Consider the following 56,539-nt stretch of genomic DNA (forward strand, 5'->3'; position numbering starts at 1 on the left):
CGCCGGCTGGGGGTGACGCCGCAGCAGTTCAGGCTGAACTTCACCGCGATGGTCTGAACAACTTGTGGGAACACTGACAATCCACCGTGGGAGCGGGCTTGCTCGCGAAAGCGGTCTCTCAGCCGACATCTCTATCGACGGGTACACCGCATTCGCGAGCAAGCCCGCTCCCACAGGGGCAATGTGTTTCAGTTTTTCAGCGAGTCATACGCCTCAAGCGTGCGCAGCGAGTAGATGTACGCCGCCCCGGCATTCAGCGAAATCGCGGTGGCCAGTGTCGCCGCCACTTCCTCGCGACTGGCGCCAGCCTTGATCGCCGCATCGGTATGCGCCGCAATACAGCCATCACAACGGGTGGTGATCGCCACGGCGATGGAGATCAGTTCGCGGGTCTTGGCGTCCAGCACCTCATTTTCCGCAGCGGCTTCGCCGAGGGCCATGTAGGCCTTGACCATTTTCGGGTTGCTCTTGCCCAGTGCGCCAAAGGCTTTCTGGATGGTAGGCAGCAGTTCGGACCAGTTATTGAACATAGCGGTAACTCCTGAGCGGGTTGGGTGTACTGTTTCGACATGCTCAGTTTTGTCCTTTGGCGCGGTTCGGGTTTGTTCGATCCGCTCAGTTATTTCCTCGATGCGCTCAAATGAATCCGATCGATAAACTCATCACCCTGGCCAACGTTCGCGGCAGTCTGGATTTGCGCTGTCAATTCCAGGGCGACTGGGCGCTGGCCCACGAGCAACAAGCGTTAGGGATGGCGCCGTATCACATCGTGCTGGCGGGCGAGTGCCGCGTGGAATTCCCCGACGGCCAGCGCCTGCCCATGCGCGCCGGCGACATCCTGCTGCTGCCCAGCGGCGCTCCCCACGTGATCCACAGCCCTGGCAAAACCGTCGCGCCCTCTGCACAGAAGATCATCCGTGGCGGCGCGTTGCCGGTGCATCGCATCGGGGGCGCCAGCGCCGATCTGGACATGCTCTGCGGGACGTTTCACTACAACCGCGCCTCGCTGCTGTTTGCCTCACTGCCTGGGTATTTGGTGATCCCCAGCGGTGCGCTGCCGGCGAACGGGCCGTTGCCGGCGTTGGTCGAGGTGTTGCGCGGTGAGGCGGAAGGCAATCAGGCGGGGGCGAAGTTTTTGCTCGACGCATTGTCCCAGGCGTTGTTCACCCTGATGCTGCGGGCGCATCTGGCCACACTCGGACCCGCCAGCGGCACCCTGGCGTTACTCGGCGACAAACGCCTGGGCCGCGCCTGGCAGGCGATGCTGGCCGATCCGGCCCATGACTGGACCATCGACAGCCTGGCCGACACGGCGAGCATGTCCCGGGCCACGTTCACGCGTTCATTCGTGAAAGTGGCCGGGGTGTCGCCGTGGGTGTTGCTGACCCAGGTGCGGATGGAATTGGCGTTCAGTTTGTTGGGGCAGTCGCATTTGGGGTTGAGTGATATTGCGTTGCAGGTGGGGTATCAGTCCCAAGCGGCGTTCAGCAAGAAATTCAAGGAGATTTATGGGGAAGCGCCTGGGCGGGTGCGGCGGGGGATTTAGAGGTGTGGTGTCAGTGAGGGCCTCTTCGCGGGCAAGCCTCGCTCCTACAGATATCACCGTCCGTAGGAGCGAGGCTTGCCCGCGAAGGCGTCAGCCCTGCCACCAAAAACCTACCGCGCCGGCAACAGCTTCAAGGTGCTGCGGGTATTCGCCGTCACTTCTTCATCACTGAAATGCGCCTGCATATAAACCCCTTCCACATAAGCCTCAGCCTGGTCGTCATAGTGACTGTCAAACGGCACGCCGCTCTGGCCCACCGGGTTGATGGTCAGGCTGTGGGCCGGGTCGGCGAAGTCGATCAGGCGTCGGGTGGAGGGGCCGTAGGTTACCGGCCATGGCGCCGGGCCGATCCGGGCCGAGAGGTTGTTCGGCACTTCGTGGGTGCCGGGGGCTTCGAACGGGCCGACGTTGAAAATCCTGTCCAGCGGCTTCTGTGCGCCCAACGGATGACCGTGAGTCAGCGTATGCACCTTGCCCCACTGCCACTGCGCAAAGTCAGTGCCGAGCACGGTCTTGAGGTGCGCGATGCTCGCTTGCCACGCCACCTTCACCGTATCGGCGCGGGTTTCCTTGGCCGGGGTGTTGCGGTTGTCCCACCACGGCGAATCAGCAGTCGCGGCCAGACGCGGTAACGCGGCATCGATCACTCGGGTCGAGAGCAGGGTTTCAAAAAAGTCGTTGCCCAGCTCATCGTGCATCGTCGCGTCGGTGAGGTTGAACAGGAACTGGTTGAACACCGTGGCGCTGATGGAATCCAGCGGATAGTCGCCCGGCCATTTAGCCAGTTGCTCCACCAGTTTCAGTTCGGCCGGGTCGCTCACCACTTCGCGCAATACCGGCAGCAACGGCGCCAGCAAGCGCGGGCCGTAAGCGGTGGTCGTGCCCAGCTGCAGTTTCTGGTTGGCCTCGTTGTCCCACTTCACGCTCTTGTCGCTGAGCTGGCGATTGAGCTGTTGGCCGCGATCCGCCAGGTTGTAGTAACCGGGAATCTCAATGCCGGTGGGCGAGACGGGTTGGAAGTTGGCCGAGACGATATAGCCTCGAGTCGGGTTTTCTTCCTGGGGGTTGGCGCTGAAGGGGTAGAAGCCTTCCTTGTCCGGTTGATTGCTGCTGCCGTCGAGGATGAAGCCGGGCTTCACCCCGGCCGGGCGCTTGGGCAGCAATGCCGAGGCCCACCAGCCGATATCGCCCTTGGCGTTGGCGTAGACGATGTTCAGCCCCGGCGCCTGGACCTTGGCGGCAGCGGCGCGGGCCTTGGCCAGGGTGTCGGCGCGGTTGAGTTGGTAGAAACCTTCAAGAATCGGGTTCGGCGTTTCGAGGAACGCCCACCACATCGCAATCGGGGTTTTGCCGGCGGCGGTGCCGAGGGCGTCATTGATGATCGGGCCGTGGGGCGACTGACGCAGGGTCAACGTCACCGGTGCCTGGCCCTTCACCGCAATCTGCTGCTCGGTGGTGACCATGTCCACCCATTTACCGCGATACCAGACCTGGTTCGGGTTGTCCGGGTTGACCTTCTCGGCGATCAGGTCCAGATCGTCGTTCTGGAACATGGTCAGGCTCCAGCCGAAATCCAGGTTGTGGCCGAGAAAGGCAAACGGCACCAAGGCCTGATGATGCCCGTACAGCTCGAAACCCGGCGCCGACAGTTGCGCCTCGTACCACACCGACGGCACCGAGAAGCGAATATGCGGGTCGCCGGCCAGCAACGGCTTGCCGCTTTTGCTGTGGTTGCCGGAGATAACCCAGGCGTTGCTGCCTTCGAACTGCGGCAGGCCATTGTCTGCCAGGGCTTGTTCGCTCAAGCGGGCGAGGGCATTGAGGTCTTGCCAGTCGCCGGCGGCGAGGGCCGGGCCGGGCTTGGCGTGGGTCTTGGCCAGCACGCCTTTGGGCTGCCAGTCGAGGTCGAAAATGTTCAGGTACTCGGGGCCGAGTTGATCGCGCACGTAGGTCAGCAGCGGTTCGGTGCGAAACGCTGCGGCAAAGCTGTAGGCCATGTAGCCGGCGACGCTGATGCTGTCTTCGGCAGTGAAAGGGCGCTTGTGGATCCCCAGCACGTCAAACTCGGCGGGCGCGGCGTGGGTGTCCTGATATTGGTTGATCCCGTCCAGGTAGGCTTGCAGGGCCTTCCACGCCGGTGACTGACGATCCAGCGCGGCCACATAACTTTCGGCGCGCTCGCGGATGCGCAGGCTGCGGAACAGTTTGTCGGTGTCCACCAGTTTCGGCCCGAGGACTTCTGCCAGTTCACCTCGGGCCAGGCGGCGCATGGCTTCCATCTGGAACAAACGGTCCTGGGCGTGCACGTAGCCGAGGGCGCGGTACAGGTCGGTTTCGTTTTCGGCACGGATATGCGGCACGCCGCGCTCGTCGTAGCGCACGGTCACCGAACCTTGCAGGTGTTGCAGCTCCACCTGGCCCTGGCGCGTTGGCTGCTTGCTGTAGATATAGCCGCCAACCCCGATGACGAGGATGACGATCAGCAAGGCCAGTACGGTCAGGACGCGTTTCATGGTGACTCCTTGTTCTTTCTGGATTGCTGCCCGTGTGGGCTGCAAACATGTAGCACAGACCTCCTGTGCCGGGCACCACCGTCCTCGAATAGTCCGGAATGCCTTACTGCACTTGCACCGCCCACGGACAGTAGCAACCCACCGCCAGCGTATGCGTGGCGCTCACCGCACGGCCTTCGTTCAGCGCTTGCAGGATCGGTTCGATAAAGCTGTTGCTGGAATTGCAGGTCAGGCCTTCGCTGTACGGGCCGAAATAGGCGAGCTTGCCGGCGCGATCCCAGATTGCTACCGCCGGGCTGGCGGGAATCTGTTCGGAACCGGGCAACACGGTGATGGGTTTGAGGCTGCTCAAGGTGCTGGGCAACTGGCCGTGGCTGCCGGTTTTTTGAACCGCGTAAAACTCGACGCCCTGAGGTGAATATTGCTCGACCAGTTCGGTGAGGTGCTGTTGATTGCCGACGTTGCACGGGCAGGCCGGGTCCCAGAAATGCACCAGGCGAATGGCGCCGGGGCCGGCGAGGTCGTCGGGCAGGCGCAACGGATCGCCGGAAAACACTGCGGTGTGTTCGCTGAACGCCCGCAGGTAGCGGCCCTGAAACCAGTCGTAAGCAGCCCACAACACACCGGCGCACACGAGGGCGAGCAGGCTGGCAAGCAGTGTGGTGCGGTAGGCCGAACGCATGGGTTTCAATCCTCGAAGGTCGCCCAGCTTGCCATGCTTGCCGTGACAGATGAATATCGCAGGCCCATAAAGTCTGTTTCGCGTTCTGGAATAACCCATGCCTGCCACTTTCGACCCCGATCATTTACGCGCCAGCCTCGGGCCATTGGCCCAGTGGCAGCCGTTGTCGACCGAGGGCCTGGCCTATCAAGCGTTCTATGGCCTGGATTTGCCGGGGCGTACCTTGCGCCGTGGTCTGGGGCGGTTTCAGGTCGATGGTTATGAAGTGGTCAGTCAGGTCTGGTGGCCGGAGCGGGCGAAGGCGACGTTGTTTCTGTTCCACGGCTTCTACGATCACACCGGTTTGTATCGGCATGTGATTGAGTGGGCGCTGGATCAGGGTTTTGCGGTGATCGCCTGCGACTTGCCGGGGCATGGCCTGTCCAGCGGCGAGCGCGCCAGCATCAAGGATTTCGCCGAGTACCAGGACATCCTGCAAGGCTTGTTTGCCGAGGCCCGGTCTCTGGAGTTGCCGCAGCCGTGGCACCTGTGCGGGCAGAGCACTGGCGGGGCGATCGTGATCGATCATGTGCTCAATCACGGCGCGGACAGTCCGGCCCAGGGCCAGGTGATCCTATTGTCGCCGCTGGTACGGCCACGGGCCTGGGGTTGGTCGCAGTTGAGTTATTACCTGCTCAAACCTTTCGTCAAAGGCATCGCCCGGCGCTTCAGCGAGAACTCCAATGACCCGGCGTTCCTGCCGTTCCTGCAAGCCGATCCATTACAACCGCTGCGTTTGCCCACCGCGTGGGTCGGCGCGCTGGGGCGCTGGATCAAGCGCATCGAAGCGGCGGCGAACAGCCCGCGCCGGCCGCTGATCGTGCAGGGGCAGGCGGACATGACGGTGGATTGGGAACACAACCTTGAGGTGTTGAAGGCCAAGTTTGATCGGCCGCAGGTGTTGATGTTGCCCCAGGCGCGGCATCATTTGGCGAATGAGACAGAGGCGTTGCGGGAGGAGTATTTCGGGTTTTTGAGCAAGCGGATCAAGGGGCGGAATCTTTAGCGGCCTTTAGGGCCTCATCGCGAGCAAGCTCGCTCCCACAGGGTTTTGTACGCCACAGATCCAATGTGGGAGCGAGCTTGCTCGCGATAGCAATCTTCCAGGCGCTAAAGATTACTGACTTGGGTTAGAGGTATTCTGCCCCACCGCCAGCCCCGCCCGAATCGCCGCCAACGCCGCCTGGTAATACGCCTTGCCCTCATCGGACTCGGCAAACGTGGCGAATTCTTCCAGCTCGTTATCCGACAAGTCGCGATAAACATAGAGCAGCGTGTTATTCAGGTCGGCGCCAATCTGATCCATCAAGCGCTGGCGCTGCCCGTTCAACATCCCCGGTGCCTGACCGCCACCGAGCAGGCCGGGGATCATCGAGCTCAAACTGTCCGCCGCAACCCCGGCAATCGCCAAAGTGACTTCGGCACCCGCCTCCCGGGCGGGCAGGGCCTGGGCCAGGTGGCCGATGATCAACATCCGCGTGTCACTGGCTTCAATCTTGGGCAAACCCTTGGCGTTTTTCGCCAGTTGATCGCGCCGGGTCGCCAGCAATTCGGCGGCGACGATTTTCTTGCCCAGCGGGGTTTGGAAGAACGCCAGAGCCGGTTTCGGATCGGCGAGGGTCTTGCGCAGTTGTGTTTCGGCGCGCTGGTCCATGGCTTGGGGGGCGAAGCGCTGGTTGCTGTTGTTCACCAAGGCTTGAAACACGGCGGGGGGCAGGCTGTTCTGGTAGCGCTGCTGGGCGGCGGAGAGGGCGTCGTTAAAATGCGCACGTTGGTCTGGCCAACCGGCGACCTTGTACAACTGGTCGTGGCCGTCTGCCCACGCGGGCAAAACACAGAACATCAACAGTGAAAAAAGCAAACGGCGCATAGGGACTCCTGTCAGCAGGCGACTATTCTCCGTGCGGTACAAGAACTTGTCGAGAATTCGTATCAGCCCGCTGCGCGGCTCTGTCGGATTTGCAGGCACAGGAATACTATGCGCGCCATGCAAATACCCTCTGATCACCCGCTGCTGTTACGTATCGTCGACGACTTGGCCGAACGGGGCTGGTCGCAGCAGAATATTTTCCTGCCTCTGGATCTGACCCGAGAGTTGGCGGCTGAGTGCCGTAAACGTGCGGCCGAGGGTGAGCTGGCCCCGGCGGCGGTGGGGCGCGGGCCGACGTCGGAGATTCGCGAAGGGATCCGTGGCGACCATATCCAGTGGCTCGAGCCCGGCGAAACAGAGGCCTGCGACCGCTACCTGGGCTTGATGGACAGCCTGCGCGAGGCGATGAATCGCGGCTTGTTCCTGGGCCTGGAAGACTTCGAAAGCCACTTCGCCCTGTACCCGCCCGGCGCGTTCTACCTCAAGCACGTGGACCGCTTCCGCGATGACGACCGGCGCATGGTCTCTGCGGTGATCTACCTCAACGACGCCTGGCTGCCCGAACACGGCGGCGAACTGCGCATGTATCTGGAGGGCGGCGTCGAACACAATGTGGTGCCCACCGGCGGTTGCCTGGTGGTGTTCCTGTCGGGCGAAGTGCCCCACGAAGTCCTGCCCGCGACCCGGGATCGCCTGTCGTTGACCGGTTGGTTCCGCCGTCGCGGTAACGAGCCGTTCTGATCATGCACAAGATTCTGGTAAGCCGTTGCCTGCTGGGCCACCGCGTACGTTACGACGGCGGGGCGAGCGGGCCGTTTGATCTGTTGGACCAATGGATCGCCGAGGGACGGGTCGTGCCGTTGTGCCCGGAAGTGGCGGGCGGGTTGCCGACACCGAGGGCTGCGGCAGAAATCCCGGGCGGGCAGGGCGGTGAGGTGCTGGATGGCCAGGCATCCGTGATCACCACCGACGGCGAGGACGTCAGTGCGGAGTTTCTGTCCGGGGCTTATCAGGCGTTGGAGTTGGTGCAACAGCACGGGATTCGGATTGCGGTGCTCAAGGCCAACAGTCCTTCGTGCGGGAATCTGCTGACGTATGACGGGACTTTCAGTGGGGTGAAGGTCAGTGGCGAAGGGGTGACGGCGGCGTTGCTCAAGCGCCATGGGGTTCAAGTCTTCAGTGAGCTCGAATTGCCCGAAGCGGCGGCAGCGTTGGCAACCCTGAACTAACGCCTGACCCAAAACCCCTGTGAGAGCGGGCTTGCTCGCGAATGCGGTGTATCAGCCAACATCATCATTGGATGACACACCGCATTCGCGAGCAAGCCCGCTCCCACATTGGATCTCCGGTATCTCAGGGCTTGGGCTCTACGCTCGTTTCCGTCCCAAACCACTTCTGCGTCAACGCTTCCAACCGGCCATCGGCCTTGATCCGCTGCAACGCGTTATCCAGGCTGGCGTGGAACGCCGGGTTTCCTTTCTGGAACGGAATTGCCAGGCTCACCGGCTCGCTGGCTTTCGGTGCCTCTTCCTTCAACGTCTGCACCAGTAGCATCGACTGTGGCTGCGGATCTTTGTGCGCGATCACTTGCGCATCGGTGTGGCTGTAAGGTTCGCTGAAGTCGAAACGATCCTTCAAATCCGGGGTCACTGCTATGTGGTTGATGGCGACGTCGTACTTGCCGGACTCAACGCCTGGCAGCAGGTCGCCGTCTTCGATGACGACGAAGTCGGCCCGCACATCCAGTTCATTGGCCAGCAGCTGACCCAACTCGACTTCGAACCCGGTGAGTTTGCCGTCGTCCTTGAAATTGAAGGGCGGTGTATTAGCCTCAAGAGCAATACGCAATTCGCCACGGTCGAAGACATCGTCTATCAATTCGGCATGAGCCAAAGGGCTCAAAAGGGGTAGCAGGCAGATCAGGCCAGGCAAAAAACGCATGGTCACTCCTTTGAATTCATTATCGCGACGCTCTGGTTCAGGCTCGCTTTGCTATGGTTGTCGAGGTCCTTCGACAACGAATGGCCGTGAAGTTAGATACGGCCGCGCGGATTTTATGCAAAAACTGGAGAAGAGAATGAAAACGTTTATGTCACGAGCAGCATTGGCTGGCCTGTTGATGGGTGTGTCGGTGCTGGCCAGCGCCGCTACGCCGGCCCCTAAAGGGGCGGAAGTGTCCATCGTTTCTCCTGAGGATGGTGGGACTGTCCCGCAAACTTTCAAGGTTAAATTCGCTGTCGAGAATGTTGCGCTGGCGCCTGCGGGCGATACCACCAAGAACACCGGCCACCACCACTTGCTGATCGATGCCAAGGATGTTGTGGCTGCAGGGGCAGTCATCCCGGCAGATGCCAATCACGTTCATTTTGGTAAGGCGCAAACCGAAACCGAGCTGACGCTGACACCTGGCAAGCACACCTTGCAGTTGGAGTTGGGCGACATGAGCCATATGGCCTTCGATCCACCGATCGTGTCGAAGAAGATCACCGTCAATGTGAAATAAAAAAAGGGAGCCCCTTTTGGGGGCTCCCTTTTTTTATAGCTGCAAGCTGCAAGCCTCAAGCAAAAGCGAACTCGACTTGCCGCTTGAAGCTTGTCGCTTGCCGCTGTCTTAGAACAAGACCCGGCAACGAATGGTGCCGTTGATGTGCTGAAGTTTCTCCTGGGCGATTTCCGAGTAATCGGCGTCTACGTCGATAACCACGTAGCCGACTTTCTCGTTGGTCTGCAGGAACTGACCGGAGATGTTGATGCCGTTTTCGGCGAAGACCTTGTTGATCTCGCTCATCACACCCGGAATGTTTTCGTGGATGTGCAGCAAACGGTGCTTGCCAGGGTGAGCCGGCAGGGCCACTTCCGGGAAGTTCACCGACGATACGGACGTACCGTTGTCGCTGTACTTGACCAGTTTTTCCGCGACTTCCAGACCGATGTTGGCTTGCGCTTCAGCGGTGGAACCACCGATGTGCGGGGTCAGGATCACGTTGTCCAGGCCGCGCAGCGGGCTTTCGAACTCTTCGTCGTTGGAGCGTGGCTCCACCGGGAACACGTCGATGGCCGCGCCGATCAGGTGCTTGTCCTTGATCGCGTCTGCCAAAGCTTGCAGTTCAACCACGGTGCCGCGAGCAGCGTTGATCAGGATGCCGCCCTTCTTGATGGCGCGGATTTCCTTCTCGCCGATCATCCACTGGGTGGCGGCGGTTTCCGGAACGTGCAGGGTGACGATGTCGGACATGGCCAGCAGGTCAGTCAACTTGCCAACCTGAGTGGCGTTGCCCAATGGCAGCTTGGTCACGGTGTCGTAGAAGAACACCTGCATGCCCAGGCCTTCAGCCAGGACCGACAGTTGCGTACCGATCGAGCCATAACCGACGATGCCGAGCTTCTTGCCACGGATTTCGAAGGAGTTGGCCGCGCTCTTGATCCAGCCGCCACGGTGGCAGGAAGCGTTTTTCTCAGGGATGCCGCGCAGCAACAGGATCGCTTCGGCCAGCACCAGCTCCGCCACGGAGCGGGTGTTGGAGTACGGCGCGTTGAACACCGCGATACCGCGTTCGCGGGCAGCGTTCAGGTCAACCTGGTTGGTGCCGATGCAGAAACAGCCGACAGCGACCAGCTTCTTCGCGTGATCGAAGATCTCTTCGGTCAGTTGCGTGCGAGAGCGAATGCCGATGAAGTGTGCATCAGCGATCTTTTCCTTCAGCTGGGCTTCCGGCAGAGAACCGGTGAGGTACTCGATGCTGGTGTAGCCCGCCGACTTGAGAACGTCGACAGCCGATTGGTGGACGCCTTCGAGAAGAAGGAACTTGATCTTGCTCTTATCGAGAGAAGTCTTGCTCATCTGCGTAAACCTGTATCCCGGAGAAAAATGGCAGGAAATGGTCAACAGATGCTGACCCGAACGGCAACAATGCCGTTACCGCAGAATAGCCGTTGGGCACTACCCTGCGGGGTCGGTATGCTAGCATACGCACCCCGCTAAACACTCATTCCTGCGACGTGAAGCGTTCTCAGGATGACCATGAATTGTTCGAGAGTTCTGTCGATGACCAATCCTGCCCTGATTGAAGAGCTGAAGACCCTGGTTGAGCCTGGCAAGGTCCTGACCGATGCCGACTCCCTCAATGCTTACGGTAAGGATTGGACCAAGCATTTCGCCCCGGCCCCCACGGCCATCGTGTTTCCCAAGACCACCGAACAGGTCCAGGCCATCGTGCGTTGGGCCAATGAGCGCAAGGTGGCGCTGGTGCCGTCCGGCGGTCGTACCGGGTTGTCCGCTGCAGCCGTGGCCGCGAATGGCGAAGTGGTTGTGTCGTTCGACTACATGAACCAGATCCTCGAAGTGAACCTCACCGACCGCACCGCCGTTTGTCAGCCAGGCGTGGTCACCGAGCATCTGCAGAACGTCGCCGAAGAAAAAGGCCTGTACTACCCGGTGGACTTCGCTTCGGCGGGGTCGAGCCAGATTGGCGGCAATATCGGCACCAATGCCGGCGGGATCAAGGTGATTCGCTACGGCATGACCCGCAACTGGGTGGCTGGCATGAAAGTCGTCACTGGCAAGGGTGATCTGCTGGAGCTGAACCGCGACCTGATCAAGAACGCCACCGGTTACGACCTGCGTCAATTGTTCATCGGCGCAGAAGGCACCCTCGGTTTCGTGGTCGAAGCCACCATGCGTCTGGACCGGGCGCCGAAAAACCTCACCGCGATGGTGCTCGGCACCGCCGATTTCGATTCGATCATGCCGGTATTGCACGCGTTCCAGAGCAAACTCGACCTGACCGCGTTCGAATTCTTCTCCGACAAAGCCTTGGCAAAAGTCATGGGTCGCGGCGATGTCCCGGCGCCGTTCGAATCCGATTGCCCGTTCTACGCACTGCTGGAATTCGAAGCGACCACCGAAGAAGTGGCTAACCACGCCCTGGAAACCTTCGAGCACTGCGTCGAGCAGGGCTGGGTGCTGGACGGCGTGATGAGCCAGAGCGAAACCCAGCTGCAAAACCTGTGGAAGCTGCGCGAATACATTTCCGAGACCATTTCCCACTGGACGCCGTACAAGAACGACATCTCGGTCACCGTGTCGAAAGTGCCGGCATTCCTGAAGGAAATCGACGCGATTGTCGGCGAACACTACCCAGACTTCGAAATCGTCTGGTTCGGCCACATCGGCGACGGCAACCTGCACTTGAACATCCTCAAGCCGGAAAACCTGAGCAAGGACGAGTTCTTTGCCAAATGCGCGACCGTCAACAAGTGGGTATTTGAAACCGTCGAGAAGTACAACGGTTCGATTTCCGCCGAACACGGCGTGGGCATGACCAAACGTGACTACTTGACCTACAGCCGCTCGCCGGTTGAGATCGAGTACATGAAAGCCGTGAAAGCGGTGTTCGACCCGAACGGCATCATGAACCCGGGCAAAATTTTCGCTGTTTGAATCAATGAAACAGGAGTCGGTAATGAGCTATCAGCACCAGTATGTCGACGGTACGCGTATTCATTTTCCGCTGGGGAAAGTGGTGTGCATCGGCCGTAACTATGCCGAACACGCCAAGGAACTGGACAACCCGGTCCCGACCGAGCCACTGCTGTTCATCAAACCGGGCAGTTGCGTGGTGCCGCTGGAAGGCGGTTTTGCCATTCCGACCGAGCGTGGCTCGGTGCACTACGAAGCGGAAATCGCCGTGTTGATCGGCAAGCCATTGTCGACCAAGCCGAGCCGTGAAGAAGTGCTCGACGCCATCTCCGGCTTCGCCCCGGCCCTGGACCTGACCCTGCGCGACAAACAGGCCGAGCTGAAATCCAAGGGCCTGCCGTGGGAAATCGCCAAGTCGTTCGATGGCGCGGCGGTGCTTGCGCCATTCGTGTCCGCCGGCACCTTCGCTGACCTGACCGACATCGGCATCCGCCTGACCATCAACGGCGACGTGCGCCAGGATGGCAACAGCAAGGACATGCTCAACCCGATCGTGCCGATGATCCAATACATGGCCGGCTGCTTCTCGCTGCAGGCCGGTGACGTGATCCTGACCGGCACGCCGGTAGGTGTTGGTCCGTTGAATGTCGGTGACGACATCGTGCTGGAATTGGTCGGCGCCAGCAGCTTCACCAGCAGCGTTCGCTGATTCACGCATAACCCTGTGGGAGCGGGCTTGCTCGCGAAAGCGGTGTGTCATTCAACGACGATGTTGACTGATCCACCGCTTTCGCGAGCAAGCCCGCTCCCACATTGGTTTTGTGATCCTGCCGACAAACTGCGTCAGTCTGCGATGGCTTTCCCGCCATTTCCCGTTTTTTTCACATCCTGTCTGGATAATTCCGCGGTGCCTGGCGTCTGAGTCGGCCCGTTTGTGCTATTACCCTTAGCCTGAATTTCTGGAACGCATCCCCTGATGGCAACGCAACCGCTCCCGACCTTGCAAACCTCCCGTCGTCCACGATTCCTCATGCGCTGGTATTACTGGCTGTTGCTGGTTGTGGCGGTGATCTATGGCGTGGCTTTCGCACTGCATTGGGATGACCGCGCTGTGCATTGGATCAAGGAGAGTTTCGAAACCTCGGCCGAGCGCCAGCAAAGTGTCTGGCTGCCCGATTACCATGCGGTGATCGATGCCAAATTGTTGCCGGGCATGGAAAAGGACGAGGCCTCGGACCTGTCCTACGACCCGCAGACCAAAACCCTGTTCTCGGTCATGGGCAAGAACCCGTTCCTGGTCGAGCTGACCCTACAGGGCGATGTGTTGCGCAAAATGCCGATGGTGGGCTGGATCAATCCCGAAGGCGTGACGGTCATGGGCAATGGTCTGTTGGCTATCACCGATGAGCGTGAGCACATGCTGTCGATCATCAAGGTCGATGCCAATACCCGCGAACTGCACCGCGAAGACTTCCCGAAATACGACCTGGGCCCGTCGAAAGACCAGAACAAGGCTTTCGAAGCCATTGCCTGGGACCCGCGCAATCAGCAACTTTTGCTGGGTGAAGAGCGTCCGCCGGCGCTGTTCAGCTGGAAAAGCGATGGCAGCCAGGCCCTCAAGGGCGACAAGCAGAAACTCGCCAGTAACGAACTGGACATCCGCAACCTCTCGGCCCTGGCCATCGACCCGCGCACCGGTCACACCCTGGTGCTGTCCGCTGACTCGCACCTGCTGCTGGAGCTGGACGAAAAGGGCGAACAGGTCAGCTTCATGACCCTGCTGGGCGGCTTCAACGGCCTGAAGAAAACCATCCCCCGGGCCGAAGGCGTGACCATGGACGAGGCGGGCACGTTGTACATGGTCAGCGAGCCGAATCTGTTTTATCGCTTCGAAAAACAGAAATAGCCTACAGAACAAGGCTGGTGTGCGGCCCCCGGTTGAGGTAAACCTGCGGGACCGCGGCCACTGGCCATTAAGTTTGGATTCAGTCAGCCGTGGTATTTCATCCGCCCGCCCTGATTTCGAGCTTGCCTGAATGCGTCGACTTGCCCGCCCCAAACCCCTGATTTTGATCCTGTCGGTGATTGCGCTGATCGTGCTCGTCGCCGTCGGCCAGTACCTGCGCCTGTTCGAGCGCGCCTGGTTCAATCTGCACACCCTATGGCAGCCGACCCGGGAGCATTCCATCGGCCTGGATCAGTATCGGGTGGTGATCGAGGCGCAAGTGATCGATGGGCTGGACGATGATGTTTCGGCGCTGACTTACGATCCGGTGCGCAAAAGCCTGTTCACCGTGACCAACAAAAACGCCGAACTGGTCGAGATGTCCCTCGACGGCAAGATCCTGCGGCGGGTTTCGCTGATCGGTTTCGGCGATCCGGAGGCGGTGGAGTTCATCAGCGCTGATACCTATGTGGTCACCGATGAGCGCCAGCAGCGTTTGATCAAGATCCATCTGGAAAAGGACACCACGTTCCTCGACGCCGACGATGCCGAGCAGATGACCCTGGGCGTGCACATGAGCGGCAACAAGGGCTTTGAAGGGTTGGCGTATGACTCGGTGGGCAAGCGCCTGTTTGTCGCCAAGGAACGCGACCCGATGCTGATCTACGAAGTGCAGGGTTTCCCCCACTACAACCCGGAAAAATCCTACGCCGTGCACGTGGTCAACAATCCCAAGCGCGATGCCGGGATGTTTGTGCGCGACCTGTCGAGCCTGCAATACGACGAACGCAGCGGCCACTTGATGGCGCTGTCCGATGAGTCGCGATTGATAATCGAGCTGGATGTGGATGGACGACCGCTGAGCACGATGTCATTGAACGGTGGGCGTCAGGGCCTGAAAAAGACCGTGCCGCAAGCAGAGGGAATCGCAATGGACGACGACGGTACGTTGTACCTCGTCAGTGAGCCGAACCTGTTCTACACCTTCAAAAAACCTGCACAAAACTAACCAGCACCCCAAAAACAACTGTGGGAGCGGGCTTGCTCGCGAATGCGGTGTGTCAATCAACGAGGATGTTGGCTGATCCACCGCATTCGCGAGCAAGCCCGCTCCCACAGGTTTATCTGCGTTGCGGATTACTCTGCGCGCAGGGTTTTCACGCCTTCGCTGGTGCCCAGCAACAACAAATCCGCCGGACGCGCCGCGAACAAGCCGTTGGTGACCACGCCGACGATCGCGTTGATTTGCGTCTCCAGCTCCACCGGGTTGGTGATCTGCATGTTGAACACGTCGAGGATGATGTTGCCGTTGTCGGTCAGCACGCCTTCACGGTAAACCGGGTCGCCGCCGAGTTTCACCAGTTCGCGGGCCACGTGGCTGCGGGCCATCGGGATCACTTCCACCGGCAGCGGGAACGCACCGAGCACCGGCACCAGTTTGCTGCCGTCGGCGATGCAGATGAAGGTCTTGGCCACAGCCGCGACGATCTTCTCGCGGGTCAGGGCCGCGCCGCCGCCCTTGATCAGGTTCAGGTGCTCGTCGCTTTCGTCGGCGCCGTCGACGTAGAACTCCAGGTCGCTGACCGTGTTCAGCTCATACACCGGAATCCCGTGGCCCTTGAGGCGGGCGGCGGTGGCTTCGGAACTGGCGACCGCGCCATCGAATGCGCCCTTGTGCTTGGCCAGTGCATCGATGAAGCAGTTGGCGGTGGAGCCGGTGCCGACGCCGACGACGCTCTTGTCGTCGAGTTTCGGAAGGATGAAGTCGACGGCGGCCTGGGCCACTGCCTGTTTGAGTTGATCCTGGGTCATGCGGGCTCCGAAGCGGGCGAGGGGAGAACGGAAAGGCCGGCATTATAGGCTTCGGGGCGGGGAAGGTCATTGGCCGATTGGCAGGCAGTGACCGTTACCTGGAACCCATAACCCTAACCGCGACCCTTACCTGTAGGAGCGAGGCTTGCCCGCGAAGGGGCCGTTACAGGCAGCATAAATGTTGGCAGTAAGATCGCATTCGCGGGCAAGCCTCGCTCCTACAAGTCCTAAAACCACCTGTTTAGTGTGGTCGCTCAGGCAAAAGCCGGGTTAGACTCCTTGACCCTGCCCAACCCGCTCAGTGATGCTTTCCGATGCTCGAACAGTACGTCAAGAAGATCCTCACCTCGCGCGTTTATGACGTTGCCGTAGAAACCCCATTGCAGACTGCTCGCCAGCTCTCCGAGCGGCTGGGCAACAGTATTTGGCTCAAGCGCGAAGACTTGCAGCCCGTGTTCTCGTTCAAGATTCGTGGCGCTTACAACAAGCTGACTCAGTTGAGCGACGAAGAACGCGCACGCGGCGTGGTCACGGCATCGGCGGGCAACCATGCCCAAGGCCTGGCCCTGGCGGCCAAGGTGTTGGGGGTTAAAGCGACCATCGTCATGCCCAAGACCACCCCGGAAATCAAAGTCGAAGGCGTGCGTTCCCGTGGCGGCAAAGTGGTGCTGCACGGCGATTCGTTCCCGGAAGCCCTGGCCTACTCGCTGAAACTGGTCGACGAAAAAGGCTACGTCTACATCCACCCCTACGACGATCCCCACACCATTGCCGGGCAGGGCACGGTGGCGATGGAGATTCTGCGCCAGCACCCGGGCCGTCTCGACGCGATTTTCGTCCCGGTGGGCGGCGGCGGCCTGATCGCCGGCATCGCCGCTTACGTGAAATACCTGCGCCCGGAAATCAAGATCATCGGCGTCGAACCGGACGACTCCAACTGCCTGCAAGCCGCCATGGCCGCCGGCGAACGGGTGATTCTGCCGACCGTGGGCATCTTTGCCGACGGCGTGGCCGTGGCGCAGATCGGCCAGCACACCTTCGATATCTGCAAAGACTACGTCGATGAAGTGATCACCGTCAGCACCGATGAAATCTGCGCGGCGATCAAGGACATCTACGACGATACCCGCTCGATCACCGAACCTGCCGGCGCCCTGGGCGTGGCCGGGATCAAGAAGTACGTCGAGCAGCGTGGCGTCACCGGGCACACCTTCGTGGCCATCGACTCCGGCGCCAACGTCAACTTCGACCGCCTGCGCCACGTCGCCGAGCGCGCCGAACTGGGCGAGGGCCGCGAAGCCATCATCGCTGTGACCATCCCCGAGAAGCCGGGCAGCTTCAAGGCGTTCTGCGAAGCCGTCGGCAAACGCCAGATCACCGAATTCAACTACCGCTACAACACCGGCAGCGAAGCGCACATCTTCGTCGGCGTGCAGACGCACCCGGACAACGACCCGCGCAGTGCGCTGATCGCCAGCCTCAGCGAGCAGGGTTTCCCGGTGCTGGACCTGACCGACAACGAATTGGCCAAGCTGCACATCCGCCATATGGTCGGTGGCCGCGCAGCTCAGGTCGTCGATGAAGTGATCCTGCGCTTCGAATTCCCGGAGCGTCCGGGAGCGCTGTTCAACTTCCTCAACAAACTCGGCGGGCGCTGGAACATCTCGATGTTCCACTACCGCAACCATGGCGCGGCGGATGGTCGGGTAGTCGCCGGCCTGCAAGTGCCCCACGACGAACGTCATCTGGTGCCCGCAGCGCTGGAAGAAATCGGCTACCCGTACTGGGATGAAAGCGACAACCCGGCCTATAAGCTGTTTCTTGGCTGAGGGGCTACGCTGATGGGCAATTCATAAGGAAATCGAACCATGGAGACATTAGCTGCCCTGAAAATGGCGCACACCGCGGCGACGGCAATATTGTTGGGCTGTGCGCTGGGCCTTGGGATATGGGTCTGGCAAACGCGGCGCAGTGGCGACGCAACTGCTGCGGCCCGCACGCTGCAGCGGCCACGGGTGTTCGTCTGGCTGCTGATGGGCCTGGCGTTGCTGAGCATGCCGTTCACCGGTTGGTGGATGGTGCATCTGGTGGGCTGGCCGCTGGGGCAGACCTGGATTCTGGCGTCGAGCGTGCTCTACACCGTGGCGGCGCTGGCGTGGTTCTGGCTGCTGGTGCGCCTCAACAAGCTGCGCACGGCGCCGGGTGGCGCGGGTAGATTTACCTTTGCCTTGGCGTTGTTCAGTTTTGTCTGCTTGATCGCGATTGCGGGGTTGATGGGCGCCAAGCCGGTTTGACCCGAAAAGATCGCAGCCTTCGGCAGCTCCTACAGGGTTATGCGTACACCCGTAGGAGCTGCCGAAGGCTGCGATCTTTTGATCTTCAGTCGCGCAACGACATCACCGGCCAACCACGCTTCTCAGCCTCGGCCCGCAAATTAGGATCTGGATCAACCGCCACCGGATGCGTCACCTGCTCCAGCAACGGCAAATCATTCATCGAATCGCTGTAGAAATAGCTGTCTTCCAGCGAGTGACCCGTCTCCTCCAGCCAACGATTCAACCGCGTGACCTTGCCTTCACGGAAGCATGGGATGTCGGTGCTGCGCCCGCTGTAGCGCCCATCGATCACCTCGCATTCGGTGGCGATCAGCGTCTCGACGCCCAGGCGTTGGGCAATCGGCCCAGTGACGAAACGGTTGGTGGCGGTGATTATCACCAGTTTGTCGCCAGCGTCGCGGTGTTTGGCCAGCAGTTCCAGGGCCTTGGGCAGCACGATCGGTTCGATGCAGTCGCGCATGTAGTCCAGATGCCATTGATCCAGGGTGGCCATCTCGGTGCGGCCGAGGATTTCCAGGCAGAAATTCAGGTATTCGGCGTTATCGAGCTTGCCGGCCAGGTAGTCCTGATAGAACTCATCGTTGCGTGCCTTGTACGTCACGGCGTCGAGAAAGCCGCGTTCGCACAGGTAATCGCCCCAGGCGTGGTCGCTGTCGCCGCCCAAAAGCGTGTTGTCCAAGTCGAATAAAGCCAGCCGCATTGCAGTTACTCGCTGAAAAGTCTGTAGAAAGGCGTCCAGAATACGTACTTTTCACAAGAGTGCACATAAGGTAGGCCGGCTCGTTGCTGCGCTCACAACCTTTGTGGAACAATGCGGCGACATGCGTTTGCGAGGTTGTTGCCGTGATCGACCCCGATGGTTTCCGCCCCAATGTCGGGATCATTCTCACGAATGATGCCGGCCAGGTGCTATGGGCTCGCCGTATCAATCAAGATGCCTGGCAGTTTCCACAGGGAGGGATCAACCCCCAGGAGACGCCGGAAGACGCCTTGTACCGCGAGTTGAACGAAGAAGTCGGCCTGGAGCGCGAAGATGTTGAAATTCTCGCCTGCACCCGGGGCTGGTTGCGCTATCGTTTGCCGCAACGTCTGGTCCGTACCCACAGCCAACCGCTGTGCATCGGCCAGAAACAGAAATGGTTTCTCCTGCGCCTGATCTCCAACGAGCAGCGGGTGCGGATGGATTTGACCGGTAAACCGGAATTCGATGGCTGGCGCTGGGTCAGTTATTGGTATCCGTTGGGCCAGGTGGTGACATTCAAGCGCGAGGTGTATCGACGCGCTCTCAAAGAGCTTGCCCCGCGCCTTTTAGCGCGCGACTGACGACGGAGTTCGACCCCGAGCCATGCTCAATACGCTGCGCAAGATCGTCCAGGAAGTTAACTCCGCCAAGGATCTCAAGGCGGCGTTGGGGATTATTGTGTTGCGCGTCAAAGAGGCCATGGGCAGCCAGGTCTGCTCGGTCTACCTGCTTGACCCGGAAACCAACCGCTTCGTGCTGATGGCCACCGAGGGCTTGAACAAGCGCTCGATCGGCAAAGTCAGCATGGCGCCCAACGAAGGTCTGGTTGGCCTGGTCGGCACGCGTGAAGAACCCCTGAACCTCGAAAACGCCGCGGATCACCCGCGCTACCGCTACTTCGCCGAGACCGGTGAAGAGCGCTACGCCTCGTTCCTCGGGGCGCCGATCATTCACCACCGTCGCGTCGTCGGCGTGTTGGTCATTCAGCAAAAAGAACGCCGCCAGTTCGATGAAGGTGAAGAAGCCTTCCTCGTGACCATGAGCGCGCAACTGGCGGGCGTTATCGCCCACGCCGAGGCCACCGGTTCGATCCGTGGTCTGGGCCGCCAGGGCAAAGGCATCCAGGAGGCCAAGTTCGTCGGCGTGCCGGGTTCGCCGGGCGCGGCGGTCGGTACGGCGGTGGTCATGCTGCCGCCGGCTGATCTGGATGTGGTGCCGGACAAGACCATCACCGACATCGACGCCGAGCTCGGGCTGTTCAAGACCGCCATCGAAGGCGTGCGCGCCGACATGCGCGCCTTGTCCGCCAAACTCGCGACCCAGTTGCGCCCGGAAGAACGTGCGCTGTTCGACGTCTATTTGATGATGCTCGACGATGCTGCGCTGGGCAACGAAGTCACTACCGTGATCAAGACCGGCCAGTGGGCCCAGGGCGCGCTGCGCCAGGTGGTCACCGATCACGTCAACCGTTTCGAATTGATGGACGATGCTTACCTGCGTGAGCGGGCGTCGGACGTCAAGGACCTGGGTCGGCGCCTGCTCGCTTACTTGCAGGAAGAGCGTCAGCAGAATCTGGTCTATCCGGAAAAAACCATTCTGGTCAGCGAAGAGCTGACGCCGGCCATGCTCGGCGAGGTGCCGGAAGGCACGCTGGTCGGTCTGGTCTCGGTCCTCGGGTCAGGCAACTCCCACGTCGCGATCCTCGCCCGGGCGATGGGCATTCCGACGGTAATGGGCCTGGTCGACCTGCCCTATGCCAAGGTCGATGGCATCGACCTGATCGTCGATGGCACCAAGGGCGAGGTCTACACCAACCCTAGCGAAGTATTGCGCAAGCAGTTCGCCGAGGTGGTGGAGGAAGAGAAGCAACTGGCCCTGGGTCTCGACACGCTGCGCGACCTGCCGTGCGTGACCCTCGATGGCCATCGCATGCCGCTGTGGGTCAACACCGGCCTGCTGGCGGACGTGGCGCGGGCGCAGAAGCGCGGCGCTGAAGGGGTCGGTCTGTACCGCACCGAAGTGCCGTTCATGATCAACCAGCGCTTCCCGAGCGAAAAAGAACAACTGGCGATCTACCGCGAGCAGCTCGCCGCGTTCCACCCGCAACCGGTGACCATGCGCAGCCTGGACATCGGCGGTGACAAGTCGCTGTCGTACTTCCCGATCAAGGAAGACAACCCGTTCCTCGGCTGGCGCGGCATTCGCGTCACCCTCGACCACCCGGAAATCTTCCTGGTGCAGACCCGGGCCATGCTCAAGGCCAGCGAAGGCCTGAACAACCTGCGGATCCTGCTGCCGATGATCTCCGGCATCCATGAACTCGAAGAAGCCCTGCACCTGATTCACCGGGCCTGGGGCGAAGTCCGCGACGAAGGCACCGACGTGCCGATGCCGCCGATTGGGGTGATGATCGAGATTCCGGCGGCGGTGTACCAGACCAAGGAACTGGCGCGGATGGTGGACTTCCTGTCGGTGGGCTCCAACGACCTGACCCAGTACCTGCTGGCCGTGGACCGCAACAACCCTCGGGTGGCCGACCTCTACGACTACCTGCACCCGGCGGTGCTGCAAGCCCTGCAAAACGTGGTGCGTGACGCCCATGCCGAAGGCAAGCCAGTGAGTATCTGCGGCGAAATGGCCGGTGACCCGGCAGCGGCGGTGCTGTTGATGGCGATGGGCTTCGACAGCCTGTCGATGAACGCCACCAACTTGCCGAAGGTGAAGTGGATGCTGCGTCAGATCAACCTGAGCAAGGCCAAGGAATTGCTGGCGGAACTGATGACCATCGACAACCCGCAGGTTATCCACAGCTCGCTGCAATTGGCGCTGAAGAACCTTGGGTTGGCGCGGATGATTAATCCGGCTTCGGTCAAGACGCTTTAAAAAGCTGATGGCCCCTTCGCGGGCAAGCCTCGCTCCTACATTTGAAATGCATTCCAATGTGGGAGCGGGCTTGCTCGCGAAGGCGTCAGACCCGACAACACAAAACTAAACCCTGATCTCCACTTCCCCCAGATGCCCGCCATACGGCCCGAAACTCCTTTCGACCATATGCCGCGTCCCATCTGCCGAAACGATCAGCGCCGTGCTCGCCCGCGTCCCGTAAGTCGGGCTGGCAATAAACACACTCGACAACAACGTTTCGGTGGCCAGCCCGACCCCGGTATCCGGCAGCTCCGTCAACGGCGCCGTCGCTGAATCCTTCAAAATCGCCAACAACGCCTCAGGCCGGGGATCGTCCAGCAATTCGCTCAACGCAGCCTTGGCCTTCAGCACTTTCGGCCACGGCGTATCCAGCCCCGCGTTCGACAACCCGTAAACCCCGGGCGCCAGCATCACCGCCTCGGTATCCCGGGCATTGAAGTGCCACAGCTCGTGGGTATTGCCGACCAACAGGTTAAACCCGGCATATTCCGCCGAACGTGCAACAACGTCGCTCAAATAGTCATCAATCGACATCTCGCCGCTGAGAAATCCCGCGACCAGTTCACCCCGTGACTTGCGCGACGCCGGCTGGCCGGGATCGCGGATATTGGTCAGTGCGGCAAAGCGTCCGTTGGCGCCCACGCCGAGCCAGGTGCCGCCGGCCTCCAGATCCCGACCGGCATGGACATGGGGTGCATGCGCCCATTGCCCCAGGGGTTGGGTAGGCCGGGCATAGAATTCGTCGCGGTTGGCCGCCACGATCAGCGGCTGGGCATGGCCCGGTCGCCAGGCGAAAACAATCAGGCACATAAGGTGGTCCTTGTGTGTTTTTGCTCACTCTACGCAGACATTGCCCGCGCATCCATCGCCATCCAGTGGAGCTTATGGCCATGCATCCGTTACCATGCCGCTCTTATTTTCGCGACGCATGGGACTACGGCCATGGAATTTCTGCTCTATCTGGCGCTGGGCGCCTGTGCGGGCGTGCTGGCCGGGCTGTTCGGGGTCGGCGGCGGGATCATTATCGTCCCGGTGCTGGTGTTCAGTTTCACCCTGCAGGGCTTCGACGCCTCGATCCTGACGCACCTGGCGGTCGGTACGTCCCTGGCGACGATCATTTTTACCTCGGTAAACGCGGTCCGTGAGCATCACCGTCGCGGCGCGGTGCGTTGGCCAATTTTCGCCTGGATGACCCTCGGCATTCTGATCGGCGCCGGTTTCGGCGCACTGACCGCCGAAGCGATTTCCGGTCCACATTTGCAGAAGATCATTGGCGTATTCGCGCTGATCGTCGCCGTTCAGCTCGCCTTGGACTTCAAACCCAAGGCCAGCCGAACGGTGCCGGGCAAAGTCGGTCTGACCGTGGCCGGGAGCGTGATTGGCTGGGCCTCGGCGATTTTCGGGATTGGCGGCGGCTCGCTGACCGTGCCGTTCCTGACCTGGCGCAGCGTGCCGATGCAGCAAGCGGTGGCCACGTCGTCGGCCTGTGGCCTGCCGATTGCGGTGGCAAGTGCATTAAGTTTCATGATTCTGGGCTGGCACGATCCGTTGCTGCCGGCCCATAGTCTCGGTTTTATTTATTTGCCGGCGCTGCTGGGGATCGCCCTGACCAGCATGTTCTTCGCCCGTTTCGGCGCGCGACTGGCGCACAATTTGTCGCCGCGCTTGCTCAAAAGACTGTTCGCCGCTTTGCTGTTCTGCGTCGGCCTGAATTTCCTGCTCTGACAATCCCGGCTTAATCCTGAGGTGGCAACGTCCCCCGGGAATTTTGAAGGTTTCAACTCTAACGAGGAGTCGCAATGCTGCCTTACCCGCAGATCGACCCGGTGGCCCTGGCCATCGGTCCGCTGAAAATCCACTGGTACGGCCTGATGTACCTGATCGGCATCGGCGGCGCCTGGCTGCTGGCGTCCCGGCGGCTGAACCGCTTCGACCCGACCTGGAGCAAGGAGAAACTCTCCGACCTAATCTTCTGGTTGTCGATGGGGGTCATTGTCGGCGGGCGGTTGGGCTACGTGCTGTTCTACGATCTGAGCGCCTACCTGGCCAACCCGACGCTGATTTTCGAAGTGTGGAAGGGCGGCATGTCGTTCCACGGCGGGTTTATCGGCGTGATGCTGGCGGCGTTGTGGTTCGGCAAGAAGAACAACAAGTCGTTCTTCCAGTTGATGGACTTCGTTGCTCCGATGGTGCCGATTGGCCTGGGTGCCGGGCGCATCGGTAACTTCATCAACGCCGAGTTGTGGGGCAAGCCGACCGACGTGCCATGGGCGATGATCTTCCCGCCGTTCAGCGACCCGGCGCAGTTGCCGCGTCACCCGTCGCAGCTGTACCAGTTCGCGCTGGAAGGCGTGGCATTGTTCGTGATTCTCTGGTTTTTCTCGCGCAAGCCGCGACCGACCATGGCGGTGTCCGGCATGTTCACGCTGTTCTACGGCATCTTCCGTTTCATCGTCGAATTCGTCCGCGTACCGGACGCGCAACTGGGCTATCTGGCCTGGGGCTGGCTGACCATGGGTCAGGTCTTGTGCGTACCGATGGTGCTCGCCGGTCTGTTCCTGATCTGGCTGGCGTATCACCGCGCCCCGGCGGCGCCAGCGGCGGCCGTATAAATTCGAATCCCGGGGGCGACGGCTCCCGGGTTCAAGGACACAGGTAACCCATGAAGCAATATCTCGATCTGGTGGCCCACGTCATCAAGAACGGCACCAAACAAGCCAACCGCACCGGCGTGAACACCATCAGCTTTCCTGGCGCGATGCTGCGTTATGACCTGAAGGAAGGCTTTCCAGCGATCACCACCCGCAAGATGGCCTTCAAATCCGCCATCGGCGAGATGTGCGGTTTCCTGCGCGGGGTGAATAACGCCGCCGAATTCCGCGCCTTGGGCTGCAAGGTCTGGGACCAGAACGCCAACGAAAACGCGCAATGGCTGGCCAACCCGTTCCGCCAGGGCGAAGACGACCTCGGCGAAATCTACGGCGTGCAATGGCGTAAATGGCCGGCGTACAAGCAGATCCCTGTCAGCAATAGAGCCGCGATCGAGCAGACGTTGAGCCAAGGCTATCGCCAGATTGCCGAAGGCGAAGAGGACGGCCAGGCCTACGTGGTGCTGTACAAGGCAATCGACCAGATTCGCCAATGCGTCGACACCATCATCAAGGACCCGGGCAGCCGCCGGATTCTGTTCCATGGCTGGAACGTCGCCCAGCTCGATGAAATGGCCCTGCCGCCGTGCCACCTGCTTTACCAGTTCCACCCGAATGTCGAGACCAAAGAGATTTCTCTGACCCTCTACATCCGCTCCAACGACCTGGGCCTGGGCACGCCGTTCAACCTCACCGAAGGCGCCGCGCTGCTGAGCCTGATCGGGCGCCTGACCGGCTACACGCCGCGCTGGTTCACCTATTTCATCGGCGATGCCCACGTCTACGAAAACCACCTGGACATGCTGAATGAACAACTCACCCGTGAGCCGTTCCCGATGCCGAAACTGGTGATCAGTGATCGTGTGCCGGCATTTGCCGAGACGGGCGTGTACCAGCCGGAGTGGCTGGAGTTGATCGAACCGAGCGATTTCTCGCTTGAGGGTTATCAGCACCACGCGCCGATGACCGCGCCGATGGCGGTCTAAAGAACGACCGCAGTTCTAATGTGGGAGCGAGCAAGCCCGCTCCCACATTTGGTTTTGCGGTGGTCTTAGTGGCCGTGGCTACGGCCCACATGGGAATGCTCAACATCCGTCGCCACAACCCCGCCACTCACTTCCAACCGCTGCAAAATCCCACAATGATCGACATTCGGCCCTTCGCCACAGCGTTGGCGCAGGTCGAGCAATTGTGTCTGCAACGCCAACAAGCCATCGATCCGTGCCTTGACGTGGTGTATGTGTTCGTCGATCAGCGCATTCACGTTTTCACACTGATCCTGCGGGCTATCACGCAGGGCCAGGAGGCTGCGGATTTCTTCGAGGGTCATGTCGAGGGTGCGGCAATTGCGGATAAACGTCAGGCGTTCGGCGTGGGCCTGGGTGTAGACGCGGTAGTTGCCGTCGCTGCGGGCGGGCTCTGGCAGCAGGCTTTCGCGCTCGTAGTAGCGGATGGTTTCCACGGCGCAGTCGGTCAGTTTGGCCAGTTCTCCGATCTTCATCACGACAATCTCCAAAAGGTTGCTTGACCCTATAGTGGCTACAGGGTCTTTACTTGGCAACAGGCACCTTCATGGACGCGACCCGATGAGCGATTCACTTCACACCCACAAACCCGAAGATGATCACGATCATGATCACAGCCACAAGCTGCAGCCTGTACAAAAGCACGATCACGGCGGCCACGGGGATTCCTGCTGTTCCTCCAAAGTGACAGCACCGTCGTTGATCAAGTTGAGCGACAAGCCGACCGACGGCGCGCGGCTGAGCAGCTTCCGCATCGACGCGATGGACTGCCCGACCGAACAGACACTGATCCAGAACAAACTGGGCAAGCTGTCGGGTGTGCAGCAGCTGGAATTCAACCTGATCAACCGGGTATTGGGCGTGACCCACGACCTGCCAAGCACGGCGCCGATCATCGAGGCGATCAAGTCGCTGGGCATGGTGGCCGAGCCGTTGGAAAAAGGTGTTGAAGCCCCCGCGCCAGCCGCCGAGAAGAAGCACTGGTGGCCCCTGGCGCTGTCCGGCGTGGGTGCCCTGGCGGCTGAAGTCATCCACTTCACCAACGCCGCACCGAATTGGGTGGTGGCGATCATCGCGCTGGTGTCGATCCTCAGCGGCGGCCTGACCACCTACAAAAAAGGCTGGATCGCCCTCAAGAACCTCAACCTGAACATCAACGCGCTGATGAGCATCGCCGTAACCGGCGCAATCCTGATTGGTCAGTGGCCAGAAGCGGCGATGGTGATGTTCCTCTTCACCGTGGCGGAGTTGATCGAAGCCAAATCCCTGGACCGCGCGCGCAATGCCATCGGCGGTTTGATGCAGATGACCCCGGAACAGGCCACGGTGCAGCAGGCTGACGGCAATTGGGTCGAACAGGATGTGAAAAGCATCGAACTGGGCGCCCGGGTACGGGTACGTCCCGGTGAGCGCATCGGCCTCGACGGTGAAGTCGTCTCCGGCACGTCCACCATCGATCAGGCGCCGATCACCGGTGAAAGCCTGCCGATCGAGAAGACTGTGGGCGATAAAGTCTTCGCCGGCACCATCAATCAGGCAGGCTCGCTGGAGTATACGGTGACCGCTGCGGCCAACAACTCGACCCTGGCGCGCATCATCCACGCCGTGGAACAGGCCCAAGGCGCACGGGCGCCGACCCAGCGTTTCGTTGACCAGTTCTCGAAAATCTACACCCCGGCGGTGTTTGTCCTCGCCTTGGCCGTGGCGGTGATTCCGCCGCTGTTCATGGGCGCGGTGTGGTTCGACTGGATCTACCGGGCACTGGTGTTGCTGGTGGTCGCTTGCCCCTGTGCGCTGGTGATTTCGACGCCGGTAACCATCGTCAGCGGCCTCGCGGCAGCGGCGCGCAAAGGGATTCTGGTCAAGGGCGGCGTGTATCTGGAGGGTGGTTACAAGCTCGATTACCTGGCCCTGGACAAGACCGGCACCATCACCCACGGCAAACCGGTGCAGACTGATTACCTGTCCCTCGACCCGACGGCTGATGAAACAGCCCCGGCCATCGCGGCTGCGCTGGCCGGTCGATCCGATCACCCGGTGTCCCTGGCCATCGCCAACGCGGCGGTGGATAAAAAATTCGCGCCGCTGGTTGTGGATAACTTCGAAGCACTGGCCGGTCGCGGGGTGCGCGGTGAGGTCAACGGTCAGGTCTATCACTTGGGCAACCATCGTCTGGTGGAAGAGCTGAACCTCTGCTCGCCAGAACTGGAAGAGAAGCTGTTCGCCCTGGAGAAACAAGGCAAATCCGTGGTGCTGCTGCTCGACAAATCCGGCCCGTTGGCGCTGTTCGCCGTGGCGGATACGGTGAAAGAGTCCAGCCGCGAAGCGATCCAGCAACTGCACGACCTGGGCATCAAAACCCTGATGCTCACCGGCGACAACGTCCACACCGCCCAGGCGATTGCCGCTCAGGTCGGTATCGACGAAGCCAAGGGCGACCTGCTGCCGACCGACAAGCTGCAAGCCATTGAAGCGCTTTATGCGAAAGGGCATAACGTCGGCATGGTCGGCGACGGCATCAACGACGCTCCGGCATTGGCACGGGCCGAGATCGGTTTTGCCATGGCTGCGGCGGGCACCGATACCGCCATCGAAACCGCCGATGTCGCCCTGATGGACGATGATCTGCGCAAGATCCCGACATTCATTCGCCTGTCGCGGCAGACCTCCAGCATCCTGAAACAGAACATCGCCCTCGCGTTAGTCATCAAGGTGATCTTTCTTGGGGTAACCTTCGCCGGGATCGCCACCATGTGGATGGCGGTGTTCGCTGACATGGGCGTGAGCCTGTTGGTGGTGTTCAACGGTTTGCGCCTGCTGCGCAAATAAACGATGAGGGAAGGGTGTGCTGAGTGCCGAGCTGAAGGCGTTTTATATGGTGGCCCGTCTGGGCAGCATTACCCTGGCGGCGAAGAAGCTCGGCCTGAGCCAGCCCACCGTGACCACGCAGATTCGCAACCTGGAAAGCCAGTACTCGGTTGAACTGTTCTACCGTGGCGGCCGCCGCCTCAGCGTCAGCGATGAGGGTGCGCGGTTGCTGCCGATGGTCAAAACCCTGTTGCAGCAGGAGGCCGACATCGAGTTTTTCCTGCGTAACAGCGGCCAGGTCCAGGGCACGTTGCGCATCGCCGCCACGGCGCCGTATTACATCCTCGACCTGGTAAAGACCTTCCGTGAACGCTTGCCGCAGGTGGAAGTGTCGGTGGAAATCGGCAACTCCCAGCAAGTGCTCGAAGCGCTGGAGGATTACCGGGTCGACGTTGCTGCATCCTCGCAGTTGCTCGACGATGCGCGGCTGATCCGCCGGGTGCTCGGCAGCGATCCGCTGGTGCTGGCGGTGCACCGCAATCATCCGCTGGCGGTGCACGATCATGTGCCGCTCAGTGCATTGGCCGGGCATACCTTATTGATGCGCGAATCGGGCTCGACCACGCGGCGGCTGACCGAAGAGTTGCTGGCCAGCGCCGGGGTGAGTTTCGGGCCGTTGCTGGAGATTGGCAGCCGCGAGTCGATTCGCGAAGCGGTGCTGCGCAATATCGGCATCAGCATCATCGCCCGCCAGGAAGTGCCCCATGATCCGCAGCTGCGGGTGCTGACCATCGAGAATGCGCCGCAGATTCCCGAGTACTTGTATTGCCTCAAGGAACGCAAAGGCGCGCGGTTGCCGGCTGCGTTTTTGGGGTTGGCGCAGGAAATGGCCCCGGCCTAATGATCATTCCCACGCTCTACGTGAGAATGCCTCAACGGACGCTCCGCGTTCGGCTCTTGGAGCCCAGAGCGTCCCGGGCGCATGCCCCGAGCAGAGCGTGGGAGCGATCGGCGAGCACACGCTTTAACCTTGGATTTTATGAATGATGTTTTTAATGTATCGGGCGTACGGTTACAGCAGGACTAAGGAAGTCTATGTGATACCCGGAAGAGCCATCGCCGATAGCCACATGTACTCCGCTTATACCTTCATTCATTTGTGAGTTTATTTGGTAATCAATATTTGGTGCGATAGAGTCGTTTACCCCGATCGCAAACTCTGTAAGTTTTAGCCCTCGAGCGCCAGTCGCAAGATCCAGAAGTTTTATATGTTCCTCGCTGTTTGTTTTTAGGGAGGTGATGATGTTGTCGGTGACAGATAAAATTGCATTGTCTTGGGATATGCGATCACTTAACCAGTTAAGTGAGATTTTAAGGCCCTCTGGTAGTCCCGGATGATGCTTTCTCAGTACCGTTAGTATTCCTTCTATCTTCAGCGTGCCGCTAAATGAAAAGGGGCAAGGCTCTTGTGAGTTCATGTGCGCATAATGAACTTCAAAAAACTCCGCTACCGACTGAATAAAGTTGCCTGATACATCCTCTGTAAGTAGGGCGTACGGTTGCGCATGCGGTAAAAGCGTGACCTGTGCGTTGGCTTCGTTTCCTGAAAGAACAAATGATTCATTTGAGTTGAGCATATTTAACACCGAACGCTGCGTGCTCAAAGCGTGTTCGAAATTGCTGCTAAGCAAAAGCTTCAAGCTATAGAGCGCGTTCGCTACAGAGGGTTCGAACACTTGAGTCGCGCAGAAAATGCTTTTCTTGTTTTCTGTCTTTTTGGCTAGCTCAAACGTTATTTTTGCAGCGTCATTGCTAAAAGAAAAAATAATACTGTTTTTGGGTAGGTTTTTTAATTCTGAAATGTGGGCTGTATAGAAGCCTAAGTGCTCGCATTCTCCGAGGAATTCCTTAGAGTCCGCAATGATCGAAAATTTTTCATTGCCGAAGAGCGTCGATATCATATTAGCGGATGACATAAATATCTCCAGATTCCCAATGCGCGGCAAGATGTTTACCGCGCATGGGTGTTATTTACTCATCAGTATGAGCCCATGCCAGCGGCGCCCACCCAAAGTTTTCCGGCCCGGAAGTGATCCGATTAAGATTGTATTTGACGAGCTTTTTAGTTTTCATTTGAGCTTCCTTTTTCATTTTTTGATTTTTGTTGCTCCCGGAAGTACTTGGGAGTGGAGTTATTAATACAGATTTTTTGGACGTGTTAAATGGTTTGTTAGGCGGTTTTTAGAATGAATTCTACTGTCGCGATTTTTGGTAAGTTCAGCGGGTTATTTATGTAAGTTATGCCTGTAGTCTTGTTCTGAAATTTTGCTGTTTTGATTTTTATGATTGCGCTCGATGATCTTCCGTCGTTAGGTTTATTTATGGGCTTGGCTTTTTTTTGGCTCAATATCCAACTACAGATTGAGGGTTGCAGAGTGCACGCATCAAAGAAATATTTGGATGATACGTCTGTCCACCAAGCCCTTTTATTGGTCGATCTAACCGAACCGGGCGCGCCTGAGCACGCCGTCCGTTTGATGCTCAATGAAATCCTTGAAGGACTCGCTGAAAAAGGCTGGCCCCAAGCGAAAATACAAACGGGGCCGCGGATTGTGTCCGCCGAGGAAAATTACGGGTTGCTGGGTTATGACCCGTCGGAAGTCACACTTGGTAGTGAGCACACTCGATGGGTCGACGAGTATTCTTTGTTGCGGACACAAACCACCAGCCAGATTCCGGTGGCGCTTCAGCGTGCAGCCGAGTTGCGGCGACCGGGTGAGATGATCTTGCTGGCCGCGCCAGGTATCACTTTCCGTCGCGATAGTCGGGACAGGTGGCATTGCGCGGAACCGCACCAAATGGATATCTGGGTGCTGGGTGATCCGCAACTATCCACGCATGAGCATCTGTTGCGTTTGGTCAGCGACATATTGAAATCCGCCGTTCCTGATAAACCGTGGGTCTACAGCGACAGTCCGCATCACTACACGGAGGGCGGAATCGAGGTGAATTTGTTGAATGACGGCGCGCCGGTCGAGGTGCTGGAGTGCGGTCGCATTGCGAAATCTTTGTTAGAACGCTTGAAGATAGATCCGTTGCTACATGGGGGACTGGCGCTCGGGATGGGGCTGGATCGTTTGACCATGCTGCGCAAAGGCATTCCCGATATCCGCTTGTTGCGCGATCAAAATGTGCGAGTACAGGCGCAAATGCATGATTTGAACCCATGGACTCCGGTATCACGTTTGCCGTCGATTGCTCGTGACATCTCGTTAGCGGTAACGCCGGGGTTGAGTGAGGAAGTCTTAACCGAAAGGATGTTGCAGGCAGCCGGTGATTGCTCTGACTGGATTGAAGAAATGCAGGTCAAAGGGCGTTGGGGGTTCTCCGATTTACCCGGGCAGGCAATTGAACGTCTCGGTCTGTTGCCGGGCCAGGAGAATGTCCTGCTGCGCGTAGTGCTGCGAGACTGCTCGCGATCAATCACGACGGCTGAGGCGAACGCTTTGTATGCAGACATTCAAGCGGCGATGCACGAAGGTGCGCCCGGGGCCGGCTATAAAATGGACCTTCCCAAACCTTGAATCCCTCTTCGCGGGCATGCCTCGCTCCTACAGGGGAATGCGATCAACCTGTAGGAGCGAGGCTTGCCCGCGAAGGCGCCAGACCAGACAACAAATATCCCAACCCAAATCCCCCAATACCACTATCAACCGTTTTTGCCTCACTGCCACATGACGGACGCATTACAAACCTAGGAAGGGCCTCATCTGCTTGATGAGGTCTGTCCATGAACCACTCGATCGCAACTGCCCTGACCAACCCCGGCGCGCCCATGAAGGTGCGTGGCGTGCAGAAGCGCTTCGGCGCGTTCACTGCGCTGGATAACGTTTCCCTCGACGTGGCGGCCGGTGAGTTGGTGTGTCTGCTGGGCCCGTCGGGTTGTGGCAAAACCACCTTGCTGCGCTGCATCGCCGGTCTGGAGAAACAGGACAGCGGCGAGTTGTACCTCGGTGATCGCGACGTTTCCCACCTGGCGCCGCAAGCCCGGGACTATGGAATCCTGTTTCAGTCCTACGCGCTGTTCCCCAATCTGACCGTCGAAGCGAACATTGCCTACGGCCTCGCCGGCAGTGGTCGCGATGAAGTGCGCAAGCGTGTCGGCCAGATGCTGGAACTGGTCGGCCTGCTCGGCAGTGAGAAAAAGTACCCCGGCCAATTGTCCGGTGGCCAACAACAACGCGTGGCCCTGGCCCGTGCCCTGGCGCCGGCGCCTTCGTTGTTGTTGCTCGACGAACCGATGTCGGCCCTCGACGCCCGGGTCCGCGAGCATCTGTGCACCGAGCTGCGCCAATTGCAGCGCAACCTCGGCGTCACCACCCTGATGGTCACCCACAATCAGGACGAGGCCATGCTGATGGCCGATCGCATCGCCGTGATGAACAACGGCAAGGTCGAGCAGTACGCCACGCCGCAGGAAATCTACGATCGCCCAGCCACACCGTTCGTGGCGGAGTTTGTCGGTCAGGGCAACTGGTTGCCGTTTCGTCGCAGCAGCGACAGCCACGCCCAGGTCGGTGGCATGAACATGCGCCTGGCCGACGGCAGCGCGAAAACTGCATCGGGCCGTTTGTTCTGCCGTCCGGAGGCGATCAACGTCAACCCGGTGGTGCATGAGGAAAACCTGTTCCCGGCCAAGATTCGCGAAATCACCTTCCTCGGTAACCGCTGCCGCATGAGCTTCGAGCTCGATCAGTTGCCGGGCCACGCCTTGCTGGCGGAACTCGCCCCGGAAGCCATGCCGCGCCTCGGCGCCCAGCACATCATGGTCGCGTTGCCTCCCCGCAGCCTGCAGGTGTTTGCCTGATGAGCGCGAACCTCGCGCTGCCGATACCGCACAAGCAGGTTCGGCAGACCTCCCGGGCCGAGATCGGTGATCGGGTGTTCGTGGTCGGCGGCAAATTGCTTTTGCTGGTGCTGCTCGGTGTCGCGGTGTTGATGCCGTTGTTGGCGATCTTCTGGCGCGGTTTCAGTTCTGAAGCCGGACAGGGCGGCGGTCTGGTGGCTGCCCGTGAGTTGGTGACCAGCGAGAATTTCCACTGGTTGCTCGGCAATAGCCTGAAGGTTTCCCTCAGCGTCGCGGCGATTGTCGTACCGCTGGCCTACCTGTTTGCCTACGCCCTGCAGCGCACCTTGATTCCGGGCAAAGGGATCTGGCGCGGCATGTCGTTGTTGCCGCTGATGGCGCCGTCGATGCTGCCGGGGATCGCGCTGGTTTATCTGTTCGGCAACCAGGGCATGTTGCGCGGTTTGCTTTCGGACAATATCTACGGCTTCTGGGGCATTGTTCTGGGTGAGGTGATTTACACCTTCCCACACGCCTTGATGATTCTTCTGTCGGCGCTTTCGTTGGCGGATGCGCGATTGTTCGACGCGGCTTCAAGCATGGGCGCCAGTCCGGCCAAAGCCTTCCGCAGCATCACCTGGCCGGCGACGCGTCAGGCCGTGTTCGCTGCGTTCTGTTTAGTCTTCACGTTGACCATTACCGACTTCGGCGTGCCCGTGGTGGTCGGTGGCGACTATCAGGTGCTGGCGCTGGAAGCCTACAAAGCCGTGGTCGGCCAGCAACAGTTCGGTCGCGGCGCGTTGATCGGCATGGTGTTGCTGCTGCCGGCGCTGTTTAGCTTCGGAGTGGATGCCTGGCTGCGTCGGCGTCACGGCGACTCCATGAGTGGCCGGGCGCAAGTGTTCAAACCGGCGCCGTCGAAACTGCGGGACGGCTGCTACCTGGCCATCGTGCTGCTGATCTGCGCGGTGTTGCTGCTGGTGTTCGGCATGGCGGTGTTCTCGTCGCTGGTGAAATTCTGGCCGTACAACCTGTCGATGTCGCTCAACCATTACCAGTTCAACGACACGGCGGGCGGCGGCTGGCTGGCCTATGGCAACAGCGTGAAGATGGCGTTATGTACGGCGTTGATCGGCAGCGTGCTGATCTTCACCGGCGCTTACCTGATGGAGAAAACCAAGGGCCAGCGCGGACTTAATCTGACTTTGCGCATGCTCAGTTTCGTACCGATGGCGGTGCCGGGGCTGGTGCTGGGTTTGGGTTACGTCTTCTTCTTCAACCTCAGCGGCAATCCGCTGCACGTGCTCTACGGGACCATGACGTTGCTGGTGGTCTGCACCATTGCTCACTATTTGACCACCGCGCAAATGACCGCCACCACCGCGCTGCGTCAACTCGACGCCGAGTTCGAAGCCGCCGCGCTGTCGCTCAAGGCGCCGCTGTATCGGCATTACCTGCGGGTCACCGTGCCGATCTGCCTGCCGGCGCTGCTGGACATCGTGCGTTACCTGTTCGTCTCGGCCATGACCACCGTCTCGGCGGCGATCTTCCTCTACAGCCCCGACACCATCCTCGCGGCGGTGGCGGTGTTGAACATGGACGACGCCGGCAACGTTGGCGGCGCGGCGGCGATGTCCACTTTGATTCTGTTCACCTCGGCGGGCGTGTCCCTGCTGCTGGCCTGGGCTTCGCGCGGTTTGCTGCGCCGCTCCCAGGCCTGGCGGCAGACCGCGCCTGGCAACTGATTCAATAAATAAATCTGTCCCCATAAAAGGAACCGCATCATGTTCAAGCCTTTGGCCCTGGCCGCTGCTGTCCTCACGGCTTTCAGCCTGAACGCCTTCGCGGCGAAAACCGAGTTGACGGTGTACACCGCCCTCGAAGCCGAACAACTGAAGACCTACAAGGACGCCTTCGAAAAGGCCAACCCGGACGTCGAGATCAAATGGGTGCGTGATTCCACCGGGATCATCACCGCCAAGTTGCTGGCCGAGAAAGAGCGCCCGCAAGCCGATGCGGTCTGGGGCCTGGCGGCGTCGAGCCTGGCGATCCTCGATCAGCAAGGCATGCTGCAAAGCTACGCGCCGAAGGATCTGGCCAAGATCGGCGGCAACTACCGCGACGCCGCCAACCCGCCGGCCTGGGTCGGCATGGACGTGTGGGCCGCGACCATTTGCTTCAACACTGTCGAGGCCGAAAAGCAGGGCCTGACCAAACCCGTGAGCTGGCAAGACCTGACCAAGCCTGAGTACAAAGGCAAGATCGTCATGCCTAACCCGGCCTCGTCCGGCACCGGTTTCCTCGATGTCAGCGCCTGGCTGCAAACCTTCGGCGAGAAGCAGGGCTGGGCCTACATGGATGGCCTGCACCAGAACATCGGCCAGTACGTTCACTCCGGTTCCAAGCCTTGCAAACTCGCGGCTTCCGGGGAATTCCCGATTGGTATTTCCTTTGAGTACCCGGCGGTTCAGCTGAAGCGCCAGGGCGCGCCGCTGGACATCATCCTGCCGAAAGAAGGCCTGGGCTGGGAGATCGAAGCCACCGCGGTGATCAAGGGCACCGCCCATGAAGACGCGGCGAAGAAACTGGCGGACTTCTCGGCCAGCCCGGCGGCGATGGAACTTTATAAAGAGAACTTCGCGGTTCTCGCTTCGCCAGGCATTGCCAAGCCGCAGACCGAATTGCCGGCGGATTACGAGCAGCGTTTGATCAAGAACGACTTTGCCTGGGCGTCGAAGAATCGTGACGAAATCCTGACTGAATGGCGCAAGCGCTATGACGGCAAGTCCGAGAAAGTGGTTGCCAAGTAAGCTCTTCATCGGCTGACAGGGCCTCTTCGCGAGCAAGCCCGCTCCCACATTCGATCGGCAAGTTGCTGAAGATTTGTGAATCACCACAAATCCCCTGTGGGAGCGGGCTTGCTCGCGAAAGCGGTCTGTCATTCAGGACAAAACCCCATGACACAACACCAAGACATGCTGATCGTAGGCGCCGGCATCCTCGGCCTGTCCCACGCCTACGCCGCCGCCAAACGCGGTCTCAAGGTCACCGTTTTCGAACGCAGCGAAACACCTTTGGGCGCCTCGGTCCGCAACTTCGGCCAGGCTCTGGTCACCGGCCAGCCACCCGGCCCAATGCTCGAATTGGCCAAGGCCAGTCGCGACATCTGGGGTCATTGGGCCAACGTCGCCGGCCTGCAACTCAAGCGCAACGGCTCGTACCTGTTCGCCCGCACCGAAGCCGAAGAGCACCTGCTGCAAGCCTTTTGCAACGGCCGCGCCGTGGAACACAACTACAACGTCGAACTGCTGCGCGGTGCCGCATTGCGCGACTTGTACGGCGGCCAGTTCAGCCATCACCGCGTCGCGTTGCATGGCCTGGACGATCAGCAACTGTATTCCCGCGAAGCGATTCCGGCGCTGATCGATTACCTGCGTCGCGAACTCGGCGTCGAGTTTCACTTTTCCACCCTGGTGCGCGACATCGAACCCGGTCGCTTGCACAGCACCGCCGGCAGCTTCAGCGCCGGGCAGATCATCGTCTGTTCCGGCCACGATTATCAGACCTTGCTCGCCGAGCCGATTGCCGCGCTCAACCCGCAAATCTGCCGCCTGCAAATGCTCCGGGCCCGGCCGCGAATCGATTTGAATCTGCAACATGCGTTGCTCACCGGATTGAGTTGCGTGCACTACGGCGCATTCGCCGACCTGCCGGAGGCCGCCGCGGTGCAGGCGCAAATCCTGCGCGACGTGCCGCACCTGCATGACAACGGCATTCACCTGCTGATCAGCCCGACGCCATATGGTGAGTTGATCATCGGTGATTCCCACCATTACGGCAGCGATCCGTCACCGTTCAACGCCGAGCAGGTGGACGACTGGATGATTGAACTGGCCGAACAGACCTTGGGCTGCAAGATCCAGGTGATCGAGCGCTGGCAGGGTGTCTATGGTTCCAAGGGGCCGGGACCGTTTTCGTTCCTGCGCCCGCAACCGGGGGTGAGCGTGGCGCTGATGCACACCGGCGTGGGCATGAGTGTCGGGCCGGCGATGGCCGAACGTAACGTGGCGCAGTTGTTGGGGGCGCCATGATGAAAGGCAATGAACAAGTGGTCGCCGAGGTGTTTGCGCTCTATGAGCGTTTTGGCGACAGCGACTACATCGGCGAACCGGTGTCGCAGATCGAGCACATGTCCCAGGCCGCTGAGCTGGCGATGGCCGAAGGCTTCGACGACGAAGTGGTGTTGGCGGCGTTCTTTCACGATATCGGGCACATCTGCAGCGAGAGTGCCGAGAACATGGGCGGTTATGGCGTGGTCAGCCACGAACGCCTCGGTGCGGATTACCTGCGCCGCGCCGGTTTCAGCGAGCGCATGGCGCGGTTGGTGGAGTACCACGTGCAGGCCAAGCGATATCTGACGCTGAAAGAGCCTGGGTACTACGAGCGCTTGAGCGAAGCCAGTCGCCGGACCCTGGAATATCAGGGCGGTGTGATGACGCCGGCCGAAGCCGAGGCCTTCGAGCGTGATCCGTTGTGTGCGGTGAGTTTGCGCATGCGGCAGTGGGATGAACTGGCCAAGGAGATGTGGGTGCCGGTGCTGGATCTCGACATTCTGAAGCGCAAGGCGCTTGGGCTTTTGTCCGGCGTGGCGTGCTGAACCGTCTCACACGGATTTGGGAAACGTTGGATGGATCATCCTGTTTCGCAAGAGCATGCTGATTTTTTCTTAAGGGGACGCATGGATGCGTTACTTGAAAGTGATTGCTCAGGATCGAGGTGGGCGGGGGGAGGCGGATACTCTGCGATACCTGTTTTATGAAGATGACCGGTTGCTGCATGAGGCGATGGCGGCTGATCTTCGGCAACTCAAGGTCTTTGGCAAAACCTATCTGAAATGCGCGTGGTTCAACGCCGGTCAAGGTGAAGAGCGCCACCTGCGGATTTTCTCGTTGAATCCTTCCGCCGATGGCACGCCGGAATCGGTGCGGCTGCATTTTCATGAGGGCGAGGTGATTGCCTACAAGGCTGCGGCTCATGATCTGGATAACGATGGTGGGCTGGAGGTGATCCTGAGTTCGGATGTGGACAATGACGGGCGTTCGAATCGCACGGATCGCAGTCGGGTGACCGCGTTGGTGAAGCAGTTTTTGAAGGTTGATTGGTAGGCGTTTAACCCCTGAAACCGAGTCGCGGCCTTCGCGAGCAAGCCCGCTCCCACAGGGAAATGCATTCCAATGTGGGAGCGGGCTTGCTCGCGAAGAGGCCGGTCCGGACGACGCAGACCTAAAGCTGCTGCGCCAACCCTTCAACCTGCTCCTGCCGCTCAGCCTGGCTCAACTTCGCCTGCGGATTGAGCGACGACCACTGCGGATGCGCCCGGGCCTTGTTCAGCGCTTCGGGCAACTTGCCTTCGCGCCAGGTCTTGTCCTGGGGCGTGGCCACCTGGATGCTGTCCATCGCCGCATGGCCGCGCTGGTTCAAGGCTTGCACCAGTTGCCGCTGACGCAGGGCCAACAGCCGCAACACGCTGTCATCGACGGTCAACTCTCGCTGGCCCTTGATCTTGCCCAGCAATCGACTGCCGTAGCTGCGGGCGGTTTGCAGCGCGCCGCCAGCGATGGCCCCGGCCAGTGCGGCGGCGCCGAGGGTCAGGCCACCCACCAGCAGGTCCACGCCAGCCCCCGCCGCTGCCCCCGCTGCGATCCCGCCGCCGACCCGTACGCCCAATTGCTTGAGGGTTTCCGGGTTGAACAAGTCATCGCCCCAACGGCCATCCAGCAACGGCAAGTCACTGGCGGCGGCGTCCTGCGGGCGGAAGGCGTAGAGCTTGAGCAAGGCTTCGACGCAGCGCTGTTCCCGTTGGCGAACGGCTTTGCGCAGTTCGCTGATGGCTTGTTGTTCCTGCTCGGCCTCGCTGACCACACTGCGTCGGCACGCGGCGCAATCGATCAACAATTCGGCAATCAGCCGCGCCGCACTTTGCTGGCGGGCGAGGCGCTGGGCCTGTTGATCGGTGATCAGCCGCTCCAGTTGCGGACGCGCGTTTTCCAGCAGCAGCGCGAGGCTTTCATAGAGCCGGCGTTCGCCATCCTCGGGCGGGGCGACGCTGTCAAAACGCACCAGCGCATGCAAGCCCAGACGCGCCAGCGCTTCACGCCAATCCGGTTCGCGATGGTTGGCGCTGCTGACGAAATTCAGCACCGGCAGCAGCGGTTTGCCGCAACTGGCCAGCACTTCCAGTTCGTCGCGGTACTTGGCCAGCACCGGTTCCCGGGCGTCGATCACATAGAGACCGGCGTCGGAGGCCAATAATTGGCGCAGCACCTTGGCTTCCTGTTCGAACCGCTGCCGGGCTTCGCTGCCCTCAAGAAACCGTGTCAGCCGCGCCGGGCCGTCGAGGCGTTCGCCGGGGCGTTCCAGACGTTCGAGGTAGTCGAGCAGAGCAATGGCATCTTCCAGTCCCGGTGTGTCGTAGAGATCGAGCAGCGGATCGCCGTCCACCGACAACCGTGCACCTTCGACATGCCGGGTGGTGCTGGGCCGATGGGACACTTCACCGAAACCGACATCCCGGGTCAGGGTGCGTAGCAACGAGGTTTTACCGACGTTGGTGTGGCCGACGACGGCAAGCTTCAAAGGCTTAATCATGGCCCGTCTCCAGCCAGTTCATGGGCGCACAATCGGCGAACGGTAGCTCAAGCTGTTGCAGCGCCGTGTGCCAGTCGCCGAGGCGCTCGGCATCCAGCGCTTCGCCGGTTGGCGCTTGCAGCAGCCAGACCCGGGTGGCGCTGGCATTGCGCGCCAGTTCGGCGATCAACGCCAGGCTGCCGCGATCTGGTGAGCGCCGTGGATCGCAGGCAATCGCCAGGCGTGCCGGGGGGAAACGGCTCAGTTGTTCCAAGAGTTTGTTACGGGACTCGCGGCTGTCGAGGATGCCGGCGTCGCTCACGGATTTGGGCAGTGCCGGTGGCCAGGGGCGTTGGTCGTCCAGTTCGATGGCTACCAGCAACGCGCCGTCGCTGTGCAATTCGCTGACAGCGCTTTCGACCCGGTGAAGCTGATCCGGCGCGGCATCGCTGATCCCGAGGCGCTCACTGGTGGGCATCAGCCGTTCACGCAATTGCGCATAACCGGGCAGGTTCAGGTCCAGGCGCAATCCGGCCTGACCGGATTTCCAGCGCCACAGGCAAAACAGCGCCAGCAGCAGGCGCGGCAGCACGCCGTACACCACCAACACGCCGACCAGCCATGTCGCCCAGGCCTGACGGGCGCTTTCGATGTTGAGCGCGGTGTCGCCGCTGGCGCGGATCATCTCCACGGTCGGCACGTTGAAGCCGAGCAGCGAAGGCAATGCGCCGAGGGCTTGGGTCATCGCAACGAAAGTGTCGGCGCTGAGCAGGGTGGTTTCCCAGACGAAGCCGTAGCGCCGGGTCGCCATCAGCGTCAGCAGGATTGCCAAGGCACTGAGCATTGCCAGCAACCACAGGCTGTTGACCAATACGCCGACGGCCCAACGATTGAGTTTGTGCCGTTGCAGCAACAACAGCAGCGCCGGGGCCAGTTGCGCAGCTTTTGCGTCGCGAGCGAGTTTTTCGCTAAGCCACAGCCACAAGCGCCCCAGCGTGGCGCCGTGTTCACCGGCGAACACCAGGCCCAACGCCCAGCTCAGCAACAAAATCAGGTTCAGCCCGAGCAGGCTGCCCAAGGCCCAGAACACGTTCACCGAGACTTGCCCGTCGCCCAGCGCGGCAAAGGCCAGGCCGGCGCCGCTGACCACGGCCAATATCGCGAGTATCAACAGCGCCAGTCGCGTCCCTTGCAGCCAGTGCTTGAGGGCGCTGGTCAAGCCATCGCGTTCGGCCAGCCACAAGGCGCGGCGTTGAATGCGGCTTGGCAGGTCGCCGCCGGCGGTGCGGGCCAGTCGGTTGGCTTCCAGATCGTCCAGAGGGCCGGCGTGTTCTTCGCGCAGGCGAATGGTTTCCGTCAGCCAGAGGTTATTCAGTTCAGTCACGCGGCATCCCGTCGCTTCAATGAACGGTGAGCATAACCGCTGTGGCGCTTATCGGGAAAAGGGAGGCTCTGGTATCCTCGCCGGCATGACTAAATCACTCCCCCTCAGCCTGATCGCAGCCCTCGGTGAAAACCGCGTGATCGGCGTCGACAACAGCATGCCCTGGCACTTGCCGGGGGACTTCAAATACTTCAAGGCCACCACCCTGGGCAAGCCGATCATCATGGGTCGCAAGACCTGGGATTCCCTCGGTCGACCATTGCCGGGGCGCTTGAACATCGTGGTCAGCCGTCAGGCGGATCTGGTGCTGGAAGGCGCGGAGGTTTATCCGTCGCTGGAGGCCGCCGTGGTTCGCGCCGAAGCCTGGGCGAAAGAGCAGGGCGTTGATGAGTTGATGCTGATTGGCGGGGCACAGTTGTATGCCCAAGGTTTGGCGCAGGCGGACCGGTTGTATCTGACGCGCGTGGCGTTGAGCCCGGTGGGGGATGCGTGGTTTCCGGAGTTTGATTTGAACGAGTGGACGTTGGTTTCCAACATCGAGAATCCGGCGGTGGAAGATAAGCCGGCTTACAGCTTTGAGGTTTGGGAGAAGGCCTGAAAAGCTTCGCGGGCAAGCCTCGCTCCTACAGGATTGGCGCCATTTCATAAACGGCGCATAACCTGTAGGAGCGAGGCTTGCCCGCGAAGGGGCCCGCTCAGGCGATGAAAAACTTAAGCCTGCGCCAACTCCGCATGCTCATCCGCATCCAGCAGCTCTTTATCGGTCTGCTGCATCATCTGGCTGGTAATCGCCCCGGCCGTAATCGACCCACTGACGTTCAACGCCGTACGGCCCATGTCGATCAGCGGCTCAACCGAAATCAGCAACGCCACCAGTGACACCGGCAAACCCATGGCCGGCAGCACGATCAACGCGGCAAACGTCGCGCCGCCACCTACGCCGGCCACACCGGCCGAACTCAGGGTCACAATCGCCACCAGCGTCGCGATCCACAACGGATCGAGCGGATTGATGCCCACGGTTGGCGCGACCATCACTGCCAACATTGCCGGGTACAAACCCGCACAGCCGTTCTGGCCAATGGTCGCGCCGAACGAAGCGGCGAAACTGGCGATGGATTGTGGAATGCCCAAACGGCTGGTCTGCGCTTCGATGCTCAGAGGAATCGTCGCCGCGCTCGAACGGCTGGTGAAGGCAAAGGTCAGCACCGGCCAGATTTTGCGGAAGAAACGCAGCGGGTTGATCCCGGCCGCCGACACCAGCAGGCCATGGACCACGAACATCAGACCCAGGCCGATGTACGAAACCACCACGAAACTGCCGAGTTTGATGATGTCTTGCAGGTTGGAACCGGCGACCACTTTGGTCATCAGCGCCAATACGCCATACGGGGTCAGCTTCATCACCAGACGCACCAGACGCATCACCCAGGCTTGCAGGGTGTCGATGGCGTTGATCACTTTCTGACCTTTTTCGACGTCATCCTTCAGCAGTTGCAGCGCGGCGACTCCGAGGAATGCGGCGAAGATCACCACGCTGATGATCGAGGTCGGCTTGGCCCGGGCCAGGTCGGCGAACGGGTTCTGCGGGATAAAAGACAGCAGCAACTGCGGCACATTCAGGTCGGCGACCTTGCCCGCATAGTCGGTCTGAATGGTTTGCAGACGCGCCATTTCCTGGGTGCCGGCGACCAGGCCTTCGGCGGTCAGGCCGAACAGGTTGGTCAGGCCGATACCGATCAGCGCCGCGATGGCGGTGGTGAACAGCAGCGTGCCGATGGTCAGGAAACTGATCTTGCCCAACGACGAAGCGTTGTGCAGACGGGCCACGGCGCTGAGGATCGAGGCGAACACCAGCGGGATCACGATCATTTGCAGCAACTGCACGTAACCGTTGCCCACCAGATCGAACCAGCCGATCGAGGCTTTCAGCACCGGGTTGCCAGCACCGTAAACAGCATGCAACGCCACACCGAACGCCACGCCCAACACCAATGCGAGCAGGACTTTCTTGGCTAAGCTCCAAGAGGTGTGACGGGTTTGCGCCAGGCCAAAGAGCAGGGCGAGGAACACCAGCAGATTGAGAATCAGCGGCAGATTCATAAAGACTCCATAGACTTGTGCCAGCCACCTTCGTGTGTGACTGCGAACCGGCAAGCCTAACAGCTTGATATCCAATGAATTAATACCAAAAACAGAGGTGGACTGTCGTTTTTGGAATAAGCGGGTGCCGTTGTGGGGAATGCGCCTGACGGAATCAGGACGCAAGCGGTCGTGGGCAGGCGGGAACTGTCACAGTTTTTTGTTAGCGTCGATGTCTTTGAATCTGGGTCTCTCTACAAGGAAGCATGCAGATGAAATTCGCACCGAAAATGCTGGTTGCTGCGCTCTGCCTCGGTCTCGCCGGCCAGGTATTTGCCACGGATTTGAAGCACTGGCCAGCGGATCAGGCCAAGGCACTGGACGCGATGATCGCGGCCAACGCCAATAAGGGTAACTTCGCGGTGTTCGACATGGACAACACCAGTTACCGCTACGACCTCGAAGAGTCGTTGCTGCCGTTCATGGAAAACAAGGGCCTGATCACCCGCGAAACCCTCGATCCTTCCCTGAAACTGATTCCGTTCAAGGACACCGCCGACCACAAGGAAAGCCTGTTCAGCTACTACTACCGCCTCTGCGAAATCGACGACATGGTTTGCTACCCATGGGTCGCGCAAGTGTTCTCCGGCTTCACCCTGCAAGAGCTCAAGGCGAATGTCGATGAGCTGATGGCGTCCGGCAAACCGGTGCCGAGCACTTATTACGACGGCGATGTGGTCAAGACCATCGACGTCCAGCCGCCGAAAGTCTTCACCGGCCAGGCTGAGCTTTACAACAAACTGATGGAGAACGGCATCGAGGTCTACGTGATGACCGCCGCCTCCGAAGAACTGGTGCGCATGGTCGCGGCCGATCCGAAGTACGGCTACAACGTCAAACCGCAGAACGTGATCGGCGTGACCACACTGCTCAAGGACCGCAAGACTGGCGAGTTGACCACCGCGCGCAAACAGATCACCGCCGGCAAGTATGACGAGAAGGCCAACCTCGGTCTGGAACTGACGCCTTACCTGTGGACCCCGGCGACTTGGATGGCCGGCAAGCAAGCGGCGATCCTGACCTACATCGACGAGTGGAAAAAACCGGTGCTGGTGGGCGGCGACACCCCGAGCAGCGACGGCTACATGCTGTTCCACAGCGTCGATGTGGCCAAGGGCGGCATCCACTTGTGGGTCAACCGCAAAGACAAATACATGACCCAACTCAACGGCATGATGGCCAAGCATGCAGCGGCCCAGGCCAAGGAAGGGTTGCCGGTGACGGCGGACAAGAACTGGGTGATCGTTAAGCCGGAAGAGATCCAGTAAACACAACGCATGACCCCTGTGGGAGCGAGCCTGCTCGCGAAGGCGGTGTGTCAGTCCACATCAATGTTGAATGTGATGGCCTCTTCGCGAGCAAGCCCGCTCCCACAGGTTTTGTGTAAGGCCACACTGTTGTGATCGACACAAATCCCCTGTGGGAGCGGGCTTGCTCGCGAAGGCGTCTGGTCAGTCGACAATAATGTTGAATGTGATGGCCCCTTCGCGAGCAAGCCCGCTCCCACAGTGAGCGCGCAAAAAAAGCCCCGCACTTGGCGGGGCTTTTTTATGGCGGTGATTAAGGCTTACAGCCCGTCAAGCATCGCCTTGTTACGCACGGCACCCTTGTCTGCACTGGTGGCCAGCAGGGCGTAGGCTTTCAGTGCGGTGGTTACCTTGCGTGGACGTTTTTCCACGGGTTTCCAGCCTTTCTGATCCTGCTCGACCCGGCGTGCCGCGAGTTCTTCGTCGCTGACCAACAGGTTGATCGAGCGGTTCGGAATGTCGATCAACACCTTGTCGCCGTCCTGCACCAGGCCAATCGCGCCGCCAGCAGCGGCTTCCGGGGAAGCGTGGCCGATGGACAGACCCGAAGTGCCGCCGGAAAAGCGACCGTCGGTGAGCAGGGCACAGGCTTTGCCCAGGCCTTTGGATTTCAGGTACGACGTCGGGTAAAGCATTTCCTGCATGCCCGGGCCGCCTTTCGGGCCTTCGTAACGGATGATCACGATGTCGCCGGCCTTCACTTCGTCAGCGAGGATGCCGCGCACGGCGCTGTCCTGGCTTTCAAAGATCTTCGCGTTGCCTTCGAACACGTGGATCGACTCGTCGACGCCAGCGGTTTTCACCACGCAACCGTCGAGGGCGATGTTGCCGTACAGAACGGCCAGGCCACCTTCTTGCGAATAAGCGTGCTCGACACTGCGGATGCAGCCGTTTTCACGGTCGTCGTCCAGGGTTTCCCAGCGGGTCGACTGGCTGAACGCGGTTTGCGTCGGGATGCCCGCAGGACCGGCCTTGAAGAAGTGATGCACGGCCTCGTCGGTGGTCTGGGTGATGTCCCACTTGGCGATGCCTTCGGCCATGCTCTTGCTGTGCACGGTCGGCAGTTCGGTGTGCAACAGGCCACCACGGGCCAGGGAACCGAGGATGCTGAAGATCCCGCCGGCACGGTGCACATCTTCCATGTGGTACTTCTGGATGTTCGGCGCGACTTTGCACAGTTGCGGTACGTGGCGGGAGAGGCGGTCGATGTCCTTCAGGTCGAAGTCGATCTCGGCTTCCTGGGCGGCGGCCAGCAAGTGCAGGATGGTGTTGGTGGAACCGCCCATGGCGATGTCCAGGGTCATGGCGTTTTCGAACGCCTTGAAGTTGGCGATGTTGCGCGGCAACACCGACTCATCGTTGTCGCCGTAGTAACGCTTGCACAGGTCGACGATGGTGCGGCCGGCCTGCAGGAACAGCTGTTCGCGGTCGCTGTGGGTCGCGAGGGTCGAACCGTTGCCCGGCAAGGCCAGGCCCAGGGCTTCGACCAGGCAGTTCATCGAGTTGGCGGTGAACATGCCGGAGCACGAACCGCAGGTCGGGCAGGCGCTGCGCTCGTACTCAGCGACTTTCTCGTCAGAAGCGCTGGAGTCGGCGGCGATCACCATGGCATCGACCAGATCGAGGCCGTGGCTGGCCAGTTTGGTCTTGCCGGCTTCCATCGGGCCGCCGGAAACGAAGATCACCGGGATGTTCAGGCGCAAAGCAGCCATCAGCATGCCGGGGGTGATCTTGTCGCAGTTGGAGATGCAGACGATGGCGTCGGCGCAGTGGGCGTTGACCATGTACTCGACGGAGTCGGCGATGATCTCGCGGCTCGGCAGCGAATACAGCATGCCGTCGTGGCCCATGGCGATGCCGTCATCCACGGCGATGGTGTTGAATTCTTTCGCGACACCACCGGCCCGTTCGATTTCACGGGCGACCAGTTGGCCCAGGTCCTTGAGGTGGACGTGGCCCGGTACGAACTGGGTGAAGGAGTTGGCAATGGCGATGATCGGCTTCTTGAAGTCGTCATCTTTCATCCCCGTGGCGCGCCACAGTGCGCGGGCACCGGCCATGTTGCGGCCGTGGGTGGATGTTTTCGAGCGGTAATCAGGCATGGAGCACTCCGGGCGGCTAATCAGGTATCAAAGGGGAGTGAGCTTCTATTGACGTCTGGAACACTCAGAAATGGCCGTGTGTCCGGAAGTTGCCGATGACTTTGCGGGATCGCCGCTTGCCTCAGCCTGAGCTCATAAACCCGCCGGGGGATGAATGGCGATGAATCTCGCGATTCTACACCGCTGGCGTCAGGAGGGAATGGCGGAAAGTGCTGATCCAGTGCTGACGCTACGTGTGGGATGACCGCCGGTAGCCATTACTCGCAATTCGGGCTGGGGTTGATGTTGCTCGCACGGTTGTTGATGCGACTGTTAATCAGCAATGCCAGGCTGCCAAGCATGATGAAGCTGTAGCCCAGCGTGGCTTGCAAATTGGCCGGGCTCAAGCTGATCAATGCACTGATCAAGCCGCCGCAAATAAAGATCAGCGTGCTGCCAGCCGAAGCGGAAGTCCCGGCATTGTCCGCAAACAGGCTCATGGCTCTGGACGTGGCGGCCGGCCTCGCGATCGTGGTGCCGGCGGTACAGATGAGCATGGGTGTAAGAACGGTGACTGCAGACAACGCAAAGTGCAGTGAAAGGTAAAGCATGCTTAGCCCGGAGAAGAGAATCAGGCTCAGCCCGATAATGATCTGGTGGCTGGTACTGATTCGATGGGTCAGCCAGGTCGCCACGATGCCCCCGACCAGGTAAGCCACGCCGTAGACCAGTAAGGTGAGCGAGAAGTCATAGGGGGCGAGCTGAAGTTGCTCCATGAAGATCAAGGGTGAAATGACGATGAACGAAAAATGGCAAGCGAAGGCAAATGCCGATATCAGCCAATAACCCAGAAACTCGAAGTTGCTGAACACCCGTCGATAGGATTGGATTATTTTCGGTCGGCCGCCCGTCGCTCCCGGGTGGTTGCGTTCAAGAAGAAAACAGGTTTTGACGAATACCAGCGCAGCCAGCGCGATGAACAGCATAAAGCTGCCCTGCCAATCCATGGTGGCTTGAAGGAAGGTTCCGGCCAGTGGCGAGACTGAAATGAAAACCCCGGTTGCGGTCACCATGAGAATCCGCAGGCGATCACGTTCTTCGCCTCTGAACAGATCCTGCACCAACGCCTGCGACAGGACGAAACAGCCGCAACCGACCGCCTGGACGACACGAAAGAACAGAAAGAATGAGTAGTCTGTGGACAGCACGCACCCGGTCGCTCCCATCATCGATACCGCCATCCCTGCCAGTAGCAATCGCTTGCGGCCGATCACATCCGAGAGTGGCCCGATCAACAATTGGGACAGGGCGATGCCGACGGCGAACAGGCTGATCGACAACGCGATGTTGGCGGGAGTGGTCCGGAAATGGTCGGCCAGCGCCGGAAATGAAGGCAGCAGGACATCCAGCGGGAAGACCCCGAGCAGCACCATGGTCATCAACAGGATCACCGCGGCGCGGCGTTTTTTCAGGCTGACCGCGGATTCTGCGTCATTCATCGACAAGCCCGGCCTGTGCGAAAAGTTGCTGGTTGCTGCGCAAGTCGAAGAACCCGGCGCTGCGCAGCGCCTGAAGGGTCGCAGCGGCGCCCGAGCGTGCTCGCAGGACAACGGCCGGCGCGCCGGTCAACCCCCCGAGAATGTCCGCGACACTGGCATTGTTAAGGCCTGCGCTGTACAGGCTGTCCTTCAGCCATCGCTCATCGACTTCAAAGAACAGCAGGATGATCTCCACCAGGTATTTGGCGGCGAACGTGCGCTGGCTGCTGGTCAGGGTCAGCCACAGGTAATGGAACACTTCTGAGAAATAGCGACTGTGACGAGCCTCATCCGAGAGGTGGTCCCTGAGCATGTCCTGGACGCTGGACACCAACGTGTCGCGGCAAACGTCGAGCAGCTCACTGGCGATGATGGTTTCCGAGACGAAGCCCACCAAAAACCAGGCCAGCGCCTTGTGTCGGTCCGGGGTTTGGCCGAGCAGGGCGTGCAACCGGGTTATCCGCTGCGGCGTCACGGGCCGTTGGGTGATGCCGTAATGCGCGGCAATCTGCTCGGCGAGGCTGTTGGAGAACAGCGCGTGAAAACCTTCGTCGGTGTAAAGCTGCAACGCGGCGGTTTTCATCCGCTGCGGGATGCTGACGTCCAGTTCGCCGTGGACGATGGTTTCCACCGAACGGTTGACGATGCGGTGTTCGAGCAGGGTGGTGTAGTCGAGGAAATACACCAGGTGGTTGGCCGACAGGCGATGGAGGACTGATTGGCCGGCAGCCTTGATGCTCGGGTGATTGAGGTAGGGCAGGAAGGCCGGCGGGAACCAGTGCCGGGTTTGCAGTTGCTGTTCCAGATCCGATGGCAATAGATAGGTGTGCTCGCTGGCGCGCACCGAGGCGCGGGCATTCCAGTCGCCGAGGGTAAAACGCCTGGCCCAGAAGTCCGGGACGATAGAGGCACTGGTCATTGGTGCGGCCCCTGATTGTTCAGCAGCGCTTTCAACTCCTTGCACATCACTTGCCCGTCGCTCTGACCGCAGCCGACAAAAAACAACGGCTGCTCCGCGCTGTCTTCTAGCCCTAGCAGCATTTCAACCTGATCGTCCGTCAGTGCCCCCGTCAGCCAGGTGCCCAAGCCTAGCGCGGTCGCCACCAGTTGGAAGGTCTGGGAAATATGGCCTGCCTCGACATAAGCCATGCGGTAGGCCCGGGAGTGCTGGTATTTCCACCACAGCTTGTCGAAGCGCGCACTGATGAACAGGCCCACGGGCAGGTTGTTGATGAAATGTTGGCCGCACAGCAACAGGCCCAGCGGCGCGTCGGGCAGCGGATTGACGAAACTCAAGGCGTGCTCGGCCGGATGGTAGGCGTAAAGTCCCGGCTCCAGGCCGCTGACGTTCTGCACATGCAGAAAACCTTCGCAGGCATTCAATCCTCCGCCCGAGGGGCTGCTGCGGCGGGCAGCCAGGCCTTTGGCGACCGTTTCGTCGATATCGCTTTCGCGCTCCTTGAGGTAGCCAAGGGACAGATAAAGCAAGGTGCTGACATCGCCCAGGGACACGCCTTCACCGGTGAAAGAGCGGCAGGTTTTACGCAGCATCAGCGCATCGGCCAGGCTATCGGCCGGCAACCTGCAGGGTGCGGGCAACTGAATCAGCGCGCTGGCGCAGCGGTATGCGTGATCGGAGACCGGTACGCTGGAGGTCAATACTTCATTGCAATGGTCCAGATAGTGTCTCGACCATTCATGGATATTCTGTGGGGTATATTCGCAAGGTATGTTCTTGGTGCCGATATGAAATATCTTTGATAGTTCATCCCAGCCCCAGTCGACTGTATCTTGTGTTGAAGTTTTCAGTATTCCGGTGTTCAGGAATTGAGTGTCTATTATATTGCGCTCATCGAACGCTTTTGGGTTGTCGATAAGTTGTGCAAGTCGGGTCGAGTATTCCAGGTTCAGTTCGAATTGCTTGTGCTCCCGGTAATCCCAGACTATTTGTCCGGGCGTGCGCGGTAGTATGAAGAGATACGGGTTTATCTGCATGAGGGGCGGTTCGCTCTGGGCTGTGCCATGGAAAACGCTGGGTAAGCCGGCACTCCCCAGCGTTTCACTTACTTGACGTTAACGGGCTTTAGGTGCGACCAGAAAAGCCAGGTTAGCGATTTTGTTGGTTTCCAGAGTAACTGCTTTCATGTTGTGAACTCCTTGTAAGTGATAGTGGTTGCCACTCCTTGGTGACAACTCAATCATAGTTTGTAATGAGTTCTTATCAAGTGTTAATTCAGTAGGAAAGTTCCAGTAATTTTGTGGGAGTGATCTCAGGGCTTGAAAGAACTTGTAAGCCAATTCTTTCGAATAATAAATACAGGGAAACTTCCTGCACGTCTGTAGGACGTCAAGTGTAAGAAATGGAAAATTCGGAAGGGGTAGAACGCAAACGGGGAGCCTGCTGGCTCCCCGTCAAACCCGAGTCATCAGCTGTTTGGCAGCAGGCGGCAGGTGATGCTCTTGATGTAGCGGGTCTCGGCGATGGCCGGGTGCACCGGGTGATCCGGGCCTTGACCGCCACGTTCCAGCATCTGGATGTTGCGGTCCAGGTGACGGGCGCTGGTCAGCAGGATGTTCTGCAGGTCGTCTTCCGGCAGGTGCATCGAGCACGAAGCGCTGATCAGGATGCCGTCCTTGCTGAGCAGGCGCATGGCTTGCTCGTTCAGGCGACGGTAGGCGCCTTCGCCGTTCTTCATGTCTTTCTTGCGTTTGATGAAGGCCGGCGGGTCGGCGACGATCACGTCGAAACGTTCTTCGCTGGCTTTCAGCTCTTTCAGGGCTTCGAAGACGTCGCCTTCAATGCAGGTCATTTTTTCGGCGAAGCCGTTCAGCGCGGCGTTGCGCTCGACGCCGTCGAGGGCGAAGGCCGAAGCGTCGACGCAGAACACTTCACTGGCACCGAACGCGGCCGCTTGCACGCCCCAGCCGCCGATGTAGCTGTACAGGTCCAGAACGCGTTTGCCTTTGGCATACGGGGCCAGGCGTGCGCGGTTCATGCGGTGGTCGTAGAACCAGCCGGTTTTCTGGCCCTGGATGACCGGGGCTTCGAATTTCACGCCGTTCTCTTCCAGTGCGACCCACTCCGGCACCAGGCCGAACACGGTTTCGACGTAGCGGTCGAGGCCTTCGGCGTCACGGGCGGCAGAGTCGTTCTTGAACAGAATGCCGCTCGGCTTGAGCACTTGGGTCAGTGCGGCGATCACATCTTCTTTATGGGCTTCCATGGTCGCCGAAGCGATCTGCACCACCAGAATGTCGCCGAAACGGTCGACCACCAGGCCTGGCAACAGGTCGGAATCACCGTAGACCAGGCGATAGAACGGCTTGTCGAACAGGCGATCGCGCAGGGACAGGGCGACGTTCAGGCGATGCACCAGCAGCGACTTGTCCAGGGGCAACTTGATGTCACGCGACAGCAGGCGGGCGCAGATCAGGTTGTTCGGGCTCATGGCCACGATGCCCAGCGGCTTGCCGCCGGCGGCTTCGAGGATGGCCTGGTCACCGGCCTTGAAGCCGTGCAACGGGGTGGCGGCCACGTCGATTTCGTTGCTGTAGACCCACAAGTGGCCGTTTCGCAGGCGACGGTCGGCGTTGGGCTTGAGGCGCAGGCTAGGCAGGGACATGACGTCGCTCCGGAAAAAAGAGCGGGAGTATAGCGTGTTGAGGCTTTGGGCGGGCCGGGTGGGCGATGAAACGCTGATGACGCCTTCGCGGGCAAGCCGCGCTCCCACAGGTTTTGTGTCGTACGCAATTTCCGCGACCAACACAAAACCCGTAGGAGCGAGGCTTGCCCGCGAAAGCGATGTTGAATGCAACGCCGACATGAAACTTTGTCCAAAAGGCCAGCCAAGGTGTCGGATCCAACTTTATAAGGGTTAGAATCGGCGCCTGTCCCAGAGTGTGTACTTATGTCCCAAGAGCTGAGTTCCGAACAGATTCAACAGTCCCTGCAAGGCATCAGCGTGCCGCCCCAGCCGCAGATCATGGTGGATCTGCAGATGGAGCAGTACATGCCCGATCCGGACCTGGAAGTGATCGCGAAGCTGATCGCCCAGGACCCGGGCCTCTCCGGGGCGTTGCTGAAGATCGTCAACTCGCCGTATTACGGCTTGACCAACAAGATCGCCTCGATCCAGCGTGCGGTGAACCTGTTGGGCAGCCGCTCGATCATCAACCTGATCAACGCGCAGTCGATCAAGGGCGAGATGAACGACGACACCATCGTCACCCTGAACCGGTTCTGGGACACGGCTCAGGATGTGGCGATGACCTGCCTGACCCTGGCCAAGCGCATTGGCTCCCAGGCCGGCGACGAGGCGTATGCGCTGGGCCTGTTCCACGACTGCGGCGTGCCGCTGATGCTCAAGCGCTTCCCCGACTACATGAAAACCCTGGAAGAGGCTTACGCTAACGCCAGTCCCGAAAACCGTGTCGTCGATACCGAAAACCGCGTGTTCAACACCAACCATGCCGTGGTCGGGTACTACACCGCCAAGTCCTGGCGCCTGCCGGAACACATCACGGCCGCCATCGCCAATCATCACAATGCCCTGGCGATCTTCACCGATGAGTCCTCGCGCAATACGCAGCTGAAAAACCTGCTGTCGATCCTGAAAATGGCCGAACACATCTGCGCGTCGTACCGGGTGCTGGGCAACCAGAACGAAGACCACGAATGGAACAGCGTCGGGCCGTTGGTGCTCGATTACGTCGGCCTCTCGGACTATGACTTCGAAACCCTCAAGCAAACGATTCGCGACCTCGGCGCTCATCACTGAGACCTTGATCAGCGTTTGGATTCGAGAGCACCATGCCTGAACTGCCAGAAGTCGAAACCACCCGCCGGGGTATCGCCCCGCACCTTGAGGGCCAGCGGGTCAGCCGGGTCATCGTGCGTGAGCGGCGCCTGCGCTGGCCGATTCCCGAAGACCTGGACGTACGCCTGTCCGGCCAGCGCATCGTGCTGGTGGAGCGGCGGGCCAAGTACCTTTTGATCAATGCCGAAGTCGGCACGCTGATCAGCCATTTGGGGATGTCGGGCAACCTGCGGCTGGTGGAGGTCGGTTCGCCGGCGGCCAAGCATGAGCATGTGGATATCGAACTGGAATCCGGCCTGGCCCTGCGCTACACCGACCCACGGCGATTTGGCGCGATGCTCTGGAGCCTCGACCCGCTCAATCACGAATTGCTGATTCGCCTGGGGCCGGAGCCGTTGACCGACCTGTTCGACGGCGAGCGTTTGTTCCAGCAGTCCCGTGGGCGCTCCATGGCGGTCAAGCCGTTCATCATGGACAACGCGGTGGTGGTGGGCGTCGGCAACATCTATGCGACGGAAGCCTTGTTCGCCGCCGGCATCGACCCGCGCCGGGAAGCCAAGAGCATTTCCCGGGCGCGTTACCTGAAACTCGCGATCGAGATCAAACGCATCCTCGCCCATGCCATCGAGCGCGGCGGTACGACGCTGCGAGACTTTATCGGTGGCGACGGTCAGCCGGGTTATTTCCAGCAGGAACTGTTCGTCTACGGCCGTGGCAGCGAGCCGTGCAAAGTCTGCGGCACGGAGTTGCGTAGCGTGACGCTGGGCCAGCGCGCCAGCGTCTTTTGCCCGCGCTGCCAGAGCTGATACGCGCAACGGTCTATAGTCAGTGTTCTCACTGCCTAGCCGAAGGACCGTGCCATGAATTCGTTTCGAACCTTTGTCGTTATCTTGCTGCTGAGCGTCGGCCTGCCGGCGCTGGCGGCTGAAAACGGCAGCGGCGACCCGCGCTACACCATCCAGAACCCACCGGCCTACGCCATGATCGGCGACTTGCTGATTGCCCGACCCTTACTGGTCGCGGCGACGGTGATTGGTGCGGGAGTGTTTGTGGTGTCGCTGCCATTTACCGCGTTGGGTGGTGGGGTGGGCGATGCGGGGCAGGCGTTGGTGGTCGATCCGGCGAAAGCCGCGTTTGTGCGGTGCCTGGGGTGTGTCGGGGAAGGGTTTGAGCAGCGGGAGTGAATCAGTTGGATTTTCGGTGGGGCGGATGACGCCTTCGCGAGCAAGCCCGCTCCCACATTGGATCTGTGATCGACGCAGATCCAATGTGGGAGCGGGCTTGCTCGCGAAGAGGCCCGAACAAACACTGCAAAAATGTCTGACTCAAGCCTTGCCGGTAATGACCCGATACTTCGCCATCAACTGTTCTTCAGTCTCCGGATGCGCCTCGTCCAGCGGGATGCAATCCACCGGGCAGACCTGTTGGCACTGCGGCTCGTCGTAGTGGCCGACGCACTGGGTGCAGAGGTTCGGGTCGATCACGTAGATCTCTTCGCCTTGGGAAATGGCGGCGTTCGGGCACTCGGGTTCGCAGACGTCGCAGTTGATGCAATCGTCGGTGATGATCAGGGACATGCTAACTCCAGCCGGGGCGGCAGGCCCGGGCGCAATAAACCAATGCGCGCAATTGTGCCGCATTGGCGCCCGCAGTGCACGCGGGCGCCGCTTGAGCGGTCGTTACTTCTTGAAGCGTTCGGTGAGGGCGTCCGCCACCGCTGGGTGGACAAACTTGGTGATATCGCCGCCCAGGGCCGCGATTTCACGGACCAGCGTCGAGGAAATGAACGAATAACGCTCGGAAGGCGTAAGAAACAGACTTTCCACATCCGGCGCCAATTGGCGGTTCATGTTGGCCAGCTGGAATTCGTATTCGAAGTCCGACACCGCGCGCAAACCACGCAGGAACACGTTGGCATTCTTCTCTTTGGCGAAGTGCGCCAGCAGCGTCGAGAAGCCGACGACTTCCACGTTGGGCAGATGTTTAGTGACCTCGCGGGCCAGCTCCACACGCTGTTCCAGGGGAAACAACGGGTTTTTCTTCGGGCTGGCAGCGACGGCGATGATCACGTGATCGAACAGGCGCGCGGCGCGTTCGACCAGATCGCCATGGCCCTTGGTAATAGGGTCGAATGTACCTGGGTACAACACTCGGTTCATCGCGTCGTCCTGGCGGGAGTCCGTTGGGGACTCGGATGGTATCGCAGCCTTCCCGGTCGGGAAAGTCGCCTTTTCGGTAAGAAAGCACTATAGACGATGGGAATTGGGCGGTTTTTCATGGGTTTTTCAGGCGATCAGCCAAAGCTGTCGCCAGTTGCGCCGTCAGCCCGTACACCGACAACTGCGGGTTTGCACCAATGCTGGTGGGGAACAGCGAGCCATCGTGGATCGACAGATTGCTGAGCTGATGATGTCGGCCCAGGCTGTCGGTCACGGCGTTTTTCGGGTCCTCACCCATTGCGCAACCGCCCATCACATGGGCACTGCCCAGCCGCGTGCGATACAGCTCAAGGCTCAAGCCATCGATCAGACTGCGGGCCTCGGCGATGGTTTTGACGTAACGCGCATCGGCATGCATCGGCATCACCGCTTTGGCGCCGCCGGCGAACTGGATCTCGGCCATGCTGTGGAACGCCCGGCGCAAACCGTCCCAGGCGTAGGGTGACACCTGGTAGTCGAGCACCGGCGTGCCGTCGCCGCGCAACTCGACACTGCCGCCGGGGCTCTCCGGGTGGAAACCGTCCCGCAGCAACGCCAGCATCGCGTGGGTGTGGGGCAGGTTTTCCATGTGTTGCGAGTTTTCTTTACCGAAGCCGCCGAGCAAAGTCGCCGCCAACGCCGGTTGCAGCGGCGGGACTTCGAGCTTGTAGGACATTTTGCCGGTGGTGCCGTCCCGCCATTGGAAATGGTCGGAGTAGATCGACTGCGGCGCGCCATAGAACGGGTTGATCACCTCGTCGAACAGCCCGGCGGACATGTTCACCAAATGCAGGAACGTGCGGGTGCCCAGGCGTTTGTGCGGGTCTGGCGCATCGGAACGCAGCAACAGCGCCGGGCTGTTGATCCCGCCGCCGGCCAGCACGTAATGCCGCGCCTTGACCGTGATGCTGCGACCGGTGGGCGCGACGCAACGCTCGTCCATCGCCACGCAATTCAGGCCGATGACCTTGCCATCCTTGATCGAGAGTTTCTCGGCGCGGGCCAGGTACAGCAACTCGCCGCCCTTTTCCAGGGTCGCCGGAATGGTGGTGACCATCATCGATTGCTTGGCGTTGGTCGGGCAGCCCATGCCGCAGTAGCCGAGGTTCCAGCAGCCGCGCACGTTACGCGGGATCACGTGCCAGCTATAACCGAGTTGTTCGCAGCCTTTGCGGATCACGTCGTTATTGGCATTGGGCGGCACCAGCCACGGTGCGACGCCCAGACGTTGTTCCATTTTCTCGAACCACGGCGCCATCTCGGCCGGGCTGTGACCTTTGACGTTGTGT

The 56,539-nt window shown here is 60.3% G+C and carries 53 protein-coding genes (2 of these 53 cut by a window edge); 31 read left to right on the top strand and 22 right to left on the bottom strand.

Annotated elements, in window-relative coordinates; translation table 11 throughout:
* Positions 1-57: the final stretch of a GlxA family transcriptional regulator gene (locus tag BK665_RS06820; protein ID WP_123404033.1), read on the top strand. The gene continues 909 nt to the left of window position 1, outside the view; 57 of the gene's 966 nt are visible here — the last part of the coding sequence; the start codon falls outside the window, past its left edge; the stop codon is at positions 55-57.
* Positions 58-188: 131 nt separating this feature from the next.
* Here the strand turns inward: BK665_RS06820 and BK665_RS06830 are convergent, their stop codons facing one another.
* Positions 189-530, bottom strand: a complete 342-nt coding sequence (locus tag BK665_RS06830; RefSeq protein WP_123404035.1) for a carboxymuconolactone decarboxylase family protein — start codon at positions 528-530, stop codon at positions 189-191.
* Positions 531-640: 110 nt separating this feature from the next.
* Here BK665_RS06830 and BK665_RS06835 point away from each other — a divergent pair, with 110 nt between their 5' ends.
* Complete coding sequence (locus BK665_RS06835) at positions 641-1,546, top strand: AraC family transcriptional regulator (protein WP_123404037.1); 906 nt, start codon at positions 641-643, stop codon at positions 1,544-1,546.
* A gap of 110 nt (positions 1,547-1,656) precedes the next feature.
* On the opposite strand, the gene BK665_RS06840 is transcribed toward BK665_RS06835, so the two are convergent.
* Both BK665_RS06840 and BK665_RS06845 read right to left on the bottom strand, forming a co-directional pair.
* Positions 1,657-4,059 (bottom strand): penicillin acylase family protein, encoded by a 2,403-nt coding sequence (locus tag BK665_RS06840; protein ID WP_123404039.1) that lies wholly within the window; start codon positions 4,057-4,059, stop codon positions 1,657-1,659.
* 103 nt (positions 4,060-4,162) lie between these two features.
* On the bottom strand, positions 4,163-4,741 hold the full coding sequence (locus tag BK665_RS06845) for a DUF6436 domain-containing protein (protein WP_123404041.1): 579 nt from the start codon (positions 4,739-4,741) through the stop codon (positions 4,163-4,165).
* Positions 4,742-4,838: 97 nt separating this feature from the next.
* Between BK665_RS06845 and bipL the strand changes: the two genes are divergently transcribed.
* Positions 4,839-5,786, top strand: a complete 948-nt coding sequence (bipL, locus tag BK665_RS06850; protein ID WP_123404043.1) for a phospholipase BipL — start codon at positions 4,839-4,841, stop codon at positions 5,784-5,786.
* Positions 5,787-5,897: 111 nt separating this feature from the next.
* Here bipL and BK665_RS06855 read toward each other — a convergent pair whose 3' ends face one another.
* Positions 5,898-6,650 carry a DUF2059 domain-containing protein gene (locus tag BK665_RS06855; protein WP_123404045.1) on the bottom strand — a complete coding sequence of 251 codons (753 nt, stop codon included), beginning with the start codon at positions 6,648-6,650 and terminating at the stop codon, positions 5,898-5,900.
* A 108-nt stretch (positions 6,651-6,758) separates the two neighbouring features.
* Between BK665_RS06855 and BK665_RS06860 the strand changes: the two genes are divergently transcribed.
* Together BK665_RS06860 and BK665_RS06865 are read left to right on the top strand one after the other, a co-directional pair.
* Positions 6,759-7,391, top strand: coding sequence for a 2OG-Fe(II) oxygenase (locus BK665_RS06860; RefSeq protein WP_123404046.1), 633 nt, complete (start codon positions 6,759-6,761; stop codon positions 7,389-7,391).
* A gap of 2 nt (positions 7,392-7,393) precedes the next feature.
* Positions 7,394-7,879, top strand: a complete 486-nt coding sequence (locus BK665_RS06865) for a 2-thiouracil desulfurase family protein (protein WP_123404048.1) — start codon at positions 7,394-7,396, stop codon at positions 7,877-7,879.
* Between the two features lie 124 nt (positions 7,880-8,003).
* Here the strand turns inward: BK665_RS06865 and BK665_RS06870 are convergent, their stop codons facing one another.
* Positions 8,004-8,591, bottom strand: coding sequence for a transporter substrate-binding domain-containing protein (locus BK665_RS06870; protein ID WP_123404050.1), 588 nt, complete (start codon positions 8,589-8,591; stop codon positions 8,004-8,006).
* A gap of 136 nt (positions 8,592-8,727) precedes the next feature.
* Here BK665_RS06870 and BK665_RS06875 point away from each other — a divergent pair, with 136 nt between their 5' ends.
* Positions 8,728-9,153, top strand: coding sequence for a DUF4399 domain-containing protein (locus BK665_RS06875; RefSeq protein WP_123404052.1), 426 nt, complete (start codon positions 8,728-8,730; stop codon positions 9,151-9,153).
* A gap of 108 nt (positions 9,154-9,261) precedes the next feature.
* Here the strand turns inward: BK665_RS06875 and serA are convergent, their stop codons facing one another.
* Complete coding sequence (gene serA / locus BK665_RS06880; protein WP_123404055.1) at positions 9,262-10,491, bottom strand: phosphoglycerate dehydrogenase; 1,230 nt, start codon at positions 10,489-10,491, stop codon at positions 9,262-9,264.
* 204 nt (positions 10,492-10,695) lie between these two features.
* On the opposite strand from serA, the gene BK665_RS06890 reads away from it, so the two are divergent.
* The 4 genes from BK665_RS06890 (at position 10,696) to BK665_RS06905 (ending at position 15,023) form a co-directional block, all read left to right on the top strand.
* A complete protein-coding gene (locus BK665_RS06890) occupies positions 10,696-12,090 on the top strand; it encodes a D-2-hydroxyglutarate dehydrogenase (RefSeq protein WP_123404066.1) in 1,395 nt (464 codons plus the stop codon).
* 22 nt (positions 12,091-12,112) lie between these two features.
* Complete coding sequence (locus BK665_RS06895) at positions 12,113-12,778, top strand: fumarylacetoacetate hydrolase family protein (RefSeq protein WP_123404068.1); 666 nt, start codon at positions 12,113-12,115, stop codon at positions 12,776-12,778.
* A 267-nt stretch (positions 12,779-13,045) separates the two neighbouring features.
* Positions 13,046-13,975 carry an SdiA-regulated domain-containing protein gene (locus BK665_RS06900; RefSeq protein ID WP_123404071.1) on the top strand — a complete coding sequence of 310 codons (930 nt, stop codon included), beginning with the start codon at positions 13,046-13,048 and terminating at the stop codon, positions 13,973-13,975.
* A 130-nt stretch (positions 13,976-14,105) separates the two neighbouring features.
* On the top strand, positions 14,106-15,023 hold the full coding sequence (locus BK665_RS06905; protein ID WP_123404073.1) for an SdiA-regulated domain-containing protein: 918 nt from the start codon (positions 14,106-14,108) through the stop codon (positions 15,021-15,023).
* A 128-nt stretch (positions 15,024-15,151) separates the two neighbouring features.
* Here BK665_RS06905 and rpiA read toward each other — a convergent pair whose 3' ends face one another.
* Complete coding sequence (rpiA, locus tag BK665_RS06915; RefSeq protein ID WP_123404076.1) at positions 15,152-15,826, bottom strand: ribose-5-phosphate isomerase RpiA; 675 nt, start codon at positions 15,824-15,826, stop codon at positions 15,152-15,154.
* Between the two features lie 314 nt (positions 15,827-16,140).
* On the opposite strand from rpiA, the gene ilvA reads away from it, so the two are divergent.
* Both ilvA and BK665_RS06925 read left to right on the top strand, forming a co-directional pair.
* Positions 16,141-17,655, top strand: coding sequence for a threonine ammonia-lyase, biosynthetic (ilvA, locus tag BK665_RS06920; protein ID WP_123404078.1), 1,515 nt, complete (start codon positions 16,141-16,143; stop codon positions 17,653-17,655).
* A 39-nt stretch (positions 17,656-17,694) separates the two neighbouring features.
* The gene (locus tag BK665_RS06925) at positions 17,695-18,120 is read left to right on the top strand and encodes a DUF2269 domain-containing protein (RefSeq protein WP_123404080.1); all 426 of its coding nucleotides are present in this window, start codon (positions 17,695-17,697) and stop codon (positions 18,118-18,120) included.
* A gap of 85 nt (positions 18,121-18,205) precedes the next feature.
* Here the strand turns inward: BK665_RS06925 and BK665_RS06930 are convergent, their stop codons facing one another.
* Positions 18,206-18,862 (bottom strand): histidinol-phosphatase, encoded by a 657-nt coding sequence (locus tag BK665_RS06930; RefSeq protein WP_123404082.1) that lies wholly within the window; start codon positions 18,860-18,862, stop codon positions 18,206-18,208.
* A 143-nt stretch (positions 18,863-19,005) separates the two neighbouring features.
* Here BK665_RS06930 and BK665_RS06935 point away from each other — a divergent pair, with 143 nt between their 5' ends.
* Together BK665_RS06935 and ptsP are read left to right on the top strand one after the other, a co-directional pair.
* Positions 19,006-19,485 carry an RNA pyrophosphohydrolase gene (locus BK665_RS06935; RefSeq protein ID WP_007897732.1) on the top strand — a complete coding sequence of 160 codons (480 nt, stop codon included), beginning with the start codon at positions 19,006-19,008 and terminating at the stop codon, positions 19,483-19,485.
* A 22-nt stretch (positions 19,486-19,507) separates the two neighbouring features.
* Positions 19,508-21,787: a phosphoenolpyruvate--protein phosphotransferase gene (ptsP, locus tag BK665_RS06940; protein WP_123404084.1), complete on the top strand. Its 2,280-nt coding sequence runs from the start codon at positions 19,508-19,510 to the stop codon at positions 21,785-21,787.
* Between the two features lie 105 nt (positions 21,788-21,892).
* On the opposite strand, the gene BK665_RS06945 is transcribed toward ptsP, so the two are convergent.
* Entirely contained in the window at positions 21,893-22,639 is a 747-nt protein-coding gene (locus BK665_RS06945; RefSeq protein WP_123404086.1) for an NRDE family protein, read from the bottom strand.
* 132 nt (positions 22,640-22,771) lie between these two features.
* On the opposite strand from BK665_RS06945, the gene BK665_RS06950 reads away from it, so the two are divergent.
* From BK665_RS06950 to BK665_RS06960, 3 genes are all read left to right on the top strand, one after another.
* Complete coding sequence (locus tag BK665_RS06950; protein ID WP_123404088.1) at positions 22,772-23,554, top strand: sulfite exporter TauE/SafE family protein; 783 nt, start codon at positions 22,772-22,774, stop codon at positions 23,552-23,554.
* A gap of 74 nt (positions 23,555-23,628) precedes the next feature.
* Positions 23,629-24,441: a prolipoprotein diacylglyceryl transferase gene (gene lgt / locus BK665_RS06955; protein WP_123404090.1), complete on the top strand. Its 813-nt coding sequence runs from the start codon at positions 23,629-23,631 to the stop codon at positions 24,439-24,441.
* A 50-nt stretch (positions 24,442-24,491) separates the two neighbouring features.
* On the top strand, positions 24,492-25,463 hold the full coding sequence (locus BK665_RS06960; RefSeq protein ID WP_123404092.1) for a thymidylate synthase: 972 nt from the start codon (positions 24,492-24,494) through the stop codon (positions 25,461-25,463).
* A 65-nt stretch (positions 25,464-25,528) separates the two neighbouring features.
* On the opposite strand, the gene cadR is transcribed toward BK665_RS06960, so the two are convergent.
* The gene (cadR, locus tag BK665_RS06965; RefSeq protein ID WP_123404094.1) at positions 25,529-25,978 is read right to left on the bottom strand and encodes a Cd(II)/Pb(II)-responsive transcriptional regulator; all 450 of its coding nucleotides are present in this window, start codon (positions 25,976-25,978) and stop codon (positions 25,529-25,531) included.
* Positions 25,979-26,063: 85 nt separating this feature from the next.
* Between cadR and BK665_RS06970 the strand changes: the two genes are divergently transcribed.
* Positions 26,064-28,331 (top strand): heavy metal translocating P-type ATPase, encoded by a 2,268-nt coding sequence (locus tag BK665_RS06970; protein WP_123404096.1) that lies wholly within the window; start codon positions 26,064-26,066, stop codon positions 28,329-28,331.
* 16 nt (positions 28,332-28,347) lie between these two features.
* The gene (locus BK665_RS06975) at positions 28,348-29,211 is read left to right on the top strand and encodes a LysR family transcriptional regulator (RefSeq protein ID WP_008026094.1); all 864 of its coding nucleotides are present in this window, start codon (positions 28,348-28,350) and stop codon (positions 29,209-29,211) included.
* Positions 29,212-29,362: 151 nt separating this feature from the next.
* On the opposite strand, the gene BK665_RS06980 is transcribed toward BK665_RS06975, so the two are convergent.
* A complete protein-coding gene (locus BK665_RS06980) occupies positions 29,363-30,286 on the bottom strand; it encodes a CgnE/CgnB domain-containing protein (protein WP_123404098.1) in 924 nt (307 codons plus the stop codon).
* A 459-nt stretch (positions 30,287-30,745) separates the two neighbouring features.
* On the opposite strand from BK665_RS06980, the gene srmL reads away from it, so the two are divergent.
* The 7 genes from srmL (at position 30,746) to BK665_RS07015 (ending at position 38,321) form a co-directional block, all read left to right on the top strand.
* Positions 30,746-31,894: a PheS-related mystery ligase SrmL gene (srmL, locus tag BK665_RS06985; protein ID WP_123404346.1), complete on the top strand. Its 1,149-nt coding sequence runs from the start codon at positions 30,746-30,748 to the stop codon at positions 31,892-31,894.
* 206 nt (positions 31,895-32,100) lie between these two features.
* A complete protein-coding gene (locus BK665_RS06990; RefSeq protein WP_123404100.1) occupies positions 32,101-33,177 on the top strand; it encodes a putative 2-aminoethylphosphonate ABC transporter ATP-binding protein in 1,077 nt (358 codons plus the stop codon).
* A complete protein-coding gene (locus BK665_RS06995) occupies positions 33,177-34,901 on the top strand; it encodes a putative 2-aminoethylphosphonate ABC transporter permease subunit (protein WP_123404102.1) in 1,725 nt (574 codons plus the stop codon). Before BK665_RS06990 ends, BK665_RS06995 begins: the two co-directional genes overlap by 1 nt.
* Positions 34,902-34,940: 39 nt before the next feature.
* Positions 34,941-35,966 (top strand): putative 2-aminoethylphosphonate ABC transporter substrate-binding protein, encoded by a 1,026-nt coding sequence (locus BK665_RS07000; protein ID WP_123404104.1) that lies wholly within the window; start codon positions 34,941-34,943, stop codon positions 35,964-35,966.
* 147 nt (positions 35,967-36,113) lie between these two features.
* Positions 36,114-37,247: a TIGR03364 family FAD-dependent oxidoreductase gene (locus BK665_RS07005; protein ID WP_123404106.1), complete on the top strand. Its 1,134-nt coding sequence runs from the start codon at positions 36,114-36,116 to the stop codon at positions 37,245-37,247.
* Positions 37,247-37,813 (top strand): phosphonate degradation HD-domain oxygenase, encoded by a 567-nt coding sequence (locus BK665_RS07010; protein ID WP_123404108.1) that lies wholly within the window; start codon positions 37,247-37,249, stop codon positions 37,811-37,813. Before BK665_RS07005 ends, BK665_RS07010 begins: the two co-directional genes overlap by 1 nt.
* Before the next feature lie 85 nt (positions 37,814-37,898).
* Complete coding sequence (locus BK665_RS07015) at positions 37,899-38,321, top strand: hypothetical protein (RefSeq protein ID WP_123404110.1); 423 nt, start codon at positions 37,899-37,901, stop codon at positions 38,319-38,321.
* A gap of 118 nt (positions 38,322-38,439) precedes the next feature.
* Here the strand turns inward: BK665_RS07015 and BK665_RS07020 are convergent, their stop codons facing one another.
* Both BK665_RS07020 and BK665_RS07025 read right to left on the bottom strand, forming a co-directional pair.
* Positions 38,440-39,804, bottom strand: coding sequence for a GTPase/DUF3482 domain-containing protein (locus BK665_RS07020; protein WP_123404112.1), 1,365 nt, complete (start codon positions 39,802-39,804; stop codon positions 38,440-38,442).
* The gene (locus tag BK665_RS07025) at positions 39,797-41,167 is read right to left on the bottom strand and encodes a DUF2868 domain-containing protein (RefSeq protein ID WP_123404114.1); all 1,371 of its coding nucleotides are present in this window, start codon (positions 41,165-41,167) and stop codon (positions 39,797-39,799) included. Before BK665_RS07025 ends, BK665_RS07020 begins: the two co-directional genes overlap by 8 nt.
* A gap of 85 nt (positions 41,168-41,252) precedes the next feature.
* On the opposite strand from BK665_RS07025, the gene BK665_RS07030 reads away from it, so the two are divergent.
* Complete coding sequence (locus BK665_RS07030) at positions 41,253-41,765, top strand: dihydrofolate reductase (RefSeq protein ID WP_123404116.1); 513 nt, start codon at positions 41,253-41,255, stop codon at positions 41,763-41,765.
* Between the two features lie 113 nt (positions 41,766-41,878).
* Here the strand turns inward: BK665_RS07030 and BK665_RS07035 are convergent, their stop codons facing one another.
* A complete protein-coding gene (locus tag BK665_RS07035; protein WP_123404118.1) occupies positions 41,879-43,270 on the bottom strand; it encodes an L-cystine transporter in 1,392 nt (463 codons plus the stop codon).
* 251 nt (positions 43,271-43,521) lie between these two features.
* On the opposite strand from BK665_RS07035, the gene BK665_RS07040 reads away from it, so the two are divergent.
* Entirely contained in the window at positions 43,522-44,577 is a 1,056-nt protein-coding gene (locus BK665_RS07040) for an HAD family hydrolase (RefSeq protein WP_123404120.1), read from the top strand.
* Positions 44,578-44,876: 299 nt separating this feature from the next.
* Here BK665_RS07040 and ilvD read toward each other — a convergent pair whose 3' ends face one another.
* The 5 genes from ilvD to BK665_RS07065 form a co-directional block, all read right to left on the bottom strand.
* Entirely contained in the window at positions 44,877-46,718 is a 1,842-nt protein-coding gene (gene ilvD / locus BK665_RS07045) for a dihydroxy-acid dehydratase (protein WP_123404122.1), read from the bottom strand.
* A gap of 257 nt (positions 46,719-46,975) precedes the next feature.
* Positions 46,976-48,196 carry an MFS transporter gene (locus BK665_RS07050; RefSeq protein ID WP_123404124.1) on the bottom strand — a complete coding sequence of 407 codons (1,221 nt, stop codon included), beginning with the start codon at positions 48,194-48,196 and terminating at the stop codon, positions 46,976-46,978.
* Entirely contained in the window at positions 48,189-49,154 is a 966-nt protein-coding gene (locus BK665_RS07055; RefSeq protein WP_123404126.1) for a diiron oxygenase, read from the bottom strand. Before BK665_RS07055 ends, BK665_RS07050 begins: the two co-directional genes overlap by 8 nt.
* Positions 49,151-50,230, bottom strand: a complete 1,080-nt coding sequence (locus BK665_RS07060) for a SagB family peptide dehydrogenase (RefSeq protein ID WP_123404128.1) — start codon at positions 50,228-50,230, stop codon at positions 49,151-49,153. Before BK665_RS07060 ends, BK665_RS07055 begins: the two co-directional genes overlap by 4 nt.
* Before the next feature lie 431 nt (positions 50,231-50,661).
* On the bottom strand, positions 50,662-51,858 hold the full coding sequence (locus tag BK665_RS07065) for a class I SAM-dependent rRNA methyltransferase (protein ID WP_123404130.1): 1,197 nt from the start codon (positions 51,856-51,858) through the stop codon (positions 50,662-50,664).
* A 339-nt stretch (positions 51,859-52,197) separates the two neighbouring features.
* On the opposite strand from BK665_RS07065, the gene BK665_RS07070 reads away from it, so the two are divergent.
* Genes BK665_RS07070 through BK665_RS07080 form a run of 3 tightly spaced genes read left to right on the top strand, consistent with a single transcriptional unit; the run spans position 52,198 to position 54,236 of the window.
* Positions 52,198-53,013, top strand: a complete 816-nt coding sequence (locus tag BK665_RS07070) for an HDOD domain-containing protein (RefSeq protein WP_185076462.1) — start codon at positions 52,198-52,200, stop codon at positions 53,011-53,013.
* Between the two features lie 32 nt (positions 53,014-53,045).
* Complete coding sequence (mutM, locus tag BK665_RS07075; protein ID WP_123404134.1) at positions 53,046-53,858, top strand: bifunctional DNA-formamidopyrimidine glycosylase/DNA-(apurinic or apyrimidinic site) lyase; 813 nt, start codon at positions 53,046-53,048, stop codon at positions 53,856-53,858.
* A 54-nt stretch (positions 53,859-53,912) separates the two neighbouring features.
* Positions 53,913-54,236, top strand: a complete 324-nt coding sequence (locus BK665_RS07080) for a multidrug transporter (RefSeq protein WP_123404135.1) — start codon at positions 53,913-53,915, stop codon at positions 54,234-54,236.
* 141 nt (positions 54,237-54,377) lie between these two features.
* Here BK665_RS07080 and BK665_RS07085 read toward each other — a convergent pair whose 3' ends face one another.
* The 3 genes from BK665_RS07085 to BK665_RS07095 form a co-directional block, all read right to left on the bottom strand.
* Positions 54,378-54,629, bottom strand: a complete 252-nt coding sequence (locus BK665_RS07085) for a YfhL family 4Fe-4S dicluster ferredoxin (RefSeq protein WP_048722619.1) — start codon at positions 54,627-54,629, stop codon at positions 54,378-54,380.
* A gap of 102 nt (positions 54,630-54,731) precedes the next feature.
* Entirely contained in the window at positions 54,732-55,211 is a 480-nt protein-coding gene (coaD, locus tag BK665_RS07090) for a pantetheine-phosphate adenylyltransferase (RefSeq protein WP_007945531.1), read from the bottom strand.
* 115 nt (positions 55,212-55,326) lie between these two features.
* Positions 55,327-56,539, bottom strand: partial view of a GMC family oxidoreductase gene (locus BK665_RS07095; RefSeq protein ID WP_123404137.1) — the 3' portion only. Its footprint extends 383 nt past the window's final position; only the last 1,213 of its 1,596 coding nucleotides appear in the window; its start codon lies off the right edge, out of view — the gene reads right to left on this strand; its stop codon occupies positions 55,327-55,329.

Origin of the sequence: Pseudomonas frederiksbergensis (assembly GCF_003732665.1) — a bacterium.
GTDB lineage: Bacteria > Pseudomonadota > Gammaproteobacteria > Pseudomonadales > Pseudomonadaceae > Aquipseudomonas > Aquipseudomonas frederiksbergensis_G.

Coding starts and splice junctions, on each gene's coding strand:
- BK665_RS06995 (WP_123404102.1), top strand. CDS start 33,177: ATGAGCGCGAACCTCGCGCTGCCGATACCGCACAAGCAGGTTCGGCAG.
- cadR (WP_123404094.1), bottom strand. CDS start 25,978: ATGAAGATCGGAGAACTGGCCAAACTGACCGACTGCGCCGTGGAAACC.
- BK665_RS06890 (WP_123404066.1), top strand. CDS start 10,696: ATGACCAATCCTGCCCTGATTGAAGAGCTGAAGACCCTGGTTGAGCCT.
- BK665_RS06840 (WP_123404039.1), bottom strand. CDS start 4,059: ATGAAACGCGTCCTGACCGTACTGGCCTTGCTGATCGTCATCCTCGTC.
- BK665_RS06950 (WP_123404088.1), top strand. CDS start 22,772: ATGGAATTTCTGCTCTATCTGGCGCTGGGCGCCTGTGCGGGCGTGCTG.
- BK665_RS06970 (WP_123404096.1), top strand. CDS start 26,064: ATGAGCGATTCACTTCACACCCACAAACCCGAAGATGATCACGATCAT.
- coaD (WP_007945531.1), bottom strand. CDS start 55,211: ATGAACCGAGTGTTGTACCCAGGTACATTCGACCCTATTACCAAGGGC.
- BK665_RS07030 (WP_123404116.1), top strand. CDS start 41,253: ATGACTAAATCACTCCCCCTCAGCCTGATCGCAGCCCTCGGTGAAAAC.
- BK665_RS07040 (WP_123404120.1), top strand. CDS start 43,522: ATGAAATTCGCACCGAAAATGCTGGTTGCTGCGCTCTGCCTCGGTCTC.
- ptsP (WP_123404084.1), top strand. CDS start 19,508: ATGCTCAATACGCTGCGCAAGATCGTCCAGGAAGTTAACTCCGCCAAG.
- BK665_RS06855 (WP_123404045.1), bottom strand. CDS start 6,650: ATGCGCCGTTTGCTTTTTTCACTGTTGATGTTCTGTGTTTTGCCCGCG.
- lgt (WP_123404090.1), top strand. CDS start 23,629: ATGCTGCCTTACCCGCAGATCGACCCGGTGGCCCTGGCCATCGGTCCG.
- BK665_RS07080 (WP_123404135.1), top strand. CDS start 53,913: ATGAATTCGTTTCGAACCTTTGTCGTTATCTTGCTGCTGAGCGTCGGC.
- BK665_RS06905 (WP_123404073.1), top strand. CDS start 14,106: ATGCGTCGACTTGCCCGCCCCAAACCCCTGATTTTGATCCTGTCGGTG.
- BK665_RS06930 (WP_123404082.1), bottom strand. CDS start 18,862: ATGCGGCTGGCTTTATTCGACTTGGACAACACGCTTTTGGGCGGCGAC.
- BK665_RS06830 (WP_123404035.1), bottom strand. CDS start 530: ATGTTCAATAACTGGTCCGAACTGCTGCCTACCATCCAGAAAGCCTTT.
- BK665_RS07085 (WP_048722619.1), bottom strand. CDS start 54,629: ATGTCCCTGATCATCACCGACGATTGCATCAACTGCGACGTCTGCGAA.
- BK665_RS06865 (WP_123404048.1), top strand. CDS start 7,394: ATGCACAAGATTCTGGTAAGCCGTTGCCTGCTGGGCCACCGCGTACGT.
- BK665_RS06945 (WP_123404086.1), bottom strand. CDS start 22,639: ATGTGCCTGATTGTTTTCGCCTGGCGACCGGGCCATGCCCAGCCGCTG.
- BK665_RS06860 (WP_123404046.1), top strand. CDS start 6,759: ATGCGCGCCATGCAAATACCCTCTGATCACCCGCTGCTGTTACGTATC.
- ilvA (WP_123404078.1), top strand. CDS start 16,141: ATGCTCGAACAGTACGTCAAGAAGATCCTCACCTCGCGCGTTTATGAC.
- BK665_RS07015 (WP_123404110.1), top strand. CDS start 37,899: ATGCGTTACTTGAAAGTGATTGCTCAGGATCGAGGTGGGCGGGGGGAG.
- BK665_RS07055 (WP_123404126.1), bottom strand. CDS start 49,154: ATGACCAGTGCCTCTATCGTCCCGGACTTCTGGGCCAGGCGTTTTACC.
- ilvD (WP_123404122.1), bottom strand. CDS start 46,718: ATGCCTGATTACCGCTCGAAAACATCCACCCACGGCCGCAACATGGCC.
- BK665_RS06875 (WP_123404052.1), top strand. CDS start 8,728: ATGAAAACGTTTATGTCACGAGCAGCATTGGCTGGCCTGTTGATGGGT.
- BK665_RS07035 (WP_123404118.1), bottom strand. CDS start 43,270: ATGAATCTGCCGCTGATTCTCAATCTGCTGGTGTTCCTCGCCCTGCTC.
- rpiA (WP_123404076.1), bottom strand. CDS start 15,826: ATGACCCAGGATCAACTCAAACAGGCAGTGGCCCAGGCCGCCGTCGAC.
- BK665_RS07000 (WP_123404104.1), top strand. CDS start 34,941: ATGTTCAAGCCTTTGGCCCTGGCCGCTGCTGTCCTCACGGCTTTCAGC.
- BK665_RS07005 (WP_123404106.1), top strand. CDS start 36,114: ATGACACAACACCAAGACATGCTGATCGTAGGCGCCGGCATCCTCGGC.
- BK665_RS06960 (WP_123404092.1), top strand. CDS start 24,492: ATGAAGCAATATCTCGATCTGGTGGCCCACGTCATCAAGAACGGCACC.
- BK665_RS06900 (WP_123404071.1), top strand. CDS start 13,046: ATGGCAACGCAACCGCTCCCGACCTTGCAAACCTCCCGTCGTCCACGA.
- BK665_RS07065 (WP_123404130.1), bottom strand. CDS start 51,858: ATGTCCCTGCCTAGCCTGCGCCTCAAGCCCAACGCCGACCGTCGCCTG.
- BK665_RS06845 (WP_123404041.1), bottom strand. CDS start 4,741: ATGCGTTCGGCCTACCGCACCACACTGCTTGCCAGCCTGCTCGCCCTC.
- BK665_RS06990 (WP_123404100.1), top strand. CDS start 32,101: ATGAACCACTCGATCGCAACTGCCCTGACCAACCCCGGCGCGCCCATG.
- BK665_RS07010 (WP_123404108.1), top strand. CDS start 37,247: ATGAAAGGCAATGAACAAGTGGTCGCCGAGGTGTTTGCGCTCTATGAG.
- serA (WP_123404055.1), bottom strand. CDS start 10,491: ATGAGCAAGACTTCTCTCGATAAGAGCAAGATCAAGTTCCTTCTTCTC.
- BK665_RS06835 (WP_123404037.1), top strand. CDS start 641: ATGAATCCGATCGATAAACTCATCACCCTGGCCAACGTTCGCGGCAGT.
- BK665_RS06895 (WP_123404068.1), top strand. CDS start 12,113: ATGAGCTATCAGCACCAGTATGTCGACGGTACGCGTATTCATTTTCCG.
- bipL (WP_123404043.1), top strand. CDS start 4,839: ATGCCTGCCACTTTCGACCCCGATCATTTACGCGCCAGCCTCGGGCCA.
- BK665_RS06870 (WP_123404050.1), bottom strand. CDS start 8,591: ATGCGTTTTTTGCCTGGCCTGATCTGCCTGCTACCCCTTTTGAGCCCT.
- BK665_RS07060 (WP_123404128.1), bottom strand. CDS start 50,230: ATGCAGATAAACCCGTATCTCTTCATACTACCGCGCACGCCCGGACAA.
- BK665_RS07020 (WP_123404112.1), bottom strand. CDS start 39,804: ATGATTAAGCCTTTGAAGCTTGCCGTCGTCGGCCACACCAACGTCGGT.
- BK665_RS06925 (WP_123404080.1), top strand. CDS start 17,695: ATGGAGACATTAGCTGCCCTGAAAATGGCGCACACCGCGGCGACGGCA.
- BK665_RS06980 (WP_123404098.1), bottom strand. CDS start 30,286: ATGTCATCCGCTAATATGATATCGACGCTCTTCGGCAATGAAAAATTT.
- BK665_RS07050 (WP_123404124.1), bottom strand. CDS start 48,196: ATGAATGACGCAGAATCCGCGGTCAGCCTGAAAAAACGCCGCGCCGCG.
- mutM (WP_123404134.1), top strand. CDS start 53,046: ATGCCTGAACTGCCAGAAGTCGAAACCACCCGCCGGGGTATCGCCCCG.